Origin of the sequence: Megasphaera sp. SC8-1 (assembly GCF_024436295.1) — a bacterium.
Classification (GTDB): Bacteria; Bacillota; Negativicutes; order Veillonellales; family Megasphaeraceae; genus Megasphaera; species Megasphaera elsdenii.
Genome location: NZ_JANFQH010000034.1, coordinates 1 through 54,414 on the forward strand (window position 1 = coordinate 1; position 54,414 = coordinate 54,414).

A 54,414-nucleotide genomic window follows, 5' to 3' on the forward strand; every position below is an offset into this window, starting at 1 on the left:
CGCTTCTTCGATGAAGTTATTCCCAAGCAGGACCGTGAACAGGACGGCGCAGACGACGGCGACCAGCATAGCGACCTTTTCATAGGGCATGCCCATGCCGGAATATACATAAGTAGGACACCGCCTGCCAGGAGGATGCCGATGAAAAATAGGCCCAGGCGCCATGCCCGCTTTGGCAGATGCACTGTTTGTCCCTTCATGGTAATCATTCCTTCCCCTCTATTATAATTATCTAGCTAACTACATAGGTGAATCAAGAAGTTACGCGCTATTATAGCGTAACCGTATCCGAACACATTGATTAGCTTGTTAACTATAATTATATACCCGAAAAAGAATAAAGTCCAGTACCTGAATCAGGACTGGACTTCTTTGGACAAAGCTCCGGCCGCCTTGGTTTCATCATCCAAGGACAGCCGGGCCAGGCGTTCGATGAAAAAGACGCGGCGATTGAAGAAATTGACGAAGCGCCCGACGAGCATAGCCGACACCAGCGTGCCGACGCCAAGGCCAGTCAGGGTCCCCAGGCCGCCGTAAAGGGTCGACAAGATGACGGCAATGGTGACCATGGTCGAATCGAAGGCGACTTTCGTCGAGCCCATCCGCCATTTCCCCGTCTGGGCAATGGCCTTGACGGCCCCGTCGCCAGGCACCATCAGGACCTGCGACGCCACTTCGATGCAGATGCCGAAGGCCAGGGTCGCACAGCCGGCCACTAAGAGAGCTGCGGCAAAAGGCCAGTTCAGTCCCTGTAATCCTGCCATGGCGTGCATGAAAAAGTCGATGGCTGCGCTGAAGACGAAGTTAATGGCAATCTGCAGCAGCTCTACGGGCCGGAACTGGCGGCGCAGCAGGGCAATCTGCAAGACGATGAAGGCCATGTTGAGGACAAAGGTCAGCTGGCCGAAGGTCCACGGCGTATAGAGGCTGACGACGAGGGGCACGCTGGAAATGGGCGACGTCCCCAGGCTGGCGACAGTAATCAAGTCGATGCCGCAGGCCGTCATCAAGATACTGCAAAGAAAGACACTGACCCGTATTTTCAAATGATGCATATGACGCATACTCAATCGCCCCACTTCTTTTCATTCTCCATAATGCGATGAAACGTCGCCATGAACTGCTGGCGTGCTTCCGGCTCGATACCCTGCCACATTTCATCGTCGATGCCATAAATGACCTGGCGGATCCGCTTGGCCTTTTCCCAGCCCGTTTCCGTCAGGAAGATGGCCACGCCCCGCTGGTCTTCGGGCCGCGTTTCCTTGCGGATGAGGTCCAGCTTTTCCATGCGTTTCAGCAGGCTGGTCACCGTCGACTTGTCGATGATGCACTCGCGGCTGATATCCTTTTGGCTGGCACCGTCATGGAACCACAGATATTCCAGGATCTTAGGCTGACCGGGCATGAGCCCTTCCCGCTTGATGCGGCGGCCGATTTCCCGGTTCGACCGGTGAAACCCTAACAACAGTAAAATATGCAACGCTTCTTCGTCCATGGCGATTCCCCTTTTAATTAGTTTTAATTCCAACTATATTTCTTATTATATCGCAAGAAGGAGAAAAGTCAACAGGGCGCCCCTTACAAGGGGCGCCCACTCCAGGACATGTACGATTTACCAACCACTTTGCTAGAAAAATTCTCCATATTCTGAGACGGGCTCGCCACGTGCGAGCCCCTACAAACTGCAAACTACGAACGAAAAACGATCTAGCAATCTGCAATCAATGAGACGTTTCGGCAGCAGGCAGCTCGCTGGTGCAGTGCGGGCAGCGGGTTGCATCGTCCGCAATGGGCTGGCGGCAGAACGGGCAGAGCCGCGGTTCCGGAGCCGGTTCCGGTTTGGGCAGGAAGCGGTTCAGCTGTTTGAGGACCATGAAAATGGCAAAGGCGATGATCAGGAACTCAATGACCGTGTTAAGAAAGGAACCGTAAGCAATGACAGGGATCCCGGCTGCTTTCGCTTCGGCCAGGGACTCGACGTGTTCTGTGCTCAAAGGGATGAAGAAGTCCGAAAAATCAATCCCGCCGAGGAGGACCCCAAATGGGGGCATAATAATGTTGTTGACCAGTGACGTGACGATTTTCCCAAAAGCTCCGCCGACGACGACACCGACTGCCATGTCCAGCACGTTCCCCCGCATGGCAAATTCTTTGAATTCCTTGATGATGCCCATGTTTTCCACTCCTATCTGTGGTGTAAAAAATAAATTATAAAAAAATAGGGATTCGCATGATGGCAGAAACCGTCGTGCGAATCCCTATTCATCATAGCGGAAAAAGGGCAAGCTGACAATGATTTTTTATTTTTGTTATATTTATTTAATAAAGCGACAGGAGCTGCGGCAAAAAGCCTGATTCCTGGATGGCTTCGATACATTCCAGGATGCCGACGGCCAGGACGAACCAGAGGACGTCGCCGGCAGCATGGCGGAAGACTTTCGGTTTAACTGTATATTCCTGCGGTTCATGGTAGAGCGACCATTTCGGGAAGAAACGGGGTACTTCCCGGATGTAGGCAGTATACGGTTCTCCGAAGAGGCGGTGCAGCCGGACTTCTTCCGTATGGATGACCGGGATGTACATGACGGCGAAGAGGAGTACCAGCAGTGCCGTCAGGCTCAGCGATTCCGTGCACAGGCCGATGCCGATGCCGCCGAGGAAGCTGAAGAAATACAGCGGATTCCGGCAGACCGAGTACGGCCCTTCGCGGACCAGGACGTCATTCTTATAGCCGGCAATGTACTGGGCGCACCACATGCGGCCTGCCATGGCGGCGCCGACGCAGAGGCAGCCCACGAGGAATAAGATGCCCGAGACATACGGGGCCGTGACATCCAATTCCTTTTGCGAGAACATGAATAAAAATAAAAACAGAAGCCCAATGACTTGGGAAATACGGGTGCGGTAATGGTCCAGGAAATACATGGTGACTCCTCCTCTTGTCCTAATTGATAAGGCCAGTATAACGGTCATTTCTAACGAAAGATTAGGCAAAAGTTAAAGGAATTATAAAGATTTGTGAACAGACTGCGTATTCTTTGTAACAACTTTTATGATACAATAAAAGAAACGTCATTCGTCCATTTTTAAGGAGGCATCTGCCATGTTCAAAAAATTACTCATATTTACCCTCAGCGCCCTGCTCTGCTGCGGCGCGGCTGTCGCGGCCGACACGACGTCCATGACCGACAAGGCCCGCCAGGCCGAAACACAGACCCTGCCGTCGACGATTAAACATCTCGACTTGGTCTTGGTCCTCGATAAGAGCGGCTCCATGTACGGCTTGGAAAGCGATACCATCGGCGGCTACAACGCCATGATTGCCAAGGAAAAAGACCTCGACGTCGACACCAAGGTCACAACGGTCCTGTTCAACAACAAAGTCGATATCCTGACGGACCGCAGCAACATCAACAGCCTATCGGACATGACGACCAAGGATTACCGCGTCGGCGGCTCGACGGCGCTCCTCGATGCCGTAGGCAACACGATTGCCAAGATATCCGACACGCCGGGCATTTCCGACAAGGACCACAAGGTCATCTTCGTCATCATCACGGATGGCTTGGAAAACGCCAGTACGGAATACTCCAAGGCGACGATCCAGAAAATGATTTCCGATAAAAAAGCCCAGGGCTGGGACTTCATTTTCCTCGGCGCCAATATCGACGCCGCTTCGGAAGCCCAGAACCTGGGTATCGATGCCGACCATGCCGTCAAGTATCGCAATACTTCGACGGGCGTCCAGAAGAACTTCGCCGCCATTGCCGCCTACACGCGCAGTGCCGTTCAGCAGCAAGACGACGACTCCTGGAAAGATAACATCGAAAAAGATAAGTAAGGCTTATTTCAAACCTGCCAATTTAGCCGGATCCATGGCTTTGTCGAACTGCTCTGCCGTGACCCACCCCGTCTTCAGGGCTGACTCTTTCAGGGTCAGCCCTTCTTTGGCTGCCTGTTTGGCAATGGTGCAGGCCTTGTCATAACCAACGAGAGGCACCAGGCCCGTGACCAGGATCAGCGAATTGTACAGGTTAGTCGTGATCCGTTCCTGATTCGGTTCGATGCCGACGACGCAATGCTTGCGGAAAGAATCCATGCAGTCCGTGAGCAGTCGGATGGACTGGATCAGGTTGTAGGCGATGACGGGCATGAAGACGTTCAATTCGAAATTGCCCTGGCTGGCGGCGATGCCCATGGTCGCATCGTTGCCCATGACCTGGACGGCGACCATGGTGACGGCTTCGCACTGCGTCGGGTTGACTTTGCTGGGCATGATAGAGCTGCCCGGTTCGTTTTCGGGAATACGGATTTCGCCGATGCCGCAACGCGGACCTGACGACAGCCAGCGGACGTCGTTGGCGATTTTCATGAGGTCGCAGGCCAGGGCCTTGAGCATGCCGTGGACGACGACGAGTTCGTCCTTACTGGTCAGGGACTGGAACTTGTTCGGCGCCGTATGGAAGGTCGTACCCGTCAGCTGGCTGACGATTTCGGCGAAGCGCACGTCATAGCCCTTGGGGCAGTTGATGCCCGTACCGACAGCTGTGCCGCCCATAGCCAGGTCGCGGAGGAAATCGATGCCCTGGGCCAGCATGTCCCGGTCACGCTGGATCATGCGGGCCCAGCCGCTGAATTCCTGGCCCAGCGTCAAGGGCGTCGCATCCTGCAAGTGGGTCCGGCCGATCTTGACGATGTCCTTGAAGGCTTCCTGTTTGGCCCGGAGTGCCTGGTAGAGGGCTTCCATGGCAGGGAACAGTTTCTGTTCGATGAGCAGGACGCCGACCATATGCAGGCCTGTCGGGAAGGTATCGTTCGAGCTTTGGGAATGATTGACGTGGTCATTGGGATGGACATTCAAGTCCTTGCCCTGGGATTGCAAAATCTGCTTGGCCCGGTTAGCGACGACTTCGTTGACGTTCATGTTGAACTGCGTGCCGCTGCCGGTCATCCATACGGCCAGGGGGAAATTGCCATCGAGCTTGCCGGCCAGGATGTCATCGCAGGCCTGGATAATGGCATCGGCCCGGTCGCCGTCGACGACGCCCAATTCCTTGTTGGTCAGAGCTGCCGCCTTTTTCAAATAAGCAAAGACCGTGACCATTTCGGCAGGAATCTTTTCCGTGCCAATCTTAAAATTCTCGAAGCTGCGCTGTGTCTGGGCACCCCAGAGTTTGTCAGCCGGGACTTTGATTTCTCCCATCGAATCTCTTTCTATACGGTATTCCATGAAAACCTCCAATCAGATTATATAAAACATAGCGGACTCAGGCGGGCGCCCTTTGGGACGCCCCTACGTTGGGTCCCCAAGGGGGACCGTATGAGAAACGAGGAACGGTTTCCCCACATTTGCGTCCGTATACTCCATATTTTATAAAACATGGCGGACTCGGCGGGCGCCCTTTGGGTCGCCCCTACGTTGGGTCCCCAAGGGGGACCGTATGAGGAACGAGGAACGGTTTCCCCACATTTGCGGCCGGACTTCATATTATATAAAACACGGTGGACTCGGCGGGCGCCCTTTGGGACGCCCCTACGTTAGGTCCCCAAGGGGGACCGTATGAGGAACGAGGAAGGGTTTCCCCACATTTGCGGCCGGACTCCATATTATATAAAACACGGTGGACTCGGCGGGCGCCCCTTTGGGTCGCCCCTACGTTGGGTCCCCACAGGGGACCATTCGAGGAACGATGAACGACCTACGACAAGCCCATGGGGTCGGGCTGGAAGATGCGGCCGTCCATGAGTTGCAGGTCATCGGCGATGAGCGGGCGGAATTCCATATGGCCCAGGATGTCCCGTTCCAGGTCGACGCCCGGGGCGATTTCTGTCAGCATGAGTCCCTGCGGCGTCAGGCGGAAGACGGCCCGTTCCGTAACGACCAGGACGTGCTGGCCGTGGGCTGCCGCGTAGTCTCCGGAAAAGGTGACCTGTTCGATATGGCGCTTAAACTTCTGGTACTTTCCTTCCCTGTCGATGACGAGCTGCCCGTTTTCGCAGTGCTCGCGCAGGCCGCCGGCCGTAAAGGTCCCCATGAGGATGAGCTTCTTCGTATGCTGGGCCAGGTCGATGAAGCCTCCTGGTCCGGTGACACGGCCGTGGAACTTCGAGACATTGACATTGCCCATGGCGTCGATTTCTGCCAGGCCCAAGGCACAGAGGTCGAGACCACCGCCGTGACAGATGTCGAACATATCGGCCATTTTCAGTTCTGCCTCAGCATTGACAGCCGCTCCCATATCGAGGCCCGACAAGGGGATGCCGCCGATGATTCCTGAATCGGCCGCCAAGGTCAAGCTCGGCCCGAAGCCTTCTTCAGCGGCAACGGAGCCAATGATTTCCGGGATGCCGATTCCCAGGTTCATGACATCCCCCTTTTTCAGTTCCATAGCGGCCCGGCGGGCACAGATTTTGCGATTATCCAGGGGATGCGGCGGCAGGGACTGGATGGACTTGCGCCTTTCGCCGCTCAGTTCCGGCCGGTAGCCATGGGTTGAAAAGCTCTGGACGTGATACTTCGGCCGCGGTACGACGACGTAGTCGACGAGGAAATGGTGTATCTTCACAAGGCGCGAATCGAGGCTGCCACGAGGCACGACGTCTTCGACCTGGACGACGACGATACCGCCGGAATTATGCGTCGCTTCGGCCACTTCCAGCTGTTCGCCAATCATGGCTTCACGCTGGAGGGAAATGTTGCCGTCTTCGTCAGCCAGAGAACCGCGGATAAAGCAGACCTGGATGGGAAAGGCCGGATAATACAGGTATTCGCTGCCATCGATTTCCATCAGGCGGACGATGTCCTTCCCTTCGCGGACGGTCTTGGCGTTGGCCTTGCTGCCGTCCCGGCGCGGGTCGGCCAGGGTATGCAGGCCGATGTCGGTCCAGACGCCCTTACGGCCGGCGGCAATAGCCCGATACAGTTCCAGGAGCGTCCCAGCCGGGACCGTATAGGCCAGGCACTGGTCAGCTGCGACCTTATCGGATAATTTCTTTTCCATGCCGAAATGACTGGTAATGATCGTCCCGATGAGGCCGTCTGCAGCCAGTCGGTCACCGCCGCGCTGGCCGCCGTCGCCAGTACCGGCAATCTTGACCAGTGTCAGGTTGCGGGGATGGCCTTCTTCACCATAGCGGTCGTGGAGAGCCTTGAATAAGCCGTCTGGCGTCCCGAAACCGGCATGGCCACTGACAGCCAAGGTCATATTATCGCCAACGAGACGGGCCGCTTCAACAGGCGTAATAAACTTTGTCATAAGGACCTTCCTTTCGTGTGGTAGTAAAAAAGGCTGTCTACGACAGCCTTTTTTAAGTTTGATGTTGGAATCACGTTATTTCAAGTGTTTCAATCCTTTAGCGCCGATATCGCTGCGGACCTGCTGGCCGTCGAAGTGGATGCGTTTGACGTTATCATAAGCCTTTTCGATGGCGCTCTTGAGGTCCGGAGCTACTGCCGTGACGCCGAGGACGCGGCCGCCGTTGGTGACGTACTGGCCATCTTTCTTGGCCGTGCCGGAATGGAAGACCATGACGTCTTCTTTATCGACAGCGTCGAGGCCGCTGATGACATCGCCCTTATGGGACGAAGCGGGATAGCCGGCAGAAGCCATGATGACGCAGCAGGCAGCAGCGTCTTTCCAATGGACCATGTCAGCCGTCAGCGTGCCTTTGGCGCAGGCGTACATGATCTGTGCCAGGTCGCCGTCGAGGAGCGGCAAAACGGCCTGCGTTTCAGGGTCGCCGAAGCGGCAGTTGAATTCGACGACTTTCGGGCCGTCTGCCGTAATCATGAGGCCGGCGTAAAGGCAGCCCTGATAGGTAATGCCTTCCTGCTTGAGGGCGTCGACGACGGGTTTCAAAATCTTTTCTTCGACTTCCTTGCGGATTTCCGGCGTAACGACCGGTGCCGGAGCATACGCTCCCATGCCGCCCGTGTTGGGGCCTTCGTCGTTATCGAAGATACGCTTGTGGTCCTGAGCGGAAATCATGGGCACGATGGTCTTGCCGTCGACGAAAGCCAGGAGGCTCGCTTCTTCACCGACCATGCATTCTTCGATGACAATGCGGCCGCCGGAAGCGCCGAAGATATGGTCTTCCATCATGGCATTGACCGCTTCGATGGCTTCTGCTTCCGTCTGGGCGACGACGACGCCTTTGCCGGCAGCCAGGCCGTCGGCTTTGACGACGATGGGTGCGCCCTGTTCTTTAATATAGGCCTTGGCGGCATCGCCATCGGTAAAGGAAGCGTAGGCTGCCGTCGGGACATGGTATTTCTTCATGAGGTTCTTGGCGAAGACCTTCGACCCTTCCATCTGGGCAGCGGCCTTGTTGGGACCAAAGACAGCCAGACCCTTGGACTGAGCCAGGTCGGCAAGGCCTTCGGTCAAGGGCACTTCCGGACCGACGACGAGCATGTCGATGCCTTCCTTTTGGGCATAGTCCGTGATGGCGTCCAGGTCGGACAAGGCGATGTCGACGCACTGGGCGACTTCACTCATAGCGGCACTGCCAGGGATGGCGTAGAGTTTATCGACACTCGGGCTCTGAGCCAGTTTCCAGGCTAAAGTATGTTCGCGGCCGCCGCCGCCGATGACTGCTACCTTCATTATTTTGCAGCCCCCTTCTGAACCTGTTCCGCTAAATATGCGGCAATAGCTGTATCATAGACAGCCGTATGATGGAAAGCTTCCTGAGCCAGTTCCAGGCGGTACTGGTCGGAAAATTCGCCGTCCTTCTGGAGGATGGAAATGATTTCGCCGTATTTAGCCGGATTGGTGACGATGGCGACGTATTTGTTGTTCTTGGCCGAAGCACGGACCATGCAGGGGCCGCCGATGTCGATGTTTTCAATGGCTTCTGCCAGGGTGACATCCGGTTTGGCAATAGTCTGCTGGAACGGATAGAGGTTGACGACGACCAGGTCGATTGGCTTGATGTCGTGTTCTTTCATGGCCTTGACGTGTTCCGGATTGTCGCGGACCGCCAGGATAGCGCCATGGATTTTCGGATTCAGCGTCTTGACGCGGCCGTCCATCATTTCCGGGAAGCCCGTGACGTCCTGAACGGCGATGACCGGTACGCCTGCTTCTTTCAGAGTCCGCATGGTGCCGCCGGTGGAGATGATTTCGATGCCGAGGTCTGCCAGGGCTTTGCCCAATTCGACGACGCCCGTCTTATCAGATACACTAATGAGTGCGCGTTTTACTTTCATGGAAAATTCCTCCTATTCCTGAGTCCCTTTGACGACGTTGCCGTCGATAGTCAATTTATCATCGCAAAAGAGTGCTGCCGCTCTGACGTAGGTCGGATGTTCCTTGGTGAGGATCCGGGCAGCCAGCGTATCTTCCGTATCGTCTTCGTAGACCGGTACGGCCGACTGCAAGATGATCGGGCCGGCGTCCATGTCGGGTACGACGAAATGGACCGTGCAGCCAGCGATCTTGACGCCGGCTTCGACGGCCTGGCGCTGGGCGTGGAGGCCGCGGAACGACGGCAGCAGGGCCGGATGGATATTGAGCATCTTGTGTTCATAATGGGAAATGAAATCACTACTCAAGAGGCGCATGAAGCCGGCCAGGCAGATGACGTCGGCCTGATACGGTTCGATGGCGTCGAGGATGTATTTTTCAAAAGCTTCTTTCGAGTCGAAAGATTTGCGGTCAGCCAGAATGACCGGTACGCCCCATTCCTTAGCCCGGTCCATGACCGGTGCGCCGGGGATATCGCAGACCAGGGCCTTGATTTCCGCATTGATCTTGCCATCTTTGACGGCATCGTGAAGGGCGATGGCATTGGAGCCGCGGCCCGATGCGAAAATGACCATTTTCTTCTTAGTCATGGAATACGCCTCCCCGCAAGGTTACGGGTACGTCGGAATCGACGACTTTGCCGATGACATAGGCCTTTTCATCGCGGTCTGCCAGATTCTTGAGGACGGCATCTGCGTCTTTTTCATCGACGATCATGATCATGCCGATGCCCATGTTGAAGGTACGGTACATTTCCTTGGCATCGACGTTGCCCCACTTCTGGAGGAGCCCGAAAATCGGCAGCTGCGGCCACGACGTGACGTCGATGTCGACGCCGACGCCTTTCGGCAGGACGCGGGGGATGTTTTCATAGAAACCGCCACCGGTGATGTGGACCATGCCCTTGACAGTGAAGTTCTTGATGATCGGCAGGCACGGACGCGGATAGAGGCGGGTCGGCGTGAGCAGGCATTCGCCGATAGTCATACCCAGTTCGTCGACGTACTGGTCGAGCTTCATGTTCTGCCGTTCCAGGACAATCTTGCGGACCAAGGAGAAACCATTGGAGTGGACCCCTGTCGACGGCAGACCGATGAGGACGTCGCCGGCTTTAATGTTTTCGCCGGTAATGACCTTGTCGCGGTCGACGATGCCGACGCCGAAGCCGGCCAGGTCATAATCATCTTTGGCATAGAAGCCGGCCATTTCAGCCGTTTCGCCGCCGAGGAGGGCGCAGCCCGATTCCTGGCAGGCATTAGCAACGCCCTTAACGATGGTTGCAACCTGTACCGGGTCGAGCTTGCCGACAGCGATATAGTCCAGGAAAAAGAGCGGTTCTGCCCCCTGGACAAGGACATCATTGATGGACATGGCGACGCAGTCCTGGCCGACTGTATCGTGCTTGCCCATCATGATGGCCAGGCGCAGTTTCGTACCGACCCCATCGGTACCGCTGACCAGGATGGGTTTCTTGATGTCACTGTTCATCAGGGAAAAGAGGCCGCCGAAGCCGCCGAGGTCGCCGAGGACTTCCGGACGGTACGTGGCTTTGACCGAATCTTTCATCAATTCTACGGCTTTGTTGCCAGCATCGATGTCGACGCCGGCATCAGCATAAGTCAATCCTTTATTTGTGTTCGAGAGCATATTTTTCTCCTTCCTCATTGGCCTGCGGAGTGTCCGTAGGATAGTCGTTGTTAAAGCAAGCTAAGCACATATCTTCCTTGGGGATATGTTCGACAGCCCGGTTGAGGCCATCGATAGAAATGAAATGGAGTTTGTCGACGCCGATATACTTCTGGATCTGTTCGACACTGAACGTCGAAGCAATGAGTTCCTTGCGGACTGACGTGTCGATGCCGTAGAAGCAGGGGTATTTGATAGGCGGTGCCGATACGCACATATAGACTTCCTTGGCGCCGGCTTCGCGCAGGAGCTTGCAGATGATGCCGCTCGTCGTGCCGCGGACGATGGAGTCGTCGACCATGACGATGCGCTTGCCCTTGACGACGGACTTGACGACGTTCAATTTCATGCGGACTGCCAGTTCACGCTGTTTCTGGTTCGGCTTGATGAAGGTACGGCCCATGTAGCGGTTCTTGATGAGGCCGTGCTTGAAGGGGATGCCCGAAGCCTGGGCATAGCCGATGGCCGCCGTGTTGCCGCTGTCCGGGACGGAAATGACGATATCCGCATCATACTGCGTTTCGTTCCACATTTCCCGGCCCATGTTCAGGCGAGCCTGATAGACATCCTGGCCGTCGATGACACTGTCCGGACGGGCGAAGTAAATGTATTCGAAGGAACAGACCTGCTTGCGCGGTGCCTTGGCAAAAATCGACGATTTGACGCCTTTTTCGTTGATCTGGACAAATTCGCCAGGCTGTACGTCGCGGACAAACTTGGCACCGATGGCGTCGAGGGCACACGTTTCCGAAGCCAGGACCCAGCCGCCTTCATCGGTACGGCCGATGCAGAGCGGGCGGAAACCGTAGGGGTCGCGGACGCCGTAGAGCGTATCTTTCGTCATGAGTACCAGCGAGTACGCCCCCTGGATGCGGTTCATGCTTTCCATGATGCGTTCTTCGATGGTGTCTTTCTGGCTGCGGCTGATGAGGTTGACGATGATTTCACTGTCCATGGTCGTCTGGAACGTCGCGCCGCCGCGGTCCAGTTCTTCCCGCAGGACCCGCGTATTGGTCAGGTTGCCGTTGTGCGCCAGGGCCAGCTGTCCCATGGGCGTGTATACGGCCAGGGGCTGGATGTTGCGGGGATTATTGGAGCCTGTCGTCGAATAGCGGACGTGGCCGATACCGACAGGGCCGCCTTCTTCGTCAGGTACGCCGTTGGCGAAGACCGTGCTGATGAGGCCCATGCCGCGGAACGTATGGATATCCTGGCCGTCAGTCAGGGCGATGCCGCCGCTTTCCTGGCCACGATGCTGTAATGCGAACAACCCCCAGTAAATATAGCGGGGAATATCGAGGTGTTTATCGTAAATACCTAAGACACCACATTCTTCATGCTGCTTATCCCAAATCGGATCGTAAAACATGAATTAAACCTCCTGTTATAACGAAAAATAGTCTGTACATGCCCTTAGAGGGACTTTACGGTTTCTTGCAATTTCTGGTTCTTTTCCATGACTTCTTTAGCCATGTTTTCGCGGTATGCCTTGTATTTCTTAGCTAATCCGGCATCGCTGGCAGCGCCGATCTGTACAGCCAGGAGCGCTCCGTTCTTGGCACCGTTGATGGCGACGGTGGCAACGGGAATACCCGACGGCATCTGGACGATGGCCAGCAGCGCATCCATGCCCTGGAGGCTGCCGCTTTCCAAGGGGACACCGATGACGGGCAGCGTCGTATAGCTGGCGACGACACCGGGCAGATGAGCGGCCATGCCGGCACCGACGACAAAGGCACTGATGCCCCGTTCTTCGGCTGTCGAAACGAATTCCCGGACAGCTGCCGGCGTGCGGTGGGCCGACGCTAACAAGACTTCATATTCAACACCAAATTCTTTAAAAATAGCAATCGCTTTTTTCATAACGGGAAAATCAGAATCGCTTCCCATGATCAAACCGACCTTCAACAGAGACCCCTCCTTAGAAAAACAAAACCCAAAAGTGACGCAGTATCACCTTTGGGTTTTCAGTTAGACACACGGAGACTGTTTACAAACGGCAAAGAACCTGTCCATAAACGTCTTGTCATAGTGCATCTCCTTATTGATTGAAAGATTATCAAACACACTTTGATTCTATCAAAAACCTACGAGGCTGTCAATGAAATTTGCCCGTTCCCTCACAGTTTGTACACGGATAACGCCGACTATGGTACAATGGGAGGAGATTACCCACACGGAGGGATAGATTATGGAATTAAATGACCAGCAGCAGCAAGTCGTCCGCGACCTGTCGCAGCCCATCCTGCTCAACGCCCCGGCCGGCACGGGCAAGACCCGTGTCCTGGCCTGCCGGGTCGCCCATATCCTGGAAACGAAGGCCGCTGAAGGCGCGCAGATACTCTGTCTGACCTTCACCAACCGGGCCTGCAAGGAGCTGAAGGAACGCATCGTCGCTACGGCCCACGAAAAGGGCCTGGACGTCGTCGTCAAGACGATCCACAGTTTCTGTTACAGCCTCATCAAAGAGGAAACAAAGCGCCAGAGCGACTGTTATAATGATTTTCTCCTCTACGATGACGAAGACTGCCGGCAGCTCATCGACAACCTCCCGGCGGCGGCGTCGGCACCGGGCAATGACACCCAGGCCCTGCAGAACTATATCGAATTTGCCAAGAAACAGCGCGTCCTCCCGGACCTCCACGATTTCACGGCGCCGAAAGAACCCCTCCAGGCCTGGCTCCATGACCACGGCGACGACCTCGTCCGGCAATACGATGCCATCCTGGCCGACAACCACGCCGTCGATTTCACGGACCTCATCACCGGCGCCTATGACTTCCTCACAGACGAAGCCTGCTGCCAGCGCTGGCGGGACCGGTTCCGCTTCATCGCCGTCGATGAAATGCAGGACACGAGCGAAGTCGAATACGCCGTCATCAGCCGCCTCTTCCCCGGCCGCAACGTCCTCCTCTGCGGCGATTACTTCCAGACCATTTACGAATGGCGCGGCTCCTATCCGGAATACATCCTGGAACAATTCCGCAAGACCTATCATCCCCGGGAAATCACCTTTACGACCAACTACCGGGCTACGCAGCTCCTCTTGAAAGCTGCCGAAGGCTGCCTGAACCGTCTCTTCGGCCAAGTGACGGTCCACCACATCTATCCCCAGCCCGGCCAGGCCGCAGCCGCCGTTCCCGGTGACCCCATCGTCGTCCATAAGGCGGACAACTTCATCGGCGAAAGCCGCTGGATCTTCCAGGAACTGATGCGCCTGCCGCAGCAGGAACGACTGAAAGCCTGCGTCCTCGTCCGTGGCAACCGCCAGGCCCAGCAGCTCTGGACGGGCATCAACGCCCACAACCAGCACTATCCGCCGGAAGACCAGCTGCCCGTGACCTGTATCGACCAGTTCCACCTGTTCAAGCGCCAGGAATGTAAAGACGTCCTGGCCTACCTGAGGCTGCTCCTGAACAAGCATGATAACCTGAGCCTGAAGCGGATTTTATTGCGCTTCGTCCCCCGCATCGGCCGGCGAACCGTAGAGACCATCGAAAGCGAATCCTACCGCCGCCTGGGCCTTCGGCTCTGCGACTTCATCGACCCCATTTCCCAGGAAACGGGCGACCCTTACGGGCTCCTGCTATCAGCCCTGGATGAAGGCCGGATCGTCGTCTTCGACGTCGAAAGCACCGGCACCGACACGACGAGGGATGAAATCATCCAGATTGCCGCCGTCCGCCTCGATGCCCAGGGCCAGGTCGCGGACACCTTCAACACCTATGTCCGTGCCAGCCGGCCTGTCGGGGCTTCCTTCTACGTCCACCACATCAGCGACGAAACCCTGGAGGCCCAGGGGATGGAACCGCGCCAGGCTCTGACGGCCTTCCTGGACTTTGCCAAAGACGCCGTCATCGTCGGCCACAACGTCACGTATGACCTGTCCATCCTGCACAGCGAGCTCCAGCGCCTGGGCATGGGCGAAAGCGGCGATTTCCCCTATTACGACACGCTGGACATCTACCGCCGCTTCTATCCCAACCTCATCAACCACAAACTGGCCACGCTCAGTGAAACCTTCCCCATCGACCATCAGCCATCGCACGACGCCTTCGACGACATCCTGGCCACGGCCGGCCTCCTATGTTATGCCGTAACGAAACAAATCCGCCCGGCTACGACGGCCCGCCGTTCGTCCCTGGCTATCTACCTGCCTCTCTTCGCCCCGTTCAGCCGTGACATAGCCCGTTTCCGCCGACAGTCCTATCAGGACCGGCCCATAGACCTCATCGCCGCCGTCATGAACGAAGGCGGCGTCAAGGCCTGGTACGAAAGCCATCGCGACCCCAGCGATGCGGCCCAGCACATCGACAGGCTGGAAAACGTCCGCAAGCTCTACCGCATCGCCAAAGAAACAGACGACCCGGGCCAGGACCCGCGCGACGCCCTGGCAGAATTTCTCAAGCTGACCGCCCTGTCCAACAGCGAACTGGACAGCATGCTGGCCAAGGACCCGAAAATCCCCATCATCACCATCCATCAGGCCAAGGGCCTGGAATTCGATTACGTCTTCCTGGCCCATCTGGAAGACCGGGTCTTCCCGACCTTCTGGTCCGTAAAGAAAGGGAATATAGAAGAAGAAAAACGCCTCTTTTATGTCGCCATTACGCGGGCCAAAAAGAGGCTGTATCTGAGCTGGCACGAAGGGAACGGCAATCAGCGCTATGCGCCGAGCCGCTTCCTCCAGAGCCTGGATTCCCAATATATCGAAGTTAGATGAGGCCGGCTATGCCTAAGACCAGGCCTAAGACGCCGGACCCGATGAGGACCTTGATGACGCCGATCTTGCGGCGCGTGGCTGCAATGGCCAGGATGAGTATGGCCAGGCCGCCGAGACTGAAGGCCGACCAGTCGTCGGGCAGGGTTTCCGTATTCCACAGGGCCAGGAGGATGAAGCTCAGGCTGGCGACGCAGATGAGGGCGACCACTGCCGGCCGCAGGCCATTGAGGATGCCCCGGATTGGACCGATGTCGCCATACTTGAGGAAGACGCGTGCTAAAATAATCCCCAAGAAGAACGACGGCGTGACGAAGCCCAGGGTGGCTGCAACAGCCCCGCCCAGCCCGGCGATCTTGGTGCCGACAAAGGTAGCGGCATTGATGCCGATCGGTCCCGGAGTCATCTGAGAAATGGTGAATATATCGACAAATTCGCTCATAGAGAGCCAATGGAAGGTATCGACGACACTGGCCTGGATCAGCGGCATGGAAGCATAACCGCCGCCGACGCAGAAGGCCCCGACTTTACAGAATTCCCAAAAAAGCAATGCATATATCATAATAAGTCCCTCCCCTTAGTCGTACTTCTTATCGCGCATGAAGGCGAAGCCGATGATGCCGTCAATGATGATGAGCACCATGATATTGACATCGAAGCACAAGTTGGCAATGAACGTCGCCACGATGATGGCCAGGGGCAGGAGCAATCTCTTCTTGCCCTGCTTGATGAGGAGGTCGATGCCGACATTGACGATGAGCGCCGTCGCCCCGCACTGCATGCCGCGGAGGATCATCTTGATATATAAGTTCTGGATAAAGAAATCATAGCAGTATGAAATGATCGACAGCGTAATCAGACAGGGCAGCACCGTAGCCACCAGAGCGACCAGCGTCCCCAGGACCCCAGCCATGCGATAGCCCAGGATGACGGCACTGTTGACGGCGATGACGCCTGGCATGGACTGGGCAATGGCTACCATGTCGAGGGTATCCTTGTCGTTGATCCAATGGTATTCATCGACGTATTTCCCTTTCAGCAGGGGAATAATGACGAAGCCTCCGCCGACGGTGAAGGCACTGATTAAAAAAGTCGATTTGAACAGGGTCCAAAAGAAATGGGCATCCCGTTTCGGTGTCACAATTTCGTTCATCGTGTATCATTCCTTTCCGGATAGGTATCTTTTCTATGGTCTTAGTATAACACGTCTTTTACTATATTGAAAATATTTGTACAATTGATATAATATATGTAAATCATATGTCAAGGAGGCATGGGTATGGATATCCGTCAACTCACTTATTTCATGGTCATCGCCGAAGAAGGCCAGATCACAGCCGCCGCCCGGCGCCTTCACATGGCCCAGCCGCCGCTGAGCCAGCAGATGAAGGCCCTGGAAGAAGAACTGGGCGTCCAGCTCCTGCAGCGGGAGCCGCGCAGCGTCACCTTGACCGACGCCGGCGAAATCCTCTACCGCCGGGCCCGGCAGATCGTCACCCTCACCGACTCGACGCGCCGGGAAATCGCCGATTTCAAGAACGGCCTACGCGGCACCTTGTCCATCGGGACTGTATCGTCATCGGGCAGCGTCATTCTCCAGCCAGCCCTCCGCCAGTTCCACGACGACCATCGCGGGATCCGCTTCGAAATCTACGACGGCAACACCTTCCGCGTCCTGGACATGCTGCGCAAGGGCCTCATCGAAATCGGCATCGTCCGCACGCCCTTTAAGCAGGACGCCTTCGACTGCACTCTGCTGCCGGAAGAACCGATGGTCCTGGCCTATACCGAGTCCCTGGCCGACCCCAATCCGGGCCAGCCGTCGATGACCATAGAACAACTGCAGGGCCTGCCGCTCATCCTCTACCGCCGCTTCGACCAGCTCTTCCATGACGTCTGCGAAGCCCACAATCTCACACCGAACCTCCTCTGCCGCAACGACGACGCCCGGACGACCCTGCTCTGGGCCGAAACCGGCCTGGGCTACGCCGTCGTCCCGGCATCGGCCATCTCACCGGCCAGTCGGCCCCAGCTCCAGACAAAAGCCATCGACGAACCGCGCCTGCGCACCCAATTAGCCGTCATCACCCCAAAACACCGCTACCTGTCCAGCATAGCCCGCCAGTTCATCGATGCCTTGACAAAGGCCTGAAAACACGCTGGCATGTTTCATTTCCACCCCTCATTTTTATTCTTCATGGAGTCAATCAAATTACGCTAGAATTTATTTTCATTCGGCCACTACAGTTAAAAGTCAAAAAAAGACGCTGTCATCATGTGACAGCGTCTTTAACTATCTTTTGGTGCACCACACAAAAGTTAATGCGAACTTGACACTGCAATTCTATCCGGATTATTTCGCATCGTGCATTTCCGCATGAAAAAGGACGGCCGATAACGGGGCCGTCTTTTTTTATTCATAAAAAAAAAGGGCGTCGCAAAATGCGACAGCCCCATATAATACATTAATATGAAATTGTTACTGCTGGCCGCCCTCGGCCTGTGCTTCCGGCTGCGCGGCCGTCGTGCTCTTGCTGAGTACGAGCTTGACTGCCCAAAGGATGCCGTTGATCAGCAAAGGCAGGACGAATTTATCACGTACCATGCACCAGCCCTGCTCATTATCAGCCTGGGCTTGTACCTGCGTGATAAACTTATCCGCAACGGTAGAAAGTGCGTCCATGCCGTCCCCTGTGAGGTCGGTGATCATCTGATTTTTTGCGGATTCGACGACGTCGCTGACGTCTAACGCCGATACCATACCATCTCTGATTTCTGTCCATTTACTCATAAATGATTACCTCCTACTGTACACTACATTCATAATCCGTAACGCCACGTGCAATAGCCCGGGAGAAGTCATCCCATTTGTCTTTAAGTAGGTCCGCGTCATCGTCATTGTCGATAAATGCTGTCTCTACGAGTACGGCCGGCATGTCGGTATGACGCAGTACGATGAGTCCCGGCATCTCTTTGACGCCGCGGTCTACGGTGCCCAGTGCGCTGACAATCTGGTCCTGGATGCACTGCGCGAGGTTCCCCCCGTTGCTCATGCGGCTGTAACACTCTACTTCCGTGCCGAGGGCCTGGCCGTTGGCGGCATTGCAATGGATGCTGACAAATACATCTGCTTCCCAGTCGTTGGCGTCTGCGCAGACAGCTACCGGACGGTCGTCGTGGTCGCTATCATAGTAAAGATTATCGGATTGCAGAATCCGGCATTCACAGCCGGCCGCTTCGAGGTATTCTTTTACTTTTGCCCCAATTTTTGCGGCTACGTCACACTCTCTGAGATCTACCGTACCATCCGTGTCAGTATGTACGGCGCCGCTATCATAGTCTAAATCGTGGCCGGGATTAATGTATACTTTCATTTCTGGTCCTCCTTTTTCGTGGCGGCGGTCTTGATATTGCCACCAATATAACCCAGTAGGCCCGAGGCAATGCTCATCGATAGTTCGTTCAGGTTATAAAAAATTGTCATAATTAGCGCTGCTACAAGGCCAACTACGACGATGCAGTCGGTGATATTCACTTTGTCTATTTGCATGTCCTACCTCCCCTTTTAATGCTGAAAATAATCAACAATAAAAGATATGATACCGCCGATAATCCCGGCGATGATGTACATGGAGTTAATCCGGTGATGCGCGGATCGCCCGCGCTGGTCGGCCACAATGGCTAATTCCTTCGTCTCCTGGAACTGCTCTTCAAGGTTTTTCACGGTGTCCAGTGCCTGCTTAGACTGCGCCTCGAGCCGTCCCATCCTTTCAAGTACTTCAGACTGGAAATCATGTTCACTCATGTATTTGCCTCCTTTTAATGAAAAAGACAGCCAATCCTTACCTCTTAAGTTTGCAAATTAATTAGTAGCTTCCATTTTGTCCAACTATTATTTGATCTATTAAAAAGACGCATCCATACTTTACCATCGAATGTATAGTATGTTTGATATGTATAATATGCATTTCTTGCTATTGATTCAACAACTAATCGTCCTGCTTTTTGTTCTGGTAGATTTGTTAAAGTTACGTCTTTATCAAAGTTCTCTGCTATATATTCGCCATCTACTATTAAATCATTTGCTGTTTCCCCCTTTTTATAGACATTCATAAGATTGTTTATCGGTGTTGTTATTAGACTCCATTCTGACCACTTACTATTATTATCTTCTGAGTATGGTTTGGTTCTTCTGAATATTCTGCCAAATGTATACTCTATAAATATTTGAACAATGTTATATATCACATACTCAATGTCAGATGAAGTCAAATCGGTTACAATTAAAAGTCCTGCATCACAGACATCTGTTGATGTAATTTTAGGCACATTTAAAATATGCCACATATCCTCATTTCTCTTGACATAGTATTTTCCTTTATTTGTATAATTATTAAAATCATCACCGGCTTTTATTTGTTCTTTACCTGAGTTTTGTGGAAGAATAACAAAATCTTTGGTATCATCAGATAAATTAAAATAGAATGGTATATTATCTTTTGTATAGTTATCTGCTTTAATCCAAAGAATACTCTTGACCTTGCCAACGGTTTGGAATGAGTGTTCATCTACATCCTCTTTATAACAACCGAAAAAAGAAAAATTACTTAACGCATAAGTGTTTCCTTGGCTTGCATTTTCTAATTTAAAACCTATCACGCTATGCTCACTTGTGCAATTAAAAAAATTCCATCCATGAATATTTGCGGCGTTTTCTGATTTTACATGAAAGCCTATCTTACAATTCATAAAACGCCCGCCATAAAAATACATTGCATTAAGCCATGGCGCCCAACTTTCTGTATCATTTTTGTTTTGAGGATTACTACATTCTGCTAATACACCTGTTTCTTTACAGCTAATACAATTAAAAGTTGTGTGAACATACTGCATCCAGTCATTTGGATCATCATTTCTTACAAGAAAATGAATACCCCCGCCATTCGATGCTAAGATGAATCCTAGATTCAAATGTGAATTTCTTAGTCGTCTAAATAAAATTGCATAGTCGCTACCCGTATATTTTAAAGTGGCATTTGACATATCTAAATTTAAGAAGCATGGGGATTTATCAAAATGTAACGTTGTAGATGTAACATACTCTCCAACTGGAAAAATAATTTTCGGCAGAATTTTCCCATCTGCTGCATTAACTTCTTGTGTATCTGCATTTCTACCTTTTGAATACGCATAATTAATCGCATTTTGAATAGTAATAGTATCATCTGTACTCCCGTTTCCTTTTGCCCCGAACCGTTTAACATTAATGGCTCCATCAATGATTAATTCAGCAATATTCCCATTATCTAAAAAGATGATACTGCCGCCGTCGTCTTGGTCATTATCAGTTTTGGCCCTGATTAGGTAGACGCTGCCGCCACCGTCGTTGGGCTGGTAGTAGCCCAGGGTTACGCATGGGCGCCCTACAATAGCTGTTTCACTCTTACGCATTTCAGCCACACTATTATAGTAGCCAATGGGGAGCTTGAATTTACTCATACCGGCATATTCGCGTGATAGGGCTGCCCAGATTTTCGCGCTCTGTGTGTAGCCTGTGGGACTATCAGTGTCGGTGGCCTCGTCTGGGCTTGCGTTACCTTCTGCCCATGCCTTGCTGATGTTTGCATATCCATTCGCAAGTGTCATGGCTTGCTGAGTAGTTTGCAAATAGTTGTTTGCCGTTGCTTCTAGTTGCTTGGCTTTCGCTTCTGACTCAGCCGCTTTTGCCGCATACCCCGCCGCTACTGTTGCGATTTCTTCTGCTGTTTTCGGTAGCGTGAGGGTTATAGTGATTTCGCTGGTTGCTACAATGTACATCGAGAATTTCATGGTGATATCTGTACCATCATTCTTGCTGGCGATGTAACTAGGGTGATCATCGTATGATACGGCATATAAAATTTCCGTGCCATCTGTATTCTGTGCAAAAAGCCCCAATTCCGATGCCATGTAGCTGGTATCTACTGCCGCATTTGTCAGTACCGCCGTTGCAACACACATATTTTTTTCAGCTGTCACCTGCTGTATTTCAGCTATAGACATAGCATTTTGCGGTTCGACCAGGGCACTTCTTTCATAGTAGTCGTCAACGGTTGTCACCGTACCTGAACCGAGCTGCATCTTTGTTAATTTCAATGTAGTCCCGGCTTCTACTTTTGCGTGCAGTGCTTCGCCGGCTTTAGTCAAAATATATCCTGTCGTGAAATTCATGGGTCAGTCATCCTTTCGTCATGCAGTTCGAAGCCAAACATCAACTGCGTAAAATGTAGGCAAAATAGTTATTGGCTCACGCCCGCCTTCGATGCTCGTATTCCCGGTCCAAGTCTTGGATGCATCGAAATTGATGTATGAGCCGCTCCCGCTTTGTGATTCCAGGTCAATGCCATCCCCATCTCCAACACAAAAAGCGCCAAATGGATAGTGCTCCCCTGCATGACGCCCAACCTGAGAGTCATCGGCGGGAAAACCACCCGTGATGTTCATGTTACCCCGGGTGTGACTATGGGGCGGCATGTTAACATACTGTATATAGCATTTATAAGATCCTCCTGTTTGTCCAGCCGCATAGGTGGTACCATTTATAGTACCGGAAGCCATGAGATATGCTGCATTGATTTGCTTCCATGTTCCGCCCCACATCGTAGCCGGATCTTTACCGCCGACGCATATATAAACCCCGCCAACAGGATGATTCAGCTCCAAGTTTTTTTTCATGGCGTCATCCAATTCCGATTTTGTAACGTAGGTATCCATATCCACTGTAATGGATATGCTGTCGGCATTACTGGTCGTAATGTAAATAGTCGTCAAGATGTTTCGGATGACCCCGACTGATGCAGCTTCAAATGTATCCGGATTCGTAGCAATCGCAACGGCAAATAATATCTCGAAGCCGTTGCTTTTTTTAGCGTATACCCCAATGCATTTTTGCTGATACGTCGTTTGCAGGTCTTTATTTGTGATGTTTGCGACAACTTTAATCGTCGTATCATTGACCGTCTTTGCACCCGCAATCGGTACTTCTTGCGCTATGTCCGTTAGTTCTGTCAGCGATGCCAAAGCGTCCTGTCTATACGTCGCAGAGCTTACGCATATTTTCGTGATTTGCATCGTAGTAGTCCCACTGACTACGTCTGCCAGTAGCTTACGCCCCTTGTCGGTAACTACATAATTACTCCAAGTCGCCATTTCACTCACCTCTCAATATGATTTCTTCTGACATTGTCATCGCTACTCCGGCATAAACTGCTGATGTTGTAGCGACTCTGGTAAGCGTAATTGGGTATACGCAGATATCGGTTTCTATTTTTTTTACAAAACCTACCCTGATATGCTGATTAATTTTACGCTCAAATTCAATATAATCCAGCCAGCTGCGAACGTTTTTTGCCGCATTTATACTCTTCATTATTTGCTTAAAATTCATATTGGAACTGATTTCATTTTCTCCGGCCGATATCGCAAAATGATATGGGTGACCATTATATTCAAACCACTCTTTTACGCGGCCCCCCGAATAAATCATGTTAACGGCTGTTTCAACTGCGTATTTTGTGCCGCGCAAACGATGCAAGATGAAAGACATTTTAACCTGTTTTCGCTTAACAGATAATGGCGCGGCTTTATCATAATTATCTACATGCATCTGCTCTGCCAGATGGTCAATGAGCGCTTCCGGCAGGTCATCAATGGCCGGGTAAATCAGTAACAAATCCGGATTGATGTCAGACAGCGCCATATCGACGACACGGGCCAAATCCGGTACGGGGTCTTTGTTGATGGATTCCGGCAAATGTTCTGCGATTCTGTACTCCGCATCTATCATTCGTCTTCACTCCCTCCTAAGACGACGGATACCGTTTTATCCTGGGCTACTTGTACGCCTGTCAGCACGGTATAGGTCGGCGCCGTGACGATGACGCGTTTTACGCCGGCGACAGCCATAACATCGGCAATAAGCCGCGACGGGTTAATGTCCCGGCCAATTTTAGATTTCTGCCACAGTCGATAGTTATCCACGGCTGTCATTACGGCGTCTTTGATAGTAGATTCCGCAGTGCCGACGTCGGTATAGTAGGTCAGGGTAATGTCATAAGATACAGTATCCGGTGCGACGACCGATACGTTATCGGTCAGTGGACGTACTTTATCCGCAGACACTACCGTTTTTACCGCGTCCAGTAATTCCTGCTCCGGCAGTGTCCCGCCTGTCATGAGCGGCCGTATTTCAACGGCCCCGGCGCTGGGACTGGTTACGGCGACATCGATGATGCCGCTATTGGCTGATTTCGTCCAATACTCATAAGCCCCTGTCGGCCCGGCCGTGGAAAAGCGTTCCGGCGCCTCATGGATACGCTCGCGGTAATCGTCATCGTCTTCTACATCGGCGCCGCCCGCGCTGGTCGTCGTGTTAACAATAGAAGCAACATAGGCCACCGGGTCAACAATATTCTTGATTTCGCCCGGAAGAAGGCCATTCCCCTTGTCGCCGACGGTCTGGCATGTCGCTTTAACCGTTGCTGTCGTGCTGCCCGCCAGGATGGCGGCATCTTCATCAGTTGCAAAATAGAGGCCGTCCGTGCTGGCTACGCGGGTACCCGCGGGTACGATTGTTTCCTGTGTCCGCGCTGCCGACAGTGTGATTTGCAGTGTCGTCGTGGCAGCGGACGCAGGGATGCGGTCCGTGTCAGAAAAAGCGCCCAACGCGTCGAGGTTATCCCCGGCCGCGTATTTCAGCAGATTCTGCTTGCCGACGTAGTTCTGATTATTCATCAGGCGGATAATCGCCTCGGCGACAACTAAAAGAAAAAGCCGGACCGGGTCCCCCTGGGCTAAAGTCCTACCGGTTATGCTTGTGTAGTCATTAAAGATAGCAGCTTTCACTTTTTCGGCATCGGCGTCGACGAAATCGATATCCGGTAAATCAGCTAATTTCATATGGTAATCACCACCTTAGGGACGAGCTTACCGGAGACGTCCCCGGTAAATGTAATGCTGTCGACTTTTACCCGCGGCTCATACCGCTTGATGGCCTGGAAAATCGCATTCGTCAGTTTGGCCCGGGCCAGTGTTACCGGCAAATCGATGACGGTACTGTCCAGGCCGAATTCACGATCGAGCGGGATTGTTCCTTTTTGTGTGGATAGGATTGTACGGACGTTCTGCAAAATCTCATTTGCTTCTGTTTTCGGCGACATGTCGATGGTCGTCGGGTCCTTTGCCGTTACTTCATATTGCATTACAATCCTCCTCTCCCGAATAAGGTAGTAATCCCGTTATAAATCCGGCCGACTTTGTTCAACGTCGACTCTTCATCCGTATTCGTCGTGTCGTATTCTTTTAGCTTGACGTTCGCCGTAATGGCGATGACTTTGCCGTATGCGTTATAAACGGCATCTGTTTCGTCGATGCTCTCAAGGTACCAGTAATTTTGCGACACCGGCACGCCGCCAATGATGAGCGGGCAGACGATGCCCGTGTCCCTCATTTCTCGGAGCTTTGTCAGCTGCTGCGCCGGCATGGCGTTGTACAGGGTCATGAGATGGAGCTTGAATGAAAGCTCCTCCTGCCCCGGACCGATGAACTGCGGCACGGGCTTTTTTAGAATGACGTCGTGCGTCTGCCACCGGGCCTCCCCGGAGCGCTCGACGTCGTCAGGCGTGACCAAATAATGCTCGGCTACGCCGAATATGACTGTACCAAAATACCCAATATACATACCGTGTCACCTCTCTACTGCGGCTTGCCTGTATTGCTGCCGCCCGACGATACCCCGCCATGTACGTGATTGACAAGGGATATCCCGTTGACCGTAACATCTCCGCCGCCGGCGTTAACCGTGAGACTGCCGCAGTTGATTACCAAATCATCTGGGACGTTCAGCACACGGGACCCGCCGGCGGGCGGTGCATCGACAGTACTATAAATCGTGCCCAGGACATACCCGGCGCCGCTGCCCTTGCCGCCGCTGTCGGCGATGAAAAGGCAAAGCACCTGGTCATCAACGGCAGGCATCCAGAAGTCTTTCGCGCTCTTACAGCCGCGCATGAGAACCTTGAGCGGCGCGGATACGATATCATCATGGTCCGGGAACGTTACCCGGGCGGAAGCGTTTGCCGTGTCTACCGACGATACGCGCCCAACACGAATACACCGCGCCAGTACTTTATAAATATCAGTAGCCAATGAGACACCTCCTCACATCGATACTCGTTGTATAGCCGCTGCCGCTCAGGTCATGCTTGGCCTGCGTAATGATGTATTTCCCGGAAAACGTGCCGAATCCAATCATCTCGACAGTTTCCCCGGCGCAAAGGAAAGGCTGGCCCTCACTGTTAAAACTGCCCGTACATTCCTCGCTGTTTTTCTCACGCAGTTTCTTTTTCGCCAGTCGGTCCGCTTCCGCTTGTGTCGATACCTGCTGATGGATTTCCAGTGTCGCCCCGTCGGTTTTGTTCGGATCCACAAACGTGGACTCGATGACGGATTTGTCTTTATCCTGGGCATACTTTACATGGCATTGCTTGTAGACGTCGCGGATTTTCGAGGTGAACGAATAGCCCGTACTGTGCAGGACGCGTTCCGGTGTATGGTCGCCGTCCGCTTCCGCAACGGTAATGATTTCCTGTGTATCAGGATGGTAGATTTCTACTACTGGCTCGGCTTCCTCGTACAAGGCCTCATCAAAGACGATAATTGTGTCGGTCGTGACTTTGAGGGCAAAGCCCGCATCGTCGCAGACTTTTTTCAAGACGTCCAAGTCCGATTCGTCATTTTGCTCGACTTTATCGATGGCTGGGTCATCCCCGCAGTCCCAACAGAGGTCCATGCTGTTTTCCTGAGCTACGTCAGATGCTACTTTCTGGACCGTGACATTTTCCCACGTCCGGGAGCGCAGCGTACTTCTCAGGGTGCTGTCGTCGCTGACCGTGATGGCTACGGCCTTAATAGTCACGACGTCGGGCGCGCTGGACAGCTCGATTTCGTCTACTTCAAACTTCCCAAGGGTAACGTCGGCCTCTCCGTCGTACAGCCCTAGCCAGTTGTACGTGCACAAGGTAACGTCAATCGTCGCGCCTTTCGTCGGCATCCAGTCACCCTGCCACAAGCCCGCCTTGTCTTCCAGGGTAAGGGATATGTCGTCTACCTGCCCGGATAGATTGTCGGTGTAGCTGGCGCTGATCAGGTATTCGGCCAGTGCCTCGGATATGTCCTTGTTATCATAGGTCACTTGCAGCCATGCGCGGCGCCCCAGATGCTCTTGAGCAACGACGCCCGCCATGGCCTGTGCCTCAAGCCGCTTGAGGTCTGCTTGTAATTTTTTCAGTAATGCCAATTAAATCACCGCTTCCATGGAGGCATGATAGATGACGTACTGGACGGGATGTCCGGACAGGTAAGGGCAATCCCTGACGGGAAGACAGCGATGGTCCTGTAATCCGGATTCGCTTCCAACAGATTCTTGACGTACTTTTCCGAGCCGTAGACCCGGTAAGAAATCAGGTCCCACATGTCGCCCTGCATGGTACTGTACATGCTACTCATAGCTCAGCCTCCTCTGATTTGCCGCCCAACGTTTCATCATGCCGTCAAATTCGCGCATTTTCTGGTCCATGAGCTGGGAAATCCGCTGCTCTGTCCCCGGACTGCCGCCCTGGACAGTAATCGTAGGTGCAAAGGTAATCTGCGCGGATCCACCGGATGGCGCCGCCGCGGGTACACTGGACATCGCCGGCATTGCCGCAGGCCCGACGCCGAGCATCTGCCCGGCCGTTGCCCATAAATTGTAGGCGTTTGCATCGTGAGTGATAGGTACGATGACTTCCGGATAGCCCGCTTCCGCTACCCACGTCAAATAGGGATGGCTGAAAACGCCGCCGCTTGCGGACTGGCCCGCTGCGGAAGCGGCATCACTGTCGCCGCCTTTAATAAAATTGACGACGGCATCAATCGGATGGGAAAAGACCTCTTTCAGCCCTTCCCACTTATCAATGCACCACTGGACGCCCGCATCGACAGCGGATGTGATGCTGTCCCAGGCGCTCTGGGCTGCGCTGACTGCTGCATCCCATACGGCTTGAGCCGCGGCAGAGATGGAGTCAAAACAACTGACAATAAAATCATACGCCCCGGATACAGCGCTGGTGATGTAATCCCAGGCCGCGGCCGCCGCCGAGGAGATGGTGTCCCACGCCGACGATACGGCCGCGCAGATAGCTTCCCAGGCCGCGATGCATGCCGCCCTGAATTCCTCATTTGTATTCCAGAGGTACACCAGCGCGGCCACGACAATCATAATCGCAATAACGACGAGCGCGAACGGGTTCATCGCCATAACGGCGTTTAACGCCATCTGGGCAACCGCCGCAATACGCGCGCCTATGGCAAAAGCCCGCTGAGCCGCTGCCGCGATGAACGTCGCCGCCGCGGATGCCTTTGTTGCAATAGTCGCCGCAATGTGCGCATTTTTAATCATGTTAATCGTCGCCGCCATATACTTGTAATAAGCGACGGCAGCGCGAATGCCAAGGGCTGCCATCGTCAGCCCGACGATAGCCCCAATGGTACCAATGATAACGGTCGCCAACTGCTGATGCTCAGACACAAACTGAGCCACAGCGCCCATCGCCCGGGCCATAGCGCCGGCTACAGCTGTCACAGCGGGAAGCAGGAGACTGCCAAGATTGACCGCTAATGCGACTAGGTTATTCTTGGCAAGCTGCAATTGATTTGCTGTCGTCCCTGCCCTGGCCTGATATTCGGCTTCCATGGAGCCCGCGTATTGCGAGGCGTCGCCGACTTTGCTAAAGTTGCTCTGCAAGTTGTCTAGCTGTGTCAGCAGCGGCGCAATGGCTTCAATCGACTCTTTACCGAATATATCGCTTAGTGCTGTTGCCTGCGCCTCTTTCGGCAGTTGCTTGATGCGGCTCAGGACGTCCATGATAGTCCCCTGGGCGTCGGTCTGCATCCGCTTAGCCACGTCTTCCGCCGACAGGCCAAGTTGTGCAAAAGCTTCCTGCTGGGACTTTGTCGCACCCGCCCCGGCTACCAGGCCGAGAGCTAAGTTTTTAATACCCGTAGCCGCGACGTCCGACTTGACGCCGACAGATGCCATGGAAGCACCGATAGCCGCAATCTGGGCGGCGCTGATACCGGCGACGTCGCCCAAAGGCCCTACGCGAGTCACAATGTCGGAAATAGCATCACTGCTGGCCGCGGTCGTATTGGACAGGTAATTAATCTGGTCTGCAAGCTGTACGACTTGATCCTGGCCCATGCCGAAAGCGGTCCTCCAGTTAGCCATCATCTGTCCGGCCTGCTCAGCCGTGATATCAAATGCAACGCCCATCTTGATAGCATCTGTAGCAAAGCTCTTTAGCTCATCCCGGGCAATACCGGCCTGCCCGCCAGCGGCTACGATCTTAGCAATGCCCTCGGCGGACATAGGCAATTCCTGCGACATGCGCAGGATGTCGTCGCCCATTTCTTTAAACTGCTGCGGTGTATCAAAGTCTACGACTTTCCGCACGTCAGACATCGCCGACTCAAACTGTACAGCCTCACGGACCGCAAGGCCTAAAGGCGCGGCGACAGCGGCCGCCGCAACAGCCCCTGCTTTCAGGCTGCTGACCGCAGAGGACAGATTTGCAGAAGCTTTCTGCTTGGCATTGACGCGGTCCATAGTAGCCTCGTACTCTTTCGCGGCTTGATTCTTCTTGACTTGCGCCTGGAGCATTGCCAGCTCGGTGTCATACTCGACATAGCCCTTGCTGGCCTGCTGTTTCGCCGCCTGCTTTTGCAGGTTCGTCATTTCGCGATTCGCCGCGCGGATCTGCGCCTGCATCTGCTTTGTCTGGGCGATGGCTTTTGTCATGGCCCCGCCGACGCTGCTATCTAATTGCCCTTTGATTGCGATTGCCATTTCCAGCACGCGGTTAGCCATGGCTGCCGCCTCCCTTCCCTGCTTTTTCTATTTCCTTGTTCTGCCGGTCGATTTCCCCGGATACGGTCGTCATCCAGCCGCGCAGGTCTGGCACCGGCAGGCCGAGGAAAAAGTAAATAGACGTGTGCGAATATTTAGCCATCCGCAGTACATCGAGCCGCAGTTTTTCGGCGGTTAGTCCTCCGTCTGGTCCTGCGATGCCGTACCGAGCAAAAAACCCTGCGTCTTAATCATGACGGCCGTAAAGTCTTTAGCTGTCAGGGCTAAGATGTCATCGTATTTGACATTCGCCGCAATAGCAGCAACATGTGCCTGATATACCTGCGACAGCGCCGGTACGACAATGCTGGCGTCCTCTTTTTTTGCTGCTTTTTCGCAGCGCAAAAGAGTATAGCCGGATACATTGTCAAAATCGAGGATCAGTGTTTTTGTACCGTCCGGCAGGGCCCGGGTCAGCTCAATCTTCTGATCATCCGGGACCGTCTGGACCTTTTCTTCTTTTTTCAATGCTCATACCTCCTTTTACACGCCTAACGCATCACGGATAGGCTGCATAATGTCCTCACCGCCTGCGACAAATTTATAGGCATACTTGTCAACTTCCAGCAGCGTCTTACCATTGACTTCGTACTTGATGTACGTCGTTTCGATGGTATTCGTCGCATCTACCGTGCTTGCCGGTTCCCAAGAGCCGCCGGCCATTGCCTTCGAGCGGCCGCGGATAACGACGCGGACCGTATCCATGACGTACTTATTCGCGCCGCTGTCCCAGTACTGATTAGCGCCGCGTGCTTCCAAGGCGACAGCCTGACCGCCTACAAGCTTAAGGTTCCAGTCGCTGTTGATGTTGTGCGTGATTTTTGTTTCTAACGATTCAAACTGCCCCAGGACCGGCGCCTCGATTTCGCCGCCGACACCTACGCCCTTGATAGTCTGCGTGATGGATTTAAAGTCCGGCAGCTCGAATTTCGCGACACCGTACAAAGTACTGCCGTTTTCGTCGTATACACGATAATCGTTAAGGACTTCCGGCATTTTATTTACATCAGACATCTAATCACCTCACTATTCAAACAGCGCCGTAAAGGCGGATGTATCGTACTCAGAAATGCTGTCAATTTCCTGCATCGGTACCGGCGGCGTACGTTTTTTATGAAAGCGGAAGATACCGGCTTCGAGGTCCGTCGTCGGATTTTCTTCTTCCAAAAAATCAATGCTGCCGCCTAAGATATATTCGCGGGAAATGAGGCCGTTTAAACGAATCCGTTCCGAGTCGAGAATGGTCTTGATGTTGCGCGGCTTGCCCGGCTTATCGAGGCGGTTCCAGTATGTCAGGACGAAAACAGTATCGTCCCAGTCGAACATGCGGCGGACGCACAAAAATACGTCTTTTGGGTCCGTCGTGCTCGGATAGGCGCCTGTATAGTTGCCCCACAGCACCCAGCCCGCCGGGGATGTCATCGCCGTGACAATGCCCTGGCTGTTCAGCAGGTTAGCCCGCGTCAGATCCAGCGTGACTTCTGTACCGTCTTTCAGGCAGAGGCCTGTAATCGGCAGCGTCTTATTCGACGGCGACTCATAGGGTACGTCGTCATTGTCTGCGTCGGTCTGACCGATGCGGCCCATAGCCAGCGTAGACATGTAATAGCAATGGTCGCCGATGCGGCCCATAGGCCAGCCGACGTACTCATTATTATGTGTGTAGCCGTTGCCGGTCTTCCACTTATTACAGCCGCTGTAGGACTTGACCTGCGTCGTATCGATGTCGAGCAGGACCGTACAGCTAAAGAGGCTGTTAAATTTTTTACTCTTGGCTTCCATGACGGCCGCGACTTCCGGATGCTGGCTCCAGCCCGGCGCCGCCAAAAGGCCCGGCACTAAGCTAAACTTAGGATAAATCATATCGATAAGTTCGAGGCCCGTCGCCGTGTCGTCACTGCCGACGCCGCCGATGATGTCGGCGTCCTTAATCAGCGACGTATCGATAGCGTCATACGCGACGTATACCGACGTAGCACTGGCCAGCGCGCCGTCTTTCAGGAGCGTAATCAGGACGTTGCCGTCGTCATCATAAGCCGCGGTGTAATCCGTGCCGGCTTTAGCCGTGGCCCCGGAAGACGACGCCGATACCGTCAAAGTGCTCAGGATGACGTCATCGGTAATGGTTGCGGTCTTATTGGCTACCGTTACGGACTTACTGGCCACGGATTTCTTATGTTTTGCCGGATTCAAAACGTTAATGAATACTACCGGAGCCACTGCAAACAGCTTAAATTCAGCATACATGGCTTCACAGAGGGAGTATTTATCCCAGTTTTCGTGATAGCCTAAGTATTTGACTGCCTCTGTCCAGCTGTAGCAGATGACGGGTTCATTGATTTTCGGGTCACTGGCCAAATGGACCGGTGCTGTACCAATGACAACGGGAAGGCCTGCGGTCGTCTGCGCAGTGGCAACGACGGCCGTATCAATCTCTGATGTCTTGATACCGTGGAAAAATGCCATATCTATTTACCCCCTTTACGTCTGCTGACCGCGGCCTGGTAAAAGGTATAGAGCGCGGTCCCTTTTGTCTGTACGTCGGTCATTGCCTGATTCAGTTCTGCCGGTGTCACAAACAAATGCTTTAATACGTCATCAGATGCTTCCGGGTCCGGGATACCGTTTGCAAAAATCATGCAATGGTTCAGCAGGGAATCACGGAAGCCAGGGCCGATATAAATAACCGGGCCTGTATATTTCGCGGCGCCGGTGCTGACTGCTGCCGGCGCTGTCTTATTCGTGTCGTCCATGTTCAGGTCCTCCTAGTAAAAACGGGTCAATGCTGGCTGGCTGCGGGATATGTACTTCAAAGTCAATCCGCCCCCACCATTGAGGATAGGGCTGGTCGTCGGGTACTGATGTCTCCATGGTGCCATTCTTGACGTCGTACTTATTGCATACCGGATTTGCATCCAGCAGACAAAAGCGGATATATTCGAGCATGTGGAAAAGCTCATCGGCGCCGTGAATCATATCCGGATCCCGTGTCACCACGGAGATCACCACAGACACAACGGACTCATCAGCCCGGTCTACTACGCCCGAATAGCCGACGACGACAGCCGGGCATAGCTTTTCCTTTGCTTCCGGCGTCATCGCCCTGGGCAGGAATCCTGTAAAGCAATTGATGGCCTTGCCGTCTACGGTTTGGCCGCTGTAGGCCCTCATTTTGCCCGTCAGGAATGTTTGTAAGTCGTCCAATACGTCGAGCGGCGTCATTTAACCACCTGCCAATCGTTCCAGCTCATGCATAAGCCTCTTTTCGTACATTGCCATGCCTTCATCGGTCATCCTGGCCACGACGGCGGGATTGCCGTACAACTGAGGCACGGCGGGCCCAAACAGCCCCGTTACCGGATGACGCGGCCGTCCTTCACGGGCGACAAAGCCGCGCCCGGGCATATCAAAGGACCTCGGCACGATGGAGCCGCTGCCCTTTTTGATGGATACAAAGATACCCTTACGGCGCCGGGCCGCTTTATACTTCGTTACTGGTTCTTCCGGGCCTCTGATGTGCAGTGTCGTGCCAAATGCCTCGGTACTAAATGACGTTGCGCTTTTCAGGTCCCCGGCCTTGATGGTGTAGGTGTTGCGGATTTCCTGTGCGCCCGCTTTACGGGCTGTCACAGCCGCACGGCGGGATGCCTGCTTGATAGCTGTCGACAATTTCCTGCCGCCAATAAAGCGCTGCAACACCTGTTCTACATGCCGTACGTTCGACTCGTTCAATTCGATACTAATCAAGTGCATCACCTCCGTCTACGCCACTTCCGCATGCAATTCAATCGTCAGGATTCCCATGTCATCAATGACACTATCGACGATACAGATAATACCGTCCAGGTCAAAACGCTGATCATACACCGGCACGGCCGATAAGTCGGCCTTGCGGCAGTGCACAATATACAGATTCCCCTCCAAGCCGTTATAAACGCCGTACTCTTTACCAGTAATCCACCGCTCCTGACTTGTCGGGGACTCGACGATTGCCTTTACTGTGTCGCCATTCAGGTTGTGTTCATCGGCAAATTCGTCAGAATTGATAAAGGTATCGAGGTCCGCGGCCACTTGATCCTTGAAGGTAACCTTTTTCTCAGCGGCGCCGCTGTCCTGGGCTTCATCCTGCTGGAATATGGCCAGTTCAGCAGCTATCCGCTCATCACGGCGGCTCATTTTTTCCGCAGTTTTTCAGCATCTACCGGCGGCAGGCCGTTTTCCGCGGATGCGGCCGGTGCTGCCGGCGCCGCTGGTGTTTCATCAGCGGCGGGTGCATCGACGGCGGCGAATTCTTTCGGCGACTGCTGAATCAAATCAGCAGCGACGTCGTCCGGAAGATCTGCGACGCTGCCGGCGCTGTATTTCACGCCGTCATGGCAAAGAGAAAACTTTTTAACTAAAATTTTCATGCTGTCGCCTCCTATTTGACCTTGATGACAGCCCAATCGTCGAGGAATTCCGGGCAAAGAACGCAGCGGCTGGACATGACGAGCGTGCTGACGTCGTTATCCATATCCGGGATGATTTTCGGGACGTATGCATTGCCCGGGTACGAATGGAACTGACCATCGGATTCGATCTGTGTAACAGCCCCAAAGAGGCGCTTGCCACGGCCAGGGATGCCGAGGATGAGATAGTCATCCGGGATATACGGTACGAATTCGCCCTTTTCATTGAGATAGCCGCCGTCGTAGGCGTAGACTTCAAGAGACAGCGCCGAGATGTAGCCGACACGGAGCAATTCCGGGCGGACAAACTGCGGCTGAATGCTCATCAGGGCCATGTTGTCACGGCTCGGGATCATCATCGATTCGCGCAGTTTCGTGTTATTGACGATGTACTTGGCAACCGTACTGGAGCAAATCGCCATTGTCGGGACCATACCCGCAGCACGGCGGATTTTCTGAGATGCGGTGTCCAAATCAGACAGGATATCCGCTGTCGAGTTATCCCACGTACTGGACCCGGACAGCGTCGTTTTGTTCGTGAATCCCGGGAAAGAAATAGTGTCGACGTGTGCAATGCTGCCGTCATCGGCAAAACCTTCTACGTCGTATTCGCCGTTGATCAGCAGTTGTGCTGCCATCCATTCCTGACGGCGGATGCACATATCGATGAGCTCCGTCAGGTCATGGGCGCGGATTTCAGCGGCCCGTTCTTCCGGTGTCTTCGTGCTGTATTCCGATTCGCCAAAGCCGCGGATAAGGATGTCCGCCGGTTCGATGTTGCGTTTCGGGCGCATCAGCGGCGCCTTGTACGAGCGAATCGTGGACCCTGTACGGGCCATGTTGACGCCCTTGCCGCCAGGAACGACGAACGGCGCCATCAGGCGGCCGCCTTTTCTGAATTCCATGTCGACGACTTCCGTAGAAAAGGTCTGCATGTTAGGGAAGAAAACGTCTACTAAGGTAGTAGTCGGTGTAAACGAACGCTCAACTGCACCCAGGAGCGTCCGGGTATCATCAAAACTCATGGTCGTGCCTCCTTTAGCCTTTCAGGCTGGTAAGATAAATACCGGCGCTGCGCAATTCGGCTTCATGCGCGCCGATGGTGTCGCCGTCGGCGACTACGATTTTTTCGCGGTTGAATTCGCCTTTGACATATACCGCCGCTACTGTGTCCGTAGCGTCTACCGACGCCGCTAAAATCGCATTTGCAGTGCCGGCTTTTGCCGTTGCGGCAGCCGTGTCGTCGGTAATCGTGAGAAGTGTACCGCGGGCCATCGCGGTCCCTGCCGCCACTTTTACGTTATGCATCACGACAGCCACATTCGTACCGCCGATAAGGTCATCATAGTGTACGCCTGTCGACGTAGTTACCAATTCCGCCATTAGCGTTTACCCCCTTTACTGCCGCCCATTGCCTGGGCAATCAAATCCATGACTTTGTCGTCTTCTGTTTTGCTGTCATCGACAGCGCCCGGCGTGATGCCGTCCGTGCCGCCTTCTTTCGACTCGGCCTGCATGTCCTGCAACTGTGCCTGCGCGGCGCTCTTGACGCCTTGGACAGCGGCTACATAATCGCGGACGTCATCGGCCGTCTGGCCGTTGTGTTTTGCTGTGCTGATGATAGCTGCTACTGCCGGATTGCCGTCGGCCATGGCGTCGAGATCAGCCATACGCTGACGTTCCTGGGCTACTGCTTCCGCGGCGATGGCTTTTGCATCGACTGCCGGCGCCGCCGTGGCTGTCGGCGCTGCTGCCGGTGCTGGCTGCGGCGTGGTCGTGTCATCGATTCGCAGGCCCAGTGCATTCAAGATTTCTTCTAATTTAGATTTACTCAAGACTTCCGCCCCCTTCTTTTCATCGTCCTGGGCATTCACACAATGCGCCAGGCCCTTCCTGTTTTTATAATTCGTAATGTCGATTTTCAGTGAATTTACAATCAAATTGTTCCCGTCAAGCACCGAATTAATACGGCCGTCGACGGCATCGGCCAGCCCCATGTCGACGCATTCCTGCGCCGTCAGCCACGTTTCCGCATCCATCATCTGCTCGATTTGCGTCTGATCCACGCTTACCCGCTTCATGTACGCCGCGATAATCGACTGACGTACAGCCCGCAGGGCATTTGCGTATTTATCGAGGTCGTCCGCTGTATAATGGTCGTCCAGCCCCATAGCCGGGTTATGAATCATCATCATGGAATTCGTCGGCATCGTGATGCGCGTGCCGGCCATAGCAATGATAGTTGCCGCGGAAGCGGCGATACCGTCAATGATGACGTCGACATTGCCCGCGTAGGCAATCAGCTGATTATGGATTGCATGCGCCGCGAAAACATCGCCGCCCGGAGAGTTGATGTGGACAGTAACGTCTTTACCGCCCAAGGCTTTCAAGTCCTCAGAAAATTGTACCGCGTCGATGGAGTCATCCCACCACGACGCACTGGAGACAATCGGCCCGTAGATATACAAATCGGCGGCATCGCCGCCCGTGCTGTCCTGGAAATTCCAGAAATGTTTCATCCTGTATCACCTCCTCCGCTGCTGTCGCTGGTATCCGTGTTGTCGGCTTTCGGGTACTGCATGCCCTTAGTGGTCCATACGGCGCGCTCTGCGGCAATCTGGTCAACATTATCATCGTAATTCGTGCCCGTAAGCTCGGCGGCCTCTCTTTCGGCCGTCGAGAATCCGTATTTGACGCGCAATGCCGCGCCGGTTACTTCCTTAACCGGGTCCAGCATGCCCATAACCGGGCCATACCAGTTCGCCCCGGTCCAGGCCTTAGTAATCAGTGGATCCGTGCCGAATCCCGGCGCCTGGACGCGCCCTAAGGCGATAGCCTCTGTCAGCCAGGCCTCATAGACGGGCTGGCAGAAGTCGCGGGCAAACCAAATGCGCCGCGTACGGAACATAGCCGCCGCCTGCAAGAGCGCCCCGCGGGCGGCGCTGTATGACGACTGGAATCGATTCATTAGCACCTCGGACGGGATACCCAATGACGCCCCGATTTGTGCAATCAGGGAATTCGTGAAAGCCTCGAACGTAGACTGCGTCCGGCTGCCGTCGATAGCTTTTACATCGACGCCGCTCGGCAGCAGGTTCAATGTCCCCGGGCCGATTTCCACGCGCCGCAGGTCATCCGGGTCAATCTGTTCTCCTGGCCCGTATGTCTCGCTCAGAACGTCGCCCATGTCGTTTGTCGTACCGCTCGACGTAAAGAAGAGCGTGAAAAACGACTTGATAATCGCCGCGGACAGTTCCGCATTAGTGTATCTGCTGACCTGCTTCAAAACTTCAATCGCTGGCGCCAAATACGGCACGCCGCGATACTGTTCCGGACGCTCTTCATGGGAAATTTGCAGGACTAAGGGCCGGCCTGTGCGTCGGCCAAAAGCCTCGACACGGGACCAGCGCAGGGCCTGGGAGTTATTTGTCGGGTCATACGGTACGCGGTTAGCAATCCAATAAGCCACGACAGCGCCATCGGCATCGATTTCCACGCCGTTTATAATCCGGTTCTTTGTTTCCGGGTTATAGCATTCAATCGTCATGCTGTCTGTGTTGCTGTAAGCCTGCATAGCGCCAGGATTACATACCCGGGACGCCTCGAACAGTTGAACCCGTGTCGAGTACAGGCCACCGGGTGCAGGCTTGCGGTACTTGATGGCCGCCCAAGCATCACCATCCACTAAGTACGACAAATAAGCGATGTCTTGCATGTCGTAAAACGAATGCTTTTTATACAGGTCGCACTGGACCGATTCCGCCCATAGGCTGAATTCCCGCTGCGTGTGCCGCTGCCATGCTTTAGCATCGTCGGCAGTCATGCCCAGGGGCTTGTAGTCAATCTTAGGAATCACCTGCAAGCCCGCGCCGATGACGTTCGCCCGATTCGTGTTGATAGCGCTGGCCCCAATCGGCGAATTGATATACATATCCGAGGACCGGTTGCGCAGCGTGCTCAAATTAGCATCGATGTCAGCGCGCGGCGACGACTTCATCGGGTTGTACCCGCGCAGTGCCTGCCGGGAACGGCTGGCGGCGCCGTCGCTGTAGCCGGTATTTGTGATTTTCGTATTGACGCCGCCTGTCGGCTGTCGTGCGTTGCGTTTCTTCCGTTTTTTGCTCATTACAGCCTCCTAGTCGCGCAATACTACCTGCCGGGACCGGGATCCCGTCCGCGGCGCGCCGTCGATGGTCGCGCCTGCGGATAACAATTTACTGATGACGCTCTGTATTTCCGCCAAATCAGCGCGAGTCAGTGTACGGTTGCCGATTTTATACGACTGGCCGCCTGTCAGGATAGCCGTTTCTGCTGCAATGTACTGTTTTAATCGTGCATTCAGGATTTCGTTCATTCTATCCCCCTCTTAATCACGCCGAATCTGGGCCGCTTGCGCGGGCCTGTTGGCCGCTTTTCTTCTGTTGGCGTCCCTGTCATCAGGGCTTTCAGCTTGGAAAAATCCGGAGAAATGGACGCCAAACAGGCCAAATTATAGACTCGTAAGTCGAGCGGTTCATTTCGATGGTCCTTTGCAATGTTTACCCAGCGATATACGATGCGGCCGTTCTTCTTCTGCGGCTGTTTTTCTTCCGCTGTCAGGCCCTGGAAATAGATTTCGTCATAGCCGCGGTTCCACAGCACCTCATTGACCGCATCCTGCTCCGGCTTATCGAGCGGGAAGTGGAAATACCGTGGCCCCGGCACATCGATGGCCAGACGGTCCATGATGTACTGCTTGCCGCTGTCTGTGCCGATGAGGACCAGCGGGATTGTCCGTCCGTGATAGGCCTGCGCCTTGCTGTACTTGTGGATAATCGGCACGCCCATCGTCGATGAGCCGCGGACGGCAAAGCGCTGACGGGCTAAATGCATCAAGCTGTAGTTATAAACCTCACTGGTGTAATGGCCGCCAGAGTCGATGAACGTCCGGGCTACCAGCAACCCCGTACCGTCAGCAAAATGGTATTCGCGGTCCAGCTGTTCGTCCAGCTGACGCCATACCGCCGCCGTATCCGGCGCGCCTAAGATAATGCCCTTCTTGATGCCCCAGCACTCCTCATCCTCGCCCCATCCGACGATTTCGTATTCGAGGCGGTTATCCTGGACATCGACGGCCGCTGTCAAAATCAGCACGCCGTCGGGAAGTTCCGCGTTGTACGGCTCCCGGCGCGCCAGGAGCTTATCGACATTATCATAACTGCGCGCCCGTTCGTAGGGCTCGCCGAATCGTGTGTTGACAACTACCTTTTCGCGCTCCGGGTCCCCTTTGGCGTCTACCCATTCCTGCATTACATCAGTCCACGAAATCCACGGCGACGCCCAGCAGTTCACAAAAAAACTGCGGACGTGATTTTTGATAGCCGTCGGATTTTTGGCGACGTACTTCTGCGGCTGGCGCCGCATCTCGTTTTCGGAAAAGGTGAAGCCGCAGTCAGGACAGCGCCAGGATACGGATTTAACGTGAATATGTTCCTTTTTCCGGCCGTCTTTGACCGTTTCCGTATCCATTACCATGCTCCTGTGCGTAAGCAGATGATATTCGCCGCAATTCGGGCATTGGTGCTGCCATTCTTCCTGCGTCCCTTCTGTGTACTCGACTTCAATGCGGGATTCGCCGGCATTCGTCGGCGTGGAAAACAGCCCCATAGTCCGGTCCCAGAACGTCGTCATACGTTTTGCGGCTAAATCTACCGGGTCCCCTTCTGTGCCTGCCGAGTCCGGGAAGCGGTCCACTTCGTCGGCCAGCAGGATTTTGATAGGACGCGACGCCAGCCCTGCCGGCGAATTCGCGCCGCCCATGATGAGGCGGCCGCCAGGAAAGAGCTTACTAAGAATCGTGTTGCCTGACTCGCGGCTTTTGACGTCTTGGAAGATATCCCGCAGGACTTTCGTATCGCGGATCATTGGTGCAATTCGCGACTTGGAATAGTCCTGGGCCATGTCTACCGTCGGCTGTATCATCAGGATAGGCGCCGGCGCGAGATGAGCAAAACGCCCGATGACGTTGTTCATGATGTCTGACTTGCCTATCTGGCTGCATGACATGACGACGACGCGGCGGACGTCTAAATCCGTGAACGCATCCATGATAGCCCGCTGATAAGGCGCCCGGTCCGTACGCCAGCGGCCCGGCTCTGCCGACGACTCACTGGACAGCATGCGGTACTGGTCCGCCCAGTCCGATACCGTGAGATTCGGCAGCGGCCGCAGGGACCGCGCGGCGATGCGCTGGAAAAGTCTAACTGTCTTCTTTTCCATCGTCGTCATCCCTCCCCGCGAACATGTCCGGACGATAATCGGACAGCTCTGTCAAACGCGATTGGATTTCATCAGTCAGCGCGCTCATGATGTGGGCCTCATCCTGCCCTGCAAGGACCGGCGCCATTTTCGCCGGGATACCGAGCAGCTGGGACCGTAGATTCGTGAGCATGTCTGTCATGACGAATTCTACGTCTTTTGCCTCGTGGACCTCATTATTCCGCTTGGCCAGCTCCAATTCAGCGAGGCGGCGTTTTGCCGCTTCATGCATCGCCTTTTCGCGACCGTAGTCGACATCCTCCTGCGACGTGTACTTGTATTTAAAGTAGGCGTCGATGTTAGACGGCAGATCATATCGGTTTTCCTCGTCACGGGTCAGCACATGCATGCCCGCCAGTTGATTCACGCGCCGCGATGTAATGCGCAGCATTTCCGCCAAATCTTGAGCCGAGCCCATTATAATTTTCCGTGTCCGTCTGGCCAATACAATCACCGCCAAAATGTGTATCTAAGAAGGAAGAGGCCCAAAAAATCGAAAAAACTAGCCATTTTTTGGGGTGCGAGAGCGCCGCGGAAGAAAAATTCTCCCGAAAGGACCCGCAAAAATTTTGAAAACAAAAAAGAGACAGCCGCTGTTGACTGTCTCTTTATCTGATTCTCACACTACCATTATACGCATTATGTTAGTGTACTTCAATGTACTCTTTCATTATGCGCGTGGCATCATGACAGCTTATCACCGTGCATCTGGTCGAATACCCGCAGGGCCTGGCCGTGGAGTTTAAAGATACCCTTCCAGCTATAGTGCATGTCCATTGCGATGTCTTCCCAGCGCTGACCATTGATGTATCTTGCATAGAGTACGGCGCGATGCATCGGGTCAGGCATGGCCCCGATGAGGTCCTTGGCTGCATTCCTCATATCAATCAGCTTATCCCATTCAGCGTTCACCTTCTCCATATACGATTCAAGCCGAATATATTTATCAGCCGTGTCAGAATTTTTGGAGCCGCTGACATGCTCGGACAAACTGCTGGCCCGGAGTGTCAGGATATCCGCCCGGATTTCATTCAGCTCTTTTTCGGTCTGCTTCAAAATATAATTCTGCCGCCGTACGCGGTTCAAATATTCCTTTGCTGTCATGTCTACCTCCTGATTACCAATTCAATGATACGCAAGCTCCTCTGCGTGCACACGGCCTGATAGCCTGCCTGTGCACATACCAGCTTGATGATCTTGATGACTAAGTCCGCTTTACGGTCATCGGCTTTGATGTTGTCGATGGCCTGCCCTGCTGTCGGGTCCTTGTACCCTTCTTTATTCCTCATACGCTCCCTCCTCGTACAGCATTGATCCTTGCCTTGAGACTGTTCAATACAAAAGCCTGGGCCGCGTCCTTTTTGGTCAGGGCATCGGCTAAGTCCTCATCCCGCGTGCCCTCGCAGATGAGATGATGCACGATTACTGGGTATTCCTGCCCCTGCCGGTGCAGGCGCTTGTTTGCCTGCTGATACAGCTCTAAGGACCAATTCAGGCCAAACCAGATGATATGATGGCCGCCGGCTTGCAGGTTCAGTCCGTAGCCCGTCGACGCGGGATGAGCTAAGAGCAGATCCACATCGCCATTGTTCCAGGCCAGCTCATCGTCGGCGTTTTTGTACACGCGGTATCGCAGTTTCGTTTTCGCCAGGGCCCCCATCAGGCGCTCCCGGTCGTGCTGGAAATTGTAGAATACCAAGGCATGCTGCCCGTTCAGCTTTTCAACCAACTCCATAAAGGCCTCCAGCTTGCAGTCATGGACTACATGCACCTCGTGCTCATCGTCGTAGATAGCGCCGTTGGCCAGCTGTTGGAGCTTGTTCGACAGCGCCGCCGCCGATGTCACGTCGATATCGCCATCCGGCAAAGCAAGGATCATCGTTTTTTCCAGCTCCCGATAGGCCTTTTTCGCTTTCGGCGTCAGCACTACCGGCACATCGTCATAGATGCACGCCGGCAGTTGCAGATAGTCCGACGCTTTCATGCTGATACAGATGTCGGCTATTTTCTTCATGACGGCATCCTGAGCCCCGTCTTTCGGGTCATACTCGTAAATCACATCACGGCTGCGGCGCCCCGGCTCAAAGTAGCGCTCCCGAAAGTGGGTATAATAGCGGCCCAGCCGTTCGCCCCGGTCCAGCAGATACACCTGACTCCACAAGTCCATCAAGCCGTTCGGCGACGGTGTCCCCGTCAGCCCGACGATGCGCCGGATGTGAGGACGAATGGCAGCCAGGGCCTTGAACCGTTTCGCGCTGTGACTCTTGAAAGATGAAAATTCATCGCATACCACCATATCAAATGGCCAGTCGTTCTGGTAGTAGGTGACTAGCCATACGACGTTCTCGCGGTTGATGACATAGACGTCGGCCGGCGTATTCAGCGCCCGGATCCGTTTCGTTTCGCCGCCCAGGACCGTGGAAAAGCGCAAGTGCTTCAAGTTATCCCACTTCTGCGCTTCCCGCTGCCACGTCGCCTCGGCTACTTTCTTAGGCGCGATGACGAGTACGCGGCGGACCAAAAAGCGGCCGTATTTCAGCTCATTGACCGCTGTCAGTGTGATAGCTGTCTTACCAAGGCCCATATCGAGAAAAAGGCCGATAGCCGGTTTCTGCAAAATCTGCCGGATACAATACTGCTGGTATGGATGCGGCTTGAATATCATATTGCATCCCTCCTAATCGTTACGGTTTCCATTCTACGCCCAGGCGGATGGAGTGGACGTCTAAATACTCATTGACGGCCGCTTCGCCCCGCAGGACGTAAACCACGCAATTCATGTGTTGCAAACGTTTCATCTGTGCCGTCTGTAGCGGCGTCGGTTTATTCGTCTCCGTTTTCAGTTCGACGAATTCGATTTTGCCGTCCGGAAAAATAACGATCCGGTCCGGCACACCGGTATTTCCAGGTGATACCCATTTATAGGCGATACCGCCCATGGCTTTGACGCCGCGGACCAGTTTTCTTTCGATGTTTCTTTCCAGTGCCATTGTCAGGCCTCCCTTGTATAAAACTACATCCTGCGTTTTTCTTGCTTTTTCAAGTGTGAACATTTCTACGTAAAAGTATTTTTTTTTAGAGGATTAGGCAGCGTATATACGCGTAGTGCATACGCCCATTTTCTCTATATTCTCTAATACCCCTCTAATTCTTACTTTTAACTATTTATATATATATAATGTTCACATAGGGTATTTTTAGTAAATAATGTGATAGTAATGCGGCTTTAAGCGTGAACATTTGCTGTGAACATTCGCCTGGAATGTTCACGCTTGCGGCGCTTAATGAATTACTTTTAGTTCTTAAAACTTTATCAAGCCTGCTTTACGCTTTTTAAGTCCGGCTAGAATTGCCATAGAATGTTCACGCCTTACACCTGCATTTAAATACATGATTTTAAATACTTATGACTTCAAATCCCCGCTGCACACCACAGTACCCATACCGTCGTCGGCTCTTGTTGCGTTTCCATCCGGGGAGCCCAGATAAAACGTAGTTGATGTCCCTGGCGTCGGCCCGCTTCATGTTCCGGGGATCCCCGCCAAAGCACTCACACCAGATTTCTAATGCGCACACTTTCGTCCGTCGTGTCGTCGTGTCGCATTGGGCCGTACCCGCCCAGTACATCCGCCGCGCCGCCAGGCTCAGGCTGTCGTAGTTGTCAGGTATCGGCTTTTCCAGAAATTCGCGGATCATGCCCTCCTTGACGTTGTCCTCGCGGTGCTGTTCCTGTTCATCCTTAGCCATGGCGTCGAGCTCCGGCGTATCCATGTACAGCGGCTCGCCTTGTTTCCAGTAATAGACGGCTTCCGCCCATAGCTGGTCGACTTCCCCGGGCAGTTCGCTCCAGATGTTTTTCGTCGGCGTGCCGATGCCGACGTCGACAGGCCAAAAGCGGCGGGATCCTGTCGGGTCCTTTAGAAAGTCATGGTCGTTGCAAGTGCCAAAGAAAATGCACTTGCGCGGGAAGCGGCCCGTATGGCGGCCGTACGGCTGCCGGTATACGTCGTCGCAGCGTGACAGGAATTGCTTGATTTCGTTGTCGTCTGACTTGCTGTAGCCTGTCATTTCGCCGATTTCTACCACCCATATTCCCTGTATCATTTCCGCGGCTTCTTTGCCCCGGAACGATTGCAGGCTGTCGCTGTGCCAGTGCATGCCCATCGTCTTGAGGAACGTCGTCTTGCCGATGCCCTGCGGCCCCGTGAAGACAGGGACATAGTCATACTTGCAGCCCGGCGTCATGACGCGGGCGACACCTGCGACAAAAGACTTCCGGGCGACGGCACGGACGTATTTACTGTCCACGGCGCCCAGATAGTCGTGCAGGACCGTTTCCAGGCGGTGCACGCCGTCCCAGCTGAGGTGCTTTAGGTAGTCCTTGACCTCGTTAAAACGGTGCTGTTCTGACACCAACATCAGCGCGCCGGCGATTTTATCGCGGCCTGTGATGCCGTAACGGTTTTCGAGGTACCAGGCAAGGCCCGCGTCGTCCGTGTCCTGCCACAGCCGGCGGTCGCCGAGCGGATTCCACGGCAGCGGCCCTAGTACAAGGCCACGCGTCGAGAAGTCATCGATGGCGATTTTCATCCGCAGTTCCGGGTCAAAGTTGAGGATCCGGATGATATTGTCCATCGTCTTCTTAGGTCGGCCCGTGTTCTGGTCGTACTCAAGATGAGCGCCGCGCATCCAATCGACGCTGTTATTTGTCAGCGTGATTTCCGGTGTCGTGTCGTCCGCGTCGTCGGGGATCGCGGAAAAGACATCGGACGCGTGCTGCTGCGCGGACGCGTTGAGCTCCGTCATGACGTCCGCGTCCTGCATGGCCAGGTGTTTCATCGCCTGATAGCTCGGCATGCGGTTGACCGGCGTGCCGTCTTTGGCGTTGGCGTCTTCATCTCCGAATAAGTGCAAGCGGACGAGGTCAAACGCGTTGACGAGCTGCTCGCTGCATGGGTCCGTCGCGTGATGGCTGTATAAAAATTTGCCGCCGTCGTAGATGACGGCGCCGGCCATGGTCGAGCCGCCCGTGTAGGTCAGGCGGTCGTCCTTGTCCGTCGGCTCATACGCATTCGGTATAAAGTGCTCGATAGCGCTCATGATGTCGTAGGTCCGGCAAAAGGCCCCTACGACGCCGCCCTTTGTCGTCGGGTCCTGCTGCTTGGCCAGCAGCTCTTTCGGCTTGACTTCCTTGCCTGGGACCTGCGGCCATGTGCGGACGTCGCGCCAGTCGCCGTACTGGGCCAGTATCCCGTCGGCGCTGACGAACGGCTTATCGCCGTACTGGAATGCGTAGGGGCTGTCCGAGCTGCACGACGGCCAATACATCAGCCGTGACACGTCGAACGTCGTCGGGTCGCACAGCTCGATACCGATGAGGCTTGCCAGCTTACGGGCTATCGGCTCGTATTCGTCGGCGCTGATAGTCTTATCGAGCGGCATGATGACACGTAAGCGCGGCCGCCATGGCGCATGGGACCGCGTACTGTAGACGGCGTAGGCGATGCCCAGGCTGTCCACGCGCCGGACTGTGTTATCTGTTTCCCCGGCGGCGATGTGGTCGAGGTCCAGTGTGATGAGGTCGCGGCCCGTGATAGCGGACGCTTTGCGCTGGCTGCCATTAATCGTGCCGCCGACAAAGCCGCCGACGTCTTTCAGTTCGCCCTTCTGCCGTTTCGGCAGTTTCATGTAGTTCTCGTACGTTTCCGGCGTCCGCAGTGGGATGCGCAGGCGCTCGATGAGCTTGGACCACATTATCGCCGTCTGTATCCATTCTTTCGAGTAGCGATGGCTGCCGACACTGATCAGCAGCTTTCTGTCGTTTTGCAAGTTAGCACCTCCTTAGTAATCTCTCGGCAGCGAGGCAATCGGCGCCCAGTATTTTATCTGCTCTGTGTCGAGGTATTCGCCGTTGACGTCGGCATACCACCCGAATCGGTCCCCGGTATAGATGCCCGTCGTAATCGTCCGCGGCCGGTCTTTCCGGGGATAGTCGATGGCGAAAAGGATAACTTTATACCGGGCCGGCATTTCTTCTGTTGGTTTTACCCATTTCATAGTCTCACCTGCAAATATAAATAACCATCGCGAAAAACGCGATCCAGAAAACAGCAACGTAAATCAGTAGCAATCGCCAAACAACATACTTGCTCATCGTATCACCTTCCTAACCATAAATATTTATTTCGCCGTGCTCTTTTTCGTAGCCCATGAGGGCCTGGTACTTCTGCCCGCATTCGCAGGTCAGGCATTTCATGTATTCCAGGACATGGACGACGCCGTCGCGGATATACCATGCATAATCCTTTATCTTTTCCTGTATGCGCCGCAGTCGTAAGCGGCCGAGGCCGTACAGGTCATGGACGGCCAGGAGGACCAATGTATAGGTCACTTCCATGCCCGCTTCCGCGCCGGTCCGCTCTTTCTGGCCGCTGAATTGCAGGCCCTTGATGAGCGTCCGGATGAAATCCATTTTTAGCTGGAAGTCGATTCCGCAGTCATCGAGGCGGTTGCGGTACGCCGTCATCTTTTCGGCGCTGTGGTTGATGTCCTCGCTATAGGCCATTACTTTTTCGGTAATCGCGTCGAGCCGTTTTTTCCCGAATCCCATGCCGTCGTGCAGGGCCATGTAGATGAGTACGGAAGTCGATATCGTGCCGCCGTTAGCGGCAATGCGTGCCCGGTTCATCATGTGGCGTCCCTCCTCTGTGCTTTCAGGGCCATGTACTGGCCGTACGACATGCCCGCGGCTTTTGCGTCGTGCGCGTCCTGGTCGATCTTACAAAGCGGCTTTTTCGTAGGCGTGTAGTGTTCTTTTGGGCTTGCTTTCTTTTTATGGTATTCCCGTGACAGCTTATTGTTTCGTGTCTTCCGGCAGGCGGACAGGATACCATTCAGCATCTGTGCGTGCTCATCACCACACGTCAGCATTTTTCGTGAGTGATTCGGCGCCCCGCAGATGAGACAGTTCGGCAGGCGCTTCATTTCGTGTGCTTTAACACGGGCTTCATAGGTGCTGCTGATGCGGTTGCGGCAGTCGTCGCAGTATATCGAGCGCCCGTTGTGTGCCGGCCGCTCGAATTCCGCGCCGCAGATAGCGCATTTTCCTTTACTAGTCATCAAACAAACATCTCCTTGTCATCCATAGCTGAAAATAAGCTATCTACATCGTCTCCATTCATGTTGACTTTAATTGTTGGTGGGCCGCTACGAGGAGACTTTGAGCCAAAGTAAAAATTAACATCACATGTACCGTTATCAAGTTCGGTAGTTGTAAAATACGTTACTCGATCAAGGTTAATATGTACATTTGTAATAGCGCTATCAACTTCAGGCGTATAAAATTTAGCCATATTGTTCATCCTTTCTAGTCTTTCTTGTAATACGGGCTGATGAAGCCGTCGGCGTTGAGGATCAGCCCCGGCGCCCATGGAATCGGGTCACACATAATCGCATTGATGCGGTCGATTTCATCGTCATGCAATTGGTCCTTAGGGACCTCTAAGACTACCTCGTCATGGATGTGCATGAGCGGCTTGTAGCCGTGCTGTACCAGTCGCTTGAGGGCCAGGGCCAGGCAGTCGCGGGCAATTGCCTGCGTGATGTTTTCGACAAGCTTGCCGCCGTAGGTCGATGTGTATACCCAGTTCGCGCCCATCTGCGTTTTGTAGTGTATCGCAGGCCGTCCGAACTGGTTTTCCCCGACGTACGGCTGCGGATAGAAAAGCCGGCGGCCGCTTGGCAGTGTAATCGTCAAGTAGTCATAGCCGTATAGCAGGTTGCATTCCCGGCTAAAGATGATGCCGTGCGGCAGCCCCACAGGCTGTGCGTTTTGCATGACAGACATGGCCGCCCCGTCGACGGCGTACCAGAAATCCTGAATCCGTGGATTCGATGCCCGCCAGCGGCGGACGATATCCGGCAGTTCGTCTTCCATCAGGCCCATCTTGAGTGCGCCCATGGAAATCAGCGCATTCGGGCCGCCTTGATAGCCAAGGGCCAGCTCTGCGACTTTCCCTTTTTGCCGGAGATGGCCGTTGACGCCGTGCTTGACGACGGGGACGCCAAACATGGACGACGCTGAGGCACAGTAGATGTCGCCATTGTTGGCAAAGACGTCCATACGCCACTTTTCACCGGCCAGCCACGACAATACGCGCGCCTCGATAGCCGAGAAGTCAGAGACACACAGCATCGCGTCGTCGGGCGCGATGAACGCCGTGCGGATGAGCTGGGACAATGTGCTGGCTACGTCGCCATACATCAGCTCCAGGCCGCGGCGGTTTTTCGATTTGACCAGATGCCGCGCCGTGGCGATGGCTTGCGGGACGTCATGCGGCAGGTTTTGCACCTGGACCAGACGGCCCGCCCATCGTCCCGTACGATTGGCGCCGTAGAATTGCAGGACGCCGCGGATACGTCCGTCGGAGCAGACAGCGCGGTCCATGGCCTGGTATTTCGTGACGCTGGACTTGGATAGATTCTTGCGGATCCGCAGGACCTCTTCCGCATCCCCGCTGGCCACTTGTAAGGATTCCGCGACAGTTTCCTTGGTCAGTTTTTCAAGCTCTAAGTCCGTGTTTTCGTTGAGCCAGGCCAGCAGCTGATTTCGGCTGTTGGGATTTCGCAGGCCCGTAATCCGTATGGCTTTTTCGATGAGCGCGCTGCGGTAGTCCCCGTCGATGGCGATGGCCCCTTTGACAAGGTCCATGTCGAGTTGGATGCCCCGGCGGTTGAGCTCATAGTCAATTACCCAATCTTCCTGGACCCAACCCGGCACGGGATAGGCCATGAGCCGCTGATAGTCGGCCATTTCCGTGACGACGTCCTGAGCGTTGTAGGCTTTAAAGGTTTTCCATTTGTCTGGGTCGTGCGCGGGCCGGTTGCGATGCCGTCCGCCGTTTTTCTTTGTTGCTTTACAGGGTACGCAGAAGTAGCGGATCAGCGCCTTGCCGGCAGCCATTTTGCGCTTATCTTCCGGCAAGCCTAAGGCTTTTCCCAAATTAGCCAGCCCGGCAGGGTAGCCAAGGTACAGACCATGGAGCATCGTGCACCGCCACTGATCAGGGGGCGTCCGATAGCCGGCACGGTTCAGGCAGGTGATTTCAAAAGCCGCATTATATGCGTGCTTGATGACGCCGGGATCTGCAAGGTCCTGCAAGACGTCCGCAGGGATGATTTCGCCCTTCGTCATGTCGACGACGTGGACCGGGCCAAAGTCATACGAGTACGCAAACAGCAGGATTTCAAAGGCATCTGTATCGACGTATTTAAAAAGCCCGCATTTCCCGATATCGACATCTGAAAATGTTTCGATGTCGATGGATAGATGTTTGTGTTTCATCCGGATTCACTCCTATAGAGAAAAATAGGCGCGCGGAAGTCCACGCGCCTGGGATTGCATTACATCGGCTGTCCGGTCAGAGGATTGATAGCAGGCGCAGACGGTGCCGCTGGTTCCTGAATGACGTGGAATACGGATTTCGCTGTCGGCGCGGACCCGCCGAGGGGTTCACCGTCGCGGACCTTCTGGACCGGGCCGAGGCCGCAGCCGATGCCCTTCTTGCCCTGATAGTTGTAAGCAAAGAAATTAACGCACACATTGGCATAGATGCCGCTGTATACCTGCGTAGCGTCGATGATGCGGTTCATACGGCCGTCTACGACGTCGACAGGCTTATCCGCCGGCGTCGATGCGGCGAATACCCAATGGCCAGCACATTCCGGGCCAAATTTGTTCCCGTTCTGGGTCAGGCCGTCGCCGTCCCATACCGGAGTCGGTACCTTTGCCGGCGCGGTGCCGTTCCATTTGTTGGCGATGCCGTTGCGTGTAGCTGCGGCGATGGCAGCGTCGACTTTCTGCTTGCCTTCTACGTCCGACTTAGGCAGCAGGATTGTAACGGAATACTTCTGTTTCGCCTGGGGATCGCGGCCGTAGGGCTTCAAGAGATGTACATAGCTGAGACGGACATTTTCTACTATAATGCTGGTGTTTTCCATTTTCATTCCTCCAATTATTCATCAATCTTTTTGAACACGTCTGCGGCTTTTGGTGTCAGGTCCATCGGCGGCCGCTTATCCGAGGTCGGGGCTAATGTCGGCTTGCCGGGCTTCTTTTCGACGTAGTCGCCGACGAGCTCTGTGAACAGTTTCTTGCCGATGGCCTTTTCCGTTTTGGCCAGGGTCAGCGGTACGCGCTCATACAGGACGGATTCGTCGATACCGTTGTCCATGAGCTTTTTAAAGGCCGCATCCGTGTCCGTGAAAGCACGGCTGCCGCGCCCTTCTACGCATTTCCAGCCGGGGACGTTGAGGCCTTTCAGCGCGCAGGAAAGGCCGTATTCCTGCAAGTCGTCTGCCCAGGCCTTGAGCTGTTTGGCGATGGTCAGGTATTGGCCGAGCTCGGTCATGTTGATCATCGTCATATCGCGCTTTTCGTGCGCCGTGTCAGCCATAGCTGCGTAGTATTCGGCACGGGCTTTGCATTGGGCCTTTGCCCGGCAGAATCGGCAGCATTCACCGGGATGGAATTTCCCGCCGTCCGCGCTCAGGGCCTCCTGGGCTTTCGGCTTGACGACGTCTTCTGCCCATTGCCGCAGGATATCGACGCCGAGCGTTTCCTGACTAAAGTTCTGGATCCGCGGCTGTACGATGTGCATGTGTACCGTCTTGAATTGGTACAGTAGCTGGTACGCGTTCAGCGCGCCCAGCGCGTACAGGCGCATCTGTGAGTTGTTGTTGGCGTCGACGGGTACGCCTTTCCCGTATTTGAAATCCACGATGTGGAGTTCATTCGGCGCCATGATCAGGCAGTCGGCTGTACCGAATCCCCGCGGCACATATTGGCTAAAGTCGACGCGCTTTTCTACAACCGTATAGGGCTTTGTCTTGTACGACAGCAGGATGCCCTTGATGTAGTCGAGATAGGTTTCCGTGTGGGTATCCATTTCCGGCTGATACAGCTCATCTTTCTTGAACTTGTTCAGGTGCCTTGTATACGTCGACTTGGCCATCGGTTCGACGGCATAGGCCCGCAGTTTGAGTTCTGCGATGCTGTGGGCCAGCGTGCCTTCCCTGGCAAATTCTGACGTCGTATCCGGGAGTTTCGCTTCCATCTGCGGCGCCGCCGTGCATTGCAGCCATCGCGCGGACGCCGAGGCGCTTAAGAGTGCATGTTGTCGGCTCATAATTCCGCCCCCAATTCACGCAGGGCAGTTGCGAGTTCCCCATATTTTTCTTCCGGGATGTCCATCATCGACGGTACACCGAATTTCTGCATCAGCGCTTGGAGCTCAGCGATTTTGCCCGCATCCATCAGCGGCGCCGTCGCGGCCAGCAGTTCGTCCAGCGTGTACTTCTTAGCCGGTGCCGTCGGCACGACAGGAGCCGCAGGCGGTTCAGGCGCGGCAGGCTTTACAGGTTCCGGATCAGCGGATTTCACCGGTTCCGGTGTCGGCGCAGAAGGTGCAGCTTCCAGCGTGGGATGGGCCTTTTCCGGCGCTTTTGTGGCCTTTTTCGGCGCGGAAGTTGTGTTTTCTACTGCATCCATTTTTGGATGCTGTTCCACTGAGCCCAAATCTGGACTCAGTGCTTCCGGATTCATTGACTTCACATTTGAGGGCAATGCTGCTGAGCTCAAGATTGAGCCGAGTGCCTGGAATTCTTTCATGATTTCATCAGCGGTTCCGTTAAATTCAAGATTAATCTTCATCGTGGTTTTCCTCCTCTTTGCAATTCAGTACCATTTGCTTGTAGTAAGATTCTTTCAGCTCAAAGCCAAGGCCCCGGCGCCCCATTTGCAGAGCGACAACAGGGACGCTGCCGATGCCGGCGAACGGGTCCAGGACGATGTCGTTGGGATTCGTCCAGAGCTCCAGGCAGCGGGCGATGAGGTCGAGCTGTAGCGGGCAGATATGCCGTTCGTCCTTTTCATCCCGTGCGGCTGCTTTGTTGAGCGTGTTGCTTTGCCGGATGTCCATCCACACGGGCGATGCGTAGCGTCGCCATACCTGATGGCTGTAAATCGGTTTTGGCTCTGGCTGCGGGGCTAATGTCTTCACGCCTTCCGGCTCATCGTCGCCATAAAAGCGCTTGAGGCCGTCATCATGCGGGATGGGCTCTGGATTGTCGCCGGGCTTGCGGAATGTTACGACATAATCCGGAAGGCCATTGCGGCACATGCTGGAGTCTTTGCAGAGCTGCTTGTGCATCAGCCCTAAGGCCTTTGTCCGTGTCGCTTCTACGAGCGGATCTTTCCAGACAACGACGCGGCTATGGTAAATAAAGCCCGCCGCTTCAAAGTCGCGGATGATTTCGCCGGGAAAGTCCTTGAGGCCAATGACGCCGTCGCGGCTTTTCATCTTCGGGATGTCCATGCAGTGGACCGACACCAGCCGGCCGGGCATAATGACACGGGCCAATTCGCGGATCAGGAACTTGAAATGCGTGTTAAACTGCGCATCGCTCGCGCTGTTGCCCATGTCGCGGTCGCTGTTGGAGTACGTGTACAGCGACGAGAACGGCGGCGAAAAGATGCTGTAGTGGATACAGTTGTCCGGCAGCCCCTTGAGGACTTCGACGCTGTCGCCGTTGTAAAGGGATACCCGGTCCGATACGTACTGATCTAAGACGTTCACCATGGTTAAGCCTCCCTCGGGAAAAAGAATACAGGGATGCCGCTGGCCTTTGCGTAGCCGTATTCGGCCATACAGCCTCTTGAATGCTGCCAATCACCGCACATGATGATACCGTCGCATCGTCTCAGCAGGCTAAGGCATAAGTCCAGGCCGTCGATGTAGGGGATTGCATCATAGAGTGGCCCTAAAATGTGAATCGGTGATACGAATTTAGAGTCAGCCCCAAAGGGTACAAAAAAGATGAGGCTGTTAGGCCGGAGCTTGCGCCCTGATATTTCATCAATGATAGCTTGTACGGCCCTTTCATTTTCAGGCTTGCCCTCGTACGGGTGCGATACATAAAACAAGCGTTTCTTTTTCATACTGCCTCCATTTCTGCCCAGGCAGGTAAGCACATGGGCTTTGTCGGTTTGTAGACGCTCATGATGCGTGTCGTCCGGGACAGGTTTTCTTTGACCGATTCCCGGGTCAATTCGGCCATTTTCTTTCTCATGTTGATGGCGTCCGCTTCCTTGCGCTCGATGTTTTCTTTGACCGTGCCTTCTTTGGCGCTGATGATGATGTAGACGTCAACGGGCTGAGTCTGCCCGAATCGCCAGCACCTGCGAACGGCCTGATAGTACTGCTCGTAGCTATCAGACAGCCCGACAAAGATCATGTTGTGGCAATTCTGCCAGTTCATGCCAAAGCCGGCGATTTTTGGCTTCGTAATCAGGCACTTGAGGACGCCGACGGAAAAGCCCAGCATCGTACTCGACTTATATGCGGCCTTGTCGGATCCGAGGACCTGCCGCGACATCCTGCACAGCTCATGGAGCTTTTCGGATTCTGCGTTGAGGTCACACCATACCAGCCATTGTTCATGGCTGCTGTTGACGAGGTCCGCGGCGGCCTGACAGCGCGCGTCGAGTGACTCTTTCCGGGCATTGCGCCGCTGCGTAAGCGTCAGTTTTTCTGTCGTCGGTGTATCACCGTCGACGATGATTTCATGCATCCGGAGTTCCGGCAGCGTGTAGCCCTCGTCCCGGTAGCCTAAGCTGACCGGGTTATCGAGGACCACGGCCCAGCCGGCCATCCAGTGCCAAAATGCGCCTTCAGCATGGCCTTTGAGCCGCCATTTCGACGTTTCCCCGCCGTCATGGACAAAGAACATGCTGAGCATTTCCGTCCTTGTCATGACGCCCAGGAATTCGGAGTGGTTGCCGAGCTCCATGTAATCGTTCGGTGCCGGTGTCGCCGTGCAGGCCAGCCGGTATGGCGTCCGTGAGAATGCCTTGATGAGCATCGTCCGTACTTTGCCGGTGAAGCTCTTAAGGATAGAGGATTCGTCCAGGACGACGCCGGCAAAGGCGCTGGTGTCGAATCGGTCCAGTTTGTCGTAGTTCGTGATGTTGATCCC

63 protein-coding genes (1 of these 63 only partly in view) are annotated in these 54,414 nt (G+C 54.3%); 3 read left to right on the forward strand and 60 right to left on the reverse strand.

Annotated features, from left to right (window positions below):
* Positions 1 to 356 precede the first annotated feature (356 nt).
* The 4 genes from NOS26_RS10685 to NOS26_RS10700 all read right to left on the reverse strand — a co-directional run bounded on the left by NOS26_RS10685 (position 357) and on the right by NOS26_RS10700 (position 2,925).
* A complete protein-coding gene (locus NOS26_RS10685; protein WP_255917733.1) occupies positions 357 to 1,055 on the reverse strand; it encodes a YitT family protein in 699 nt (232 codons plus the stop codon).
* A gap of 11 nt (positions 1,056 to 1,066) precedes the next feature.
* Positions 1,067 to 1,495, reverse strand: a complete 429-nt coding sequence (locus tag NOS26_RS10690; protein ID WP_255917734.1) for a MarR family winged helix-turn-helix transcriptional regulator — start codon at positions 1,493 to 1,495, stop codon at positions 1,067 to 1,069.
* 226 nt (positions 1,496 to 1,721) lie between these two features.
* The gene (gene mscL, locus NOS26_RS10695) at positions 1,722 to 2,174 is read right to left on the reverse strand and encodes a large conductance mechanosensitive channel protein MscL (RefSeq protein ID WP_255917735.1); all 453 of its coding nucleotides are present in this window, start codon (positions 2,172 to 2,174) and stop codon (positions 1,722 to 1,724) included.
* Between the two features lie 145 nt (positions 2,175 to 2,319).
* On the reverse strand, positions 2,320 to 2,925 hold the full coding sequence (locus NOS26_RS10700; protein ID WP_255917736.1) for an isoprenylcysteine carboxylmethyltransferase family protein: 606 nt from the start codon (positions 2,923 to 2,925) through the stop codon (positions 2,320 to 2,322).
* 178 nt (positions 2,926 to 3,103) lie between these two features.
* Between NOS26_RS10700 and NOS26_RS10705 the strand changes: the two genes are divergently transcribed.
* Positions 3,104 to 3,841 carry a vWA domain-containing protein gene (locus NOS26_RS10705; protein ID WP_255917737.1) on the forward strand — a complete coding sequence of 246 codons (738 nt, stop codon included), beginning with the start codon at positions 3,104 to 3,106 and terminating at the stop codon, positions 3,839 to 3,841.
* 3 nt (positions 3,842 to 3,844) lie between these two features.
* Here NOS26_RS10705 and fumC read toward each other — a convergent pair whose 3' ends face one another.
* The 8 genes from fumC to purE all read right to left on the reverse strand — a co-directional run bounded on the left by fumC (position 3,845) and on the right by purE (position 12,842).
* Complete coding sequence (fumC, locus tag NOS26_RS10710) at positions 3,845 to 5,230, reverse strand: class II fumarate hydratase (protein ID WP_255917738.1); 1,386 nt, start codon at positions 5,228 to 5,230, stop codon at positions 3,845 to 3,847.
* 469 nt (positions 5,231 to 5,699) lie between these two features.
* Positions 5,700 to 7,256 carry an acyl CoA:acetate/3-ketoacid CoA transferase gene (locus NOS26_RS10715; protein WP_255917739.1) on the reverse strand — a complete coding sequence of 519 codons (1,557 nt, stop codon included), beginning with the start codon at positions 7,254 to 7,256 and terminating at the stop codon, positions 5,700 to 5,702.
* 75 nt (positions 7,257 to 7,331) lie between these two features.
* A complete protein-coding gene (purD, locus tag NOS26_RS10720) occupies positions 7,332 to 8,606 on the reverse strand; it encodes a phosphoribosylamine--glycine ligase (protein ID WP_255917740.1) in 1,275 nt (424 codons plus the stop codon).
* Complete coding sequence (locus tag NOS26_RS10725; protein WP_014016575.1) at positions 8,606 to 9,211, reverse strand: IMP cyclohydrolase; 606 nt, start codon at positions 9,209 to 9,211, stop codon at positions 8,606 to 8,608. Before NOS26_RS10725 ends, purD begins: the two co-directional genes overlap by 1 nt.
* Before the next feature lie 12 nt (positions 9,212 to 9,223).
* Entirely contained in the window at positions 9,224 to 9,838 is a 615-nt protein-coding gene (gene purN, locus NOS26_RS10730) for a phosphoribosylglycinamide formyltransferase (RefSeq protein ID WP_255917741.1), read from the reverse strand.
* Positions 9,831 to 10,895: a phosphoribosylformylglycinamidine cyclo-ligase gene (purM, locus tag NOS26_RS10735; RefSeq protein WP_014016573.1), complete on the reverse strand. Its 1,065-nt coding sequence runs from the start codon at positions 10,893 to 10,895 to the stop codon at positions 9,831 to 9,833. The genes purN and purM overlap by 8 nt, the downstream gene beginning before the upstream one ends.
* Entirely contained in the window at positions 10,876 to 12,303 is a 1,428-nt protein-coding gene (gene purF / locus NOS26_RS10740; RefSeq protein ID WP_170101556.1) for an amidophosphoribosyltransferase, read from the reverse strand. Before purF ends, purM begins: the two co-directional genes overlap by 20 nt.
* A gap of 44 nt (positions 12,304 to 12,347) precedes the next feature.
* Positions 12,348 to 12,842 carry a 5-(carboxyamino)imidazole ribonucleotide mutase gene (gene purE, locus NOS26_RS10745; RefSeq protein WP_014016571.1) on the reverse strand — a complete coding sequence of 165 codons (495 nt, stop codon included), beginning with the start codon at positions 12,840 to 12,842 and terminating at the stop codon, positions 12,348 to 12,350.
* A 283-nt stretch (positions 12,843 to 13,125) separates the two neighbouring features.
* On the opposite strand from purE, the gene NOS26_RS10750 reads away from it, so the two are divergent.
* The gene (locus tag NOS26_RS10750) at positions 13,126 to 15,657 is read left to right on the forward strand and encodes a 3'-5' exonuclease (protein ID WP_255917742.1); all 2,532 of its coding nucleotides are present in this window, start codon (positions 13,126 to 13,128) and stop codon (positions 15,655 to 15,657) included.
* Here NOS26_RS10750 and NOS26_RS10755 read toward each other — a convergent pair.
* Positions 15,650 to 16,216 carry a chromate transporter gene (locus NOS26_RS10755; RefSeq protein ID WP_027895183.1) on the reverse strand — a complete coding sequence of 189 codons (567 nt, stop codon included), beginning with the start codon at positions 16,214 to 16,216 and terminating at the stop codon, positions 15,650 to 15,652. The genes NOS26_RS10750 and NOS26_RS10755 overlap by 8 nt on opposite strands.
* Positions 16,217 to 16,231: 15 nt before the next feature.
* Complete coding sequence (locus NOS26_RS10760; protein WP_022497430.1) at positions 16,232 to 16,807, reverse strand: chromate transporter; 576 nt, start codon at positions 16,805 to 16,807, stop codon at positions 16,232 to 16,234.
* 126 nt (positions 16,808 to 16,933) lie between these two features.
* On the opposite strand from NOS26_RS10760, the gene NOS26_RS10765 reads away from it, so the two are divergent.
* Entirely contained in the window at positions 16,934 to 17,806 is an 873-nt protein-coding gene (locus tag NOS26_RS10765) for a LysR family transcriptional regulator (protein WP_072983395.1), read from the forward strand.
* Between the two features lie 327 nt (positions 17,807 to 18,133).
* Here the strand turns inward: NOS26_RS10765 and NOS26_RS10770 are convergent, their stop codons facing one another.
* The 46 genes from NOS26_RS10770 to NOS26_RS10995 all read right to left on the reverse strand — a co-directional run.
* On the reverse strand, positions 18,134 to 18,445 hold the full coding sequence (locus tag NOS26_RS10770) for a hypothetical protein (protein WP_255917743.1): 312 nt from the start codon (positions 18,443 to 18,445) through the stop codon (positions 18,134 to 18,136).
* Between the two features lie 13 nt (positions 18,446 to 18,458).
* Positions 18,459 to 19,028, reverse strand: coding sequence for an N-acetylmuramoyl-L-alanine amidase (locus NOS26_RS10775; RefSeq protein ID WP_255917744.1), 570 nt, complete (start codon positions 19,026 to 19,028; stop codon positions 18,459 to 18,461).
* Positions 19,025 to 19,204, reverse strand: a complete 180-nt coding sequence (locus NOS26_RS10780) for a hypothetical protein (protein ID WP_255917745.1) — start codon at positions 19,202 to 19,204, stop codon at positions 19,025 to 19,027. The genes NOS26_RS10775 and NOS26_RS10780 overlap by 4 nt, the downstream gene beginning before the upstream one ends.
* 15 nt (positions 19,205 to 19,219) lie before the next feature.
* Positions 19,220 to 19,459 (reverse strand): hemolysin XhlA family protein, encoded by a 240-nt coding sequence (locus NOS26_RS10785; protein WP_255917746.1) that lies wholly within the window; start codon positions 19,457 to 19,459, stop codon positions 19,220 to 19,222.
* Between the two features lie 44 nt (positions 19,460 to 19,503).
* Positions 19,504 to 21,864: a glycosyl hydrolase family 28-related protein gene (locus NOS26_RS10790; RefSeq protein ID WP_255917747.1), complete on the reverse strand. Its 2,361-nt coding sequence runs from the start codon at positions 21,862 to 21,864 to the stop codon at positions 19,504 to 19,506.
* An 18-nt stretch (positions 21,865 to 21,882) separates the two neighbouring features.
* Positions 21,883 to 22,713, reverse strand: coding sequence for a hypothetical protein (locus tag NOS26_RS10795; RefSeq protein ID WP_255917748.1), 831 nt, complete (start codon positions 22,711 to 22,713; stop codon positions 21,883 to 21,885).
* Between the two features lie 130 nt (positions 22,714 to 22,843).
* On the reverse strand, positions 22,844 to 23,479 hold the full coding sequence (locus tag NOS26_RS10800) for a phage tail protein I (protein WP_255917749.1): 636 nt from the start codon (positions 23,477 to 23,479) through the stop codon (positions 22,844 to 22,846).
* The gene (locus tag NOS26_RS10805; RefSeq protein WP_255917750.1) at positions 23,476 to 24,591 is read right to left on the reverse strand and encodes a baseplate J/gp47 family protein; all 1,116 of its coding nucleotides are present in this window, start codon (positions 24,589 to 24,591) and stop codon (positions 23,476 to 23,478) included. Before NOS26_RS10805 ends, NOS26_RS10800 begins: the two co-directional genes overlap by 4 nt.
* Positions 24,588 to 24,893, reverse strand: coding sequence for a GPW/gp25 family protein (locus tag NOS26_RS10810; protein WP_255917751.1), 306 nt, complete (start codon positions 24,891 to 24,893; stop codon positions 24,588 to 24,590). The genes NOS26_RS10805 and NOS26_RS10810 overlap by 4 nt, the downstream gene beginning before the upstream one ends.
* A complete protein-coding gene (locus tag NOS26_RS10815) occupies positions 24,893 to 25,372 on the reverse strand; it encodes a phage tail protein (RefSeq protein WP_255917752.1) in 480 nt (159 codons plus the stop codon). Before NOS26_RS10815 ends, NOS26_RS10810 begins: the two co-directional genes overlap by 1 nt.
* Positions 25,373 to 25,386: 14 nt before the next feature.
* Positions 25,387 to 25,668, reverse strand: coding sequence for a hypothetical protein (locus NOS26_RS10820; protein ID WP_255917753.1), 282 nt, complete (start codon positions 25,666 to 25,668; stop codon positions 25,387 to 25,389).
* A 160-nt stretch (positions 25,669 to 25,828) separates the two neighbouring features.
* A complete protein-coding gene (locus tag NOS26_RS10825) occupies positions 25,829 to 26,989 on the reverse strand; it encodes a phage late control D family protein (RefSeq protein ID WP_255917754.1) in 1,161 nt (386 codons plus the stop codon).
* Positions 26,990 to 26,994: 5 nt separating this feature from the next.
* Complete coding sequence (locus NOS26_RS10830) at positions 26,995 to 27,198, reverse strand: tail protein X (protein WP_255917755.1); 204 nt, start codon at positions 27,196 to 27,198, stop codon at positions 26,995 to 26,997.
* Complete coding sequence (locus NOS26_RS10835) at positions 27,191 to 29,596, reverse strand: phage tail tape measure protein (RefSeq protein ID WP_255917756.1); 2,406 nt, start codon at positions 29,594 to 29,596, stop codon at positions 27,191 to 27,193. Before NOS26_RS10835 ends, NOS26_RS10830 begins: the two co-directional genes overlap by 8 nt.
* Complete coding sequence (locus NOS26_RS10840; RefSeq protein WP_255917757.1) at positions 29,589 to 29,738, reverse strand: hypothetical protein; 150 nt, start codon at positions 29,736 to 29,738, stop codon at positions 29,589 to 29,591. Before NOS26_RS10840 ends, NOS26_RS10835 begins: the two co-directional genes overlap by 8 nt.
* Positions 29,739 to 29,770: 32 nt before the next feature.
* Entirely contained in the window at positions 29,771 to 30,103 is a 333-nt protein-coding gene (locus tag NOS26_RS10845) for a hypothetical protein (protein ID WP_074786463.1), read from the reverse strand.
* Between the two features lie 15 nt (positions 30,104 to 30,118).
* On the reverse strand, positions 30,119 to 30,649 hold the full coding sequence (locus NOS26_RS10850) for a phage major tail tube protein (RefSeq protein ID WP_074786468.1): 531 nt from the start codon (positions 30,647 to 30,649) through the stop codon (positions 30,119 to 30,121).
* A gap of 12 nt (positions 30,650 to 30,661) precedes the next feature.
* On the reverse strand, positions 30,662 to 32,101 hold the full coding sequence (locus tag NOS26_RS10855) for a phage tail sheath family protein (protein ID WP_255917758.1): 1,440 nt from the start codon (positions 32,099 to 32,101) through the stop codon (positions 30,662 to 30,664).
* Positions 32,102 to 32,103: 2 nt separating this feature from the next.
* Positions 32,104 to 32,388 carry a hypothetical protein gene (locus NOS26_RS10860; RefSeq protein ID WP_255917759.1) on the reverse strand — a complete coding sequence of 95 codons (285 nt, stop codon included), beginning with the start codon at positions 32,386 to 32,388 and terminating at the stop codon, positions 32,104 to 32,106.
* The gene (locus NOS26_RS10865) at positions 32,372 to 32,857 is read right to left on the reverse strand and encodes a hypothetical protein (protein ID WP_255917760.1); all 486 of its coding nucleotides are present in this window, start codon (positions 32,855 to 32,857) and stop codon (positions 32,372 to 32,374) included. Before NOS26_RS10865 ends, NOS26_RS10860 begins: the two co-directional genes overlap by 17 nt.
* Positions 32,858 to 33,382 (reverse strand): hypothetical protein, encoded by a 525-nt coding sequence (locus NOS26_RS10870; RefSeq protein WP_255917761.1) that lies wholly within the window; start codon positions 33,380 to 33,382, stop codon positions 32,858 to 32,860.
* 15 nt (positions 33,383 to 33,397) lie between these two features.
* Positions 33,398 to 33,811 (reverse strand): hypothetical protein, encoded by a 414-nt coding sequence (locus NOS26_RS10875; RefSeq protein ID WP_255917762.1) that lies wholly within the window; start codon positions 33,809 to 33,811, stop codon positions 33,398 to 33,400.
* Positions 33,808 to 34,044 (reverse strand): hypothetical protein, encoded by a 237-nt coding sequence (locus NOS26_RS10880; protein WP_255917763.1) that lies wholly within the window; start codon positions 34,042 to 34,044, stop codon positions 33,808 to 33,810. The genes NOS26_RS10875 and NOS26_RS10880 overlap by 4 nt, the downstream gene beginning before the upstream one ends.
* A gap of 11 nt (positions 34,045 to 34,055) precedes the next feature.
* Positions 34,056 to 35,108 (reverse strand): major capsid protein, encoded by a 1,053-nt coding sequence (locus NOS26_RS10885; RefSeq protein ID WP_255917764.1) that lies wholly within the window; start codon positions 35,106 to 35,108, stop codon positions 34,056 to 34,058.
* Positions 35,109 to 35,121: 13 nt separating this feature from the next.
* A complete protein-coding gene (locus NOS26_RS10890; protein WP_255917765.1) occupies positions 35,122 to 35,466 on the reverse strand; it encodes a head decoration protein in 345 nt (114 codons plus the stop codon).
* Positions 35,466 to 36,602 (reverse strand): head maturation protease, ClpP-related, encoded by a 1,137-nt coding sequence (locus tag NOS26_RS10895; RefSeq protein WP_255917766.1) that lies wholly within the window; start codon positions 36,600 to 36,602, stop codon positions 35,466 to 35,468. Before NOS26_RS10895 ends, NOS26_RS10890 begins: the two co-directional genes overlap by 1 nt.
* Entirely contained in the window at positions 36,599 to 38,209 is a 1,611-nt protein-coding gene (locus tag NOS26_RS10900; protein WP_255917767.1) for a phage portal protein, read from the reverse strand. Before NOS26_RS10900 ends, NOS26_RS10895 begins: the two co-directional genes overlap by 4 nt.
* Before the next feature lie 9 nt (positions 38,210 to 38,218).
* Complete coding sequence (locus NOS26_RS10905; protein ID WP_074786495.1) at positions 38,219 to 38,437, reverse strand: DUF6148 family protein; 219 nt, start codon at positions 38,435 to 38,437, stop codon at positions 38,219 to 38,221.
* A complete protein-coding gene (locus NOS26_RS10910; RefSeq protein ID WP_255917768.1) occupies positions 38,434 to 40,341 on the reverse strand; it encodes a phage terminase large subunit family protein in 1,908 nt (635 codons plus the stop codon). Before NOS26_RS10910 ends, NOS26_RS10905 begins: the two co-directional genes overlap by 4 nt.
* Positions 40,322 to 40,771 carry a hypothetical protein gene (locus tag NOS26_RS10915; RefSeq protein ID WP_255917769.1) on the reverse strand — a complete coding sequence of 150 codons (450 nt, stop codon included), beginning with the start codon at positions 40,769 to 40,771 and terminating at the stop codon, positions 40,322 to 40,324. The genes NOS26_RS10910 and NOS26_RS10915 overlap by 20 nt, the downstream gene beginning before the upstream one ends.
* 293 nt (positions 40,772 to 41,064) lie before the next feature.
* Positions 41,065 to 41,484, reverse strand: coding sequence for a DUF1492 domain-containing protein (locus tag NOS26_RS10920; RefSeq protein ID WP_072983442.1), 420 nt, complete (start codon positions 41,482 to 41,484; stop codon positions 41,065 to 41,067).
* A 2-nt stretch (positions 41,485 to 41,486) separates the two neighbouring features.
* Entirely contained in the window at positions 41,487 to 41,669 is a 183-nt protein-coding gene (locus NOS26_RS10925) for a hypothetical protein (RefSeq protein WP_022497128.1), read from the reverse strand.
* On the reverse strand, positions 41,666 to 43,045 hold the full coding sequence (locus NOS26_RS10930; RefSeq protein ID WP_072983446.1) for a DEAD/DEAH box helicase: 1,380 nt from the start codon (positions 43,043 to 43,045) through the stop codon (positions 41,666 to 41,668). Before NOS26_RS10930 ends, NOS26_RS10925 begins: the two co-directional genes overlap by 4 nt.
* 19 nt (positions 43,046 to 43,064) lie before the next feature.
* Positions 43,065 to 43,370, reverse strand: coding sequence for a VRR-NUC domain-containing protein (locus NOS26_RS10935; RefSeq protein WP_255917770.1), 306 nt, complete (start codon positions 43,368 to 43,370; stop codon positions 43,065 to 43,067).
* A 406-nt stretch (positions 43,371 to 43,776) separates the two neighbouring features.
* The gene (locus NOS26_RS10940; RefSeq protein ID WP_255917771.1) at positions 43,777 to 46,209 is read right to left on the reverse strand and encodes a virulence-associated E family protein; all 2,433 of its coding nucleotides are present in this window, start codon (positions 46,207 to 46,209) and stop codon (positions 43,777 to 43,779) included.
* A 12-nt stretch (positions 46,210 to 46,221) separates the two neighbouring features.
* Positions 46,222 to 46,437 carry a hypothetical protein gene (locus NOS26_RS10945; RefSeq protein WP_255917772.1) on the reverse strand — a complete coding sequence of 72 codons (216 nt, stop codon included), beginning with the start codon at positions 46,435 to 46,437 and terminating at the stop codon, positions 46,222 to 46,224.
* A 109-nt stretch (positions 46,438 to 46,546) separates the two neighbouring features.
* A complete protein-coding gene (locus NOS26_RS10950) occupies positions 46,547 to 47,071 on the reverse strand; it encodes a hypothetical protein (protein ID WP_255917773.1) in 525 nt (174 codons plus the stop codon).
* Positions 47,068 to 47,499 (reverse strand): hypothetical protein, encoded by a 432-nt coding sequence (locus NOS26_RS10955; protein WP_255917774.1) that lies wholly within the window; start codon positions 47,497 to 47,499, stop codon positions 47,068 to 47,070. The genes NOS26_RS10950 and NOS26_RS10955 overlap by 4 nt, the downstream gene beginning before the upstream one ends.
* Positions 47,499 to 47,732, reverse strand: a complete 234-nt coding sequence (locus tag NOS26_RS10960; RefSeq protein ID WP_255917775.1) for a hypothetical protein — start codon at positions 47,730 to 47,732, stop codon at positions 47,499 to 47,501. The genes NOS26_RS10955 and NOS26_RS10960 overlap by 1 nt, the downstream gene beginning before the upstream one ends.
* Positions 47,733 to 47,746: 14 nt before the next feature.
* Positions 47,747 to 49,723, reverse strand: a complete 1,977-nt coding sequence (locus NOS26_RS10965; protein ID WP_255917776.1) for a DNA polymerase — start codon at positions 49,721 to 49,723, stop codon at positions 47,747 to 47,749.
* 59 nt (positions 49,724 to 49,782) lie between these two features.
* Entirely contained in the window at positions 49,783 to 50,379 is a 597-nt protein-coding gene (locus NOS26_RS10970) for a DUF2815 family protein (RefSeq protein ID WP_255917777.1), read from the reverse strand.
* Between the two features lie 14 nt (positions 50,380 to 50,393).
* Positions 50,394 to 51,566, reverse strand: coding sequence for a DUF2800 domain-containing protein (locus NOS26_RS10975; RefSeq protein ID WP_255917778.1), 1,173 nt, complete (start codon positions 51,564 to 51,566; stop codon positions 50,394 to 50,396).
* The gene (locus NOS26_RS10980; RefSeq protein ID WP_255917779.1) at positions 51,563 to 52,090 is read right to left on the reverse strand and encodes a hypothetical protein; all 528 of its coding nucleotides are present in this window, start codon (positions 52,088 to 52,090) and stop codon (positions 51,563 to 51,565) included. Before NOS26_RS10980 ends, NOS26_RS10975 begins: the two co-directional genes overlap by 4 nt.
* Positions 52,080 to 53,018: a site-specific DNA-methyltransferase gene (locus NOS26_RS10985; protein ID WP_305120465.1), complete on the reverse strand. Its 939-nt coding sequence runs from the start codon at positions 53,016 to 53,018 to the stop codon at positions 52,080 to 52,082. The genes NOS26_RS10980 and NOS26_RS10985 overlap by 11 nt, the downstream gene beginning before the upstream one ends.
* 2 nt (positions 53,019 to 53,020) lie before the next feature.
* Entirely contained in the window at positions 53,021 to 53,377 is a 357-nt protein-coding gene (locus NOS26_RS10990; protein WP_255917780.1) for a DUF4406 domain-containing protein, read from the reverse strand.
* Positions 53,374 to 54,414, reverse strand: partial view of an SNF2-related protein gene (locus NOS26_RS10995; RefSeq protein WP_255917781.1) — the 3' portion only. Its footprint extends 333 nt past the window's final position; the window shows 1,041 of its 1,374 coding nt (coding positions 334–1,374); its start codon lies off the right edge, out of view; it ends in the stop codon at positions 53,374 to 53,376. Before NOS26_RS10995 ends, NOS26_RS10990 begins: the two co-directional genes overlap by 4 nt.

Coding starts and splice junctions, on each gene's coding strand:
- NOS26_RS10865 (WP_255917760.1), bottom strand. CDS start 32,857: ATGACGCCGCTCGACGTATTGGACGACTTACAAACATTCCTGACGGGC.
- NOS26_RS10810 (WP_255917751.1), bottom strand. CDS start 24,893: ATGCAATATGAAGTAACGGCAAAGGACCCGACGACCATCGACATGTCG.
- purM (WP_014016573.1), bottom strand. CDS start 10,895: ATGCTCTCGAACACAAATAAAGGATTGACTTATGCTGATGCCGGCGTC.
- NOS26_RS10815 (WP_255917752.1), bottom strand. CDS start 25,372: ATGTATATTGGGTATTTTGGTACAGTCATATTCGGCGTAGCCGAGCAT.
- NOS26_RS10875 (WP_255917762.1), bottom strand. CDS start 33,811: ATGAGCCGCCGTGATGAGCGGATAGCTGCTGAACTGGCCATATTCCAG.
- NOS26_RS10985 (WP_305120465.1), bottom strand. CDS start 53,018: ATGGTGAACGTCTTAGATCAGTACGTATCGGACCGGGTATCCCTTTAC.
- NOS26_RS10780 (WP_255917745.1), bottom strand. CDS start 19,204: ATGCAAATAGACAAAGTGAATATCACCGACTGCATCGTCGTAGTTGGC.
- NOS26_RS10910 (WP_255917768.1), bottom strand. CDS start 40,341: ATGGAAAAGAAGACAGTTAGACTTTTCCAGCGCATCGCCGCGCGGTCC.
- NOS26_RS10980 (WP_255917779.1), bottom strand. CDS start 52,090: ATGAAGATTAATCTTGAATTTAACGGAACCGCTGATGAAATCATGAAA.
- NOS26_RS10950 (WP_255917773.1), bottom strand. CDS start 47,071: ATGATGAACCGGGCACGCATTGCCGCTAACGGCGGCACGATATCGACT.
- NOS26_RS10860 (WP_255917759.1), bottom strand. CDS start 32,388: ATGGACGACACGAATAAGACAGCGCCGGCAGCAGTCAGCACCGGCGCC.
- NOS26_RS10820 (WP_255917753.1), bottom strand. CDS start 25,668: ATGCCTGCCGTTGATGACCAGGTGCTTTGCCTTTTCATCGCCGACAGC.
- NOS26_RS10790 (WP_255917747.1), bottom strand. CDS start 21,864: ATGAATTTCACGACAGGATATATTTTGACTAAAGCCGGCGAAGCACTG.
- NOS26_RS10905 (WP_074786495.1), bottom strand. CDS start 38,437: ATGAACGAAATCCTGAATGCACGATTAAAACAGTACATTGCAGCAGAA.
- NOS26_RS10915 (WP_255917769.1), bottom strand. CDS start 40,771: ATGCTGCGCATTACATCGCGGCGCGTGAATCAACTGGCGGGCATGCAT.
- NOS26_RS10750 (WP_255917742.1), top strand. CDS start 13,126: ATGGAATTAAATGACCAGCAGCAGCAAGTCGTCCGCGACCTGTCGCAG.
- purF (WP_170101556.1), bottom strand. CDS start 12,303: ATGTTTTACGATCCGATTTGGGATAAGCAGCATGAAGAATGTGGTGTC.
- NOS26_RS10785 (WP_255917746.1), bottom strand. CDS start 19,459: ATGAGTGAACATGATTTCCAGTCTGAAGTACTTGAAAGGATGGGACGG.
- NOS26_RS10690 (WP_255917734.1), bottom strand. CDS start 1,495: ATGGACGAAGAAGCGTTGCATATTTTACTGTTGTTAGGGTTTCACCGG.
- NOS26_RS10885 (WP_255917764.1), bottom strand. CDS start 35,108: ATGAGTTTTGATGATACCCGGACGCTCCTGGGTGCAGTTGAGCGTTCG.
- NOS26_RS10685 (WP_255917733.1), bottom strand. CDS start 1,055: ATGCATCATTTGAAAATACGGGTCAGTGTCTTTCTTTGCAGTATCTTG.
- NOS26_RS10725 (WP_014016575.1), bottom strand. CDS start 9,211: ATGAAAGTAAAACGCGCACTCATTAGTGTATCTGATAAGACGGGCGTC.
- NOS26_RS10975 (WP_255917778.1), bottom strand. CDS start 51,566: ATGAGCCGACAACATGCACTCTTAAGCGCCTCGGCGTCCGCGCGATGG.
- NOS26_RS10800 (WP_255917749.1), bottom strand. CDS start 23,479: ATGATAGATGCGGAGTACAGAATCGCAGAACATTTGCCGGAATCCATC.
- NOS26_RS10805 (WP_255917750.1), bottom strand. CDS start 24,591: ATGAAATTAGCTGATTTACCGGATATCGATTTCGTCGACGCCGATGCC.
- NOS26_RS10765 (WP_072983395.1), top strand. CDS start 16,934: ATGGATATCCGTCAACTCACTTATTTCATGGTCATCGCCGAAGAAGGC.
- NOS26_RS10850 (WP_074786468.1), bottom strand. CDS start 30,649: ATGTCTGATGTAAATAAAATGCCGGAAGTCCTTAACGATTATCGTGTA.
- NOS26_RS10930 (WP_072983446.1), bottom strand. CDS start 43,045: ATGATATTCAAGCCGCATCCATACCAGCAGTATTGTATCCGGCAGATT.
- NOS26_RS10955 (WP_255917774.1), bottom strand. CDS start 47,499: ATGACTAGTAAAGGAAAATGCGCTATCTGCGGCGCGGAATTCGAGCGG.
- NOS26_RS10835 (WP_255917756.1), bottom strand. CDS start 29,596: ATGGCTAACCGCGTGCTGGAAATGGCAATCGCAATCAAAGGGCAATTA.
- NOS26_RS10965 (WP_255917776.1), bottom strand. CDS start 49,723: ATGAAACACAAACATCTATCCATCGACATCGAAACATTTTCAGATGTC.
- NOS26_RS10890 (WP_255917765.1), bottom strand. CDS start 35,466: ATGGCGGAATTGGTAACTACGTCGACAGGCGTACACTATGATGACCTT.
- NOS26_RS10935 (WP_255917770.1), bottom strand. CDS start 43,370: ATGGCACTGGAAAGAAACATCGAAAGAAAACTGGTCCGCGGCGTCAAA.
- NOS26_RS10775 (WP_255917744.1), bottom strand. CDS start 19,028: ATGAAAGTATACATTAATCCCGGCCACGATTTAGACTATGATAGCGGC.
- NOS26_RS10755 (WP_027895183.1), bottom strand. CDS start 16,216: ATGATATATGCATTGCTTTTTTGGGAATTCTGTAAAGTCGGGGCCTTC.
- NOS26_RS10715 (WP_255917739.1), bottom strand. CDS start 7,256: ATGACAAAGTTTATTACGCCTGTTGAAGCGGCCCGTCTCGTTGGCGAT.
- NOS26_RS10760 (WP_022497430.1), bottom strand. CDS start 16,807: ATGAACGAAATTGTGACACCGAAACGGGATGCCCATTTCTTTTGGACC.
- NOS26_RS10830 (WP_255917755.1), bottom strand. CDS start 27,198: ATGAGTAGCATGTACAGTACCATGCAGGGCGACATGTGGGACCTGATT.
- NOS26_RS10840 (WP_255917757.1), bottom strand. CDS start 29,738: ATGGCTAAATATTCGCACACGTCTATTTACTTTTTCCTCGGCCTGCCG.
- mscL (WP_255917735.1), bottom strand. CDS start 2,174: ATGGGCATCATCAAGGAATTCAAAGAATTTGCCATGCGGGGGAACGTG.
- NOS26_RS10990 (WP_255917780.1), bottom strand. CDS start 53,377: ATGAAAAAGAAACGCTTGTTTTATGTATCGCACCCGTACGAGGGCAAG.
- NOS26_RS10900 (WP_255917767.1), bottom strand. CDS start 38,209: ATGAGCAAAAAACGGAAGAAACGCAACGCACGACAGCCGACAGGCGGC.
- NOS26_RS10855 (WP_255917758.1), bottom strand. CDS start 32,101: ATGGCATTTTTCCACGGTATCAAGACATCAGAGATTGATACGGCCGTC.
- fumC (WP_255917738.1), bottom strand. CDS start 5,230: ATGGAATACCGTATAGAAAGAGATTCGATGGGAGAAATCAAAGTCCCG.
- purD (WP_255917740.1), bottom strand. CDS start 8,606: ATGAAGGTAGCAGTCATCGGCGGCGGCGGCCGCGAACATACTTTAGCC.
- purN (WP_255917741.1), bottom strand. CDS start 9,838: ATGACTAAGAAGAAAATGGTCATTTTCGCATCGGGCCGCGGCTCCAAT.
- NOS26_RS10920 (WP_072983442.1), bottom strand. CDS start 41,484: ATGACAGCAAAGGAATATTTGAACCGCGTACGGCGGCAGAATTATATT.
- NOS26_RS10945 (WP_255917772.1), bottom strand. CDS start 46,437: ATGAAATGGGTAAAACCAACAGAAGAAATGCCGGCCCGGTATAAAGTT.
- NOS26_RS10895 (WP_255917766.1), bottom strand. CDS start 36,602: ATGAAACATTTCTGGAATTTCCAGGACAGCACGGGCGGCGATGCCGCC.
- NOS26_RS10880 (WP_255917763.1), bottom strand. CDS start 34,044: ATGAAAATTTTAGTTAAAAAGTTTTCTCTTTGCCATGACGGCGTGAAA.
- NOS26_RS10960 (WP_255917775.1), bottom strand. CDS start 47,732: ATGGCTAAATTTTATACGCCTGAAGTTGATAGCGCTATTACAAATGTA.
- NOS26_RS10970 (WP_255917777.1), bottom strand. CDS start 50,379: ATGGAAAACACCAGCATTATAGTAGAAAATGTCCGTCTCAGCTATGTA.
- NOS26_RS10700 (WP_255917736.1), bottom strand. CDS start 2,925: ATGTATTTCCTGGACCATTACCGCACCCGTATTTCCCAAGTCATTGGG.
- NOS26_RS10705 (WP_255917737.1), top strand. CDS start 3,104: ATGTTCAAAAAATTACTCATATTTACCCTCAGCGCCCTGCTCTGCTGC.
- NOS26_RS10925 (WP_022497128.1), bottom strand. CDS start 41,669: ATGAGGAATAAAGAAGGGTACAAGGACCCGACAGCAGGGCAGGCCATC.
- NOS26_RS10770 (WP_255917743.1), bottom strand. CDS start 18,445: ATGAGTAAATGGACAGAAATCAGAGATGGTATGGTATCGGCGTTAGAC.